The sequence below is a fragment of the Agrobacterium sp. DE0009 genome, from assembly GCF_007680755.1.
Lineage (GTDB): Bacteria > Pseudomonadota > Alphaproteobacteria > Rhizobiales > Rhizobiaceae > Agrobacterium > Agrobacterium tumefaciens_B.
Genome location: NZ_VEIU01000001.1, coordinates 1,297,614 through 1,355,284, shown reverse-complemented (window position 1 = coordinate 1,355,284; position 57,671 = coordinate 1,297,614). Strand labels below are relative to the sequence as shown.

At 58.6% G+C, this 57,671-nt stretch carries 47 protein-coding genes and 1 tRNA gene (2 of these 48 cut by a window edge); 25 read left to right on the top strand and 23 right to left on the bottom strand.

Annotated elements, in window-relative coordinates; genetic code table 11:
- The 3 genes in view from FS804_RS06870 to FS804_RS06860 are tightly spaced (at most 11 nt apart) and all read left to right on the top strand, a layout consistent with a single transcriptional unit that may run on beyond the window.
- Positions 1 to 338, top strand: partial view of an ABC transporter ATP-binding protein gene (locus tag FS804_RS06870; protein ID WP_144575811.1) — the end only. Its footprint begins 820 nt before the window's first position; only the last 338 of its 1,158 coding nucleotides appear in the window; its start codon lies off the left edge, out of view; it ends in the stop codon at positions 336 to 338.
- A gap of 11 nt (positions 339 to 349) precedes the next feature.
- Positions 350 to 1,258 (top strand): ABC transporter permease subunit, encoded by a 909-nt coding sequence (locus tag FS804_RS06865; protein ID WP_144575809.1) that lies wholly within the window; start codon positions 350 to 352, stop codon positions 1,256 to 1,258.
- 4 nt (positions 1,259 to 1,262) lie between these two features.
- Positions 1,263 to 2,075 (top strand): ABC transporter permease, encoded by an 813-nt coding sequence (locus FS804_RS06860; protein ID WP_063949749.1) that lies wholly within the window; start codon positions 1,263 to 1,265, stop codon positions 2,073 to 2,075.
- 308 nt (positions 2,076 to 2,383) lie between these two features.
- Here FS804_RS06860 and FS804_RS06855 read toward each other — a convergent pair whose 3' ends face one another.
- Positions 2,384 to 4,042, bottom strand: coding sequence for an ABC transporter permease (locus tag FS804_RS06855; protein WP_371417844.1), 1,659 nt, complete (start codon positions 4,040 to 4,042; stop codon positions 2,384 to 2,386).
- Between the two features lie 84 nt (positions 4,043 to 4,126).
- Positions 4,127 to 7,900, bottom strand: a complete 3,774-nt coding sequence (locus tag FS804_RS06850) for an ATP-binding protein (RefSeq protein WP_144575807.1) — start codon at positions 7,898 to 7,900, stop codon at positions 4,127 to 4,129.
- A 315-nt stretch (positions 7,901 to 8,215) separates the two neighbouring features.
- Here FS804_RS06850 and FS804_RS06845 point away from each other — a divergent pair.
- A tRNA-His gene (locus tag FS804_RS06845) sits at positions 8,216 to 8,292 on the top strand.
- A 139-nt stretch (positions 8,293 to 8,431) separates the two neighbouring features.
- Here the strand turns inward: FS804_RS06845 and FS804_RS24910 are convergent.
- A complete protein-coding gene (locus tag FS804_RS24910; protein WP_186376687.1) occupies positions 8,432 to 8,926 on the bottom strand; it encodes a hypothetical protein in 495 nt (164 codons plus the stop codon).
- A 160-nt stretch (positions 8,927 to 9,086) separates the two neighbouring features.
- Between FS804_RS24910 and FS804_RS06840 the strand changes: the two genes are divergently transcribed.
- Positions 9,087 to 10,181, top strand: coding sequence for a glycosyltransferase (locus FS804_RS06840; RefSeq protein ID WP_144575805.1), 1,095 nt, complete (start codon positions 9,087 to 9,089; stop codon positions 10,179 to 10,181).
- A gap of 67 nt (positions 10,182 to 10,248) precedes the next feature.
- Here FS804_RS06840 and FS804_RS06835 read toward each other — a convergent pair whose 3' ends face one another.
- From FS804_RS06835 to FS804_RS06820, 4 genes are all read right to left on the bottom strand, one after another.
- On the bottom strand, positions 10,249 to 12,363 hold the full coding sequence (locus FS804_RS06835) for a GNVR domain-containing protein (protein WP_144575803.1): 2,115 nt from the start codon (positions 12,361 to 12,363) through the stop codon (positions 10,249 to 10,251).
- Positions 12,364 to 12,434: 71 nt separating this feature from the next.
- Complete coding sequence (locus FS804_RS06830; RefSeq protein WP_186376686.1) at positions 12,435 to 13,199, bottom strand: metallophosphoesterase family protein; 765 nt, start codon at positions 13,197 to 13,199, stop codon at positions 12,435 to 12,437.
- Complete coding sequence (locus tag FS804_RS06825; RefSeq protein ID WP_144575799.1) at positions 13,189 to 14,586, bottom strand: O-antigen ligase; 1,398 nt, start codon at positions 14,584 to 14,586, stop codon at positions 13,189 to 13,191. Before FS804_RS06825 ends, FS804_RS06830 begins: the two co-directional genes overlap by 11 nt.
- Positions 14,583 to 15,299: a hypothetical protein gene (locus FS804_RS06820; protein WP_144575797.1), complete on the bottom strand. Its 717-nt coding sequence runs from the start codon at positions 15,297 to 15,299 to the stop codon at positions 14,583 to 14,585. The genes FS804_RS06825 and FS804_RS06820 overlap by 4 nt, the downstream gene beginning before the upstream one ends.
- A 311-nt stretch (positions 15,300 to 15,610) precedes the next feature.
- Here FS804_RS06820 and FS804_RS06815 point away from each other — a divergent pair, with 311 nt between their 5' ends.
- A complete protein-coding gene (locus FS804_RS06815) occupies positions 15,611 to 16,159 on the top strand; it encodes a transglutaminase-like cysteine peptidase (RefSeq protein WP_063949757.1) in 549 nt (182 codons plus the stop codon).
- A gap of 43 nt (positions 16,160 to 16,202) precedes the next feature.
- Here FS804_RS06815 and FS804_RS06810 read toward each other — a convergent pair whose 3' ends face one another.
- The 6 genes from FS804_RS06810 to FS804_RS06785 form a co-directional block, all read right to left on the bottom strand.
- Complete coding sequence (locus FS804_RS06810; RefSeq protein ID WP_144575795.1) at positions 16,203 to 16,655, bottom strand: hypothetical protein; 453 nt, start codon at positions 16,653 to 16,655, stop codon at positions 16,203 to 16,205.
- 162 nt (positions 16,656 to 16,817) lie between these two features.
- A complete protein-coding gene (locus tag FS804_RS06805) occupies positions 16,818 to 18,014 on the bottom strand; it encodes an endo-1,4-beta-xylanase (protein ID WP_144575793.1) in 1,197 nt (398 codons plus the stop codon).
- 44 nt (positions 18,015 to 18,058) lie between these two features.
- Positions 18,059 to 19,342 (bottom strand): VpsF family polysaccharide biosynthesis protein, encoded by a 1,284-nt coding sequence (locus FS804_RS06800; RefSeq protein ID WP_144575791.1) that lies wholly within the window; start codon positions 19,340 to 19,342, stop codon positions 18,059 to 18,061.
- Positions 19,339 to 20,478, bottom strand: a complete 1,140-nt coding sequence (locus tag FS804_RS06795; protein ID WP_144575789.1) for a glycosyltransferase — start codon at positions 20,476 to 20,478, stop codon at positions 19,339 to 19,341. The genes FS804_RS06800 and FS804_RS06795 overlap by 4 nt, the downstream gene beginning before the upstream one ends.
- Entirely contained in the window at positions 20,475 to 21,587 is a 1,113-nt protein-coding gene (locus FS804_RS06790; RefSeq protein ID WP_144575787.1) for a glycosyltransferase family 4 protein, read from the bottom strand. Before FS804_RS06790 ends, FS804_RS06795 begins: the two co-directional genes overlap by 4 nt.
- Positions 21,588 to 21,842: 255 nt before the next feature.
- Positions 21,843 to 23,294, bottom strand: a complete 1,452-nt coding sequence (locus tag FS804_RS06785) for a lipopolysaccharide biosynthesis protein (RefSeq protein ID WP_144575785.1) — start codon at positions 23,292 to 23,294, stop codon at positions 21,843 to 21,845.
- Positions 23,295 to 23,739: 445 nt separating this feature from the next.
- Between FS804_RS06785 and FS804_RS06780 the strand changes: the two genes are divergently transcribed.
- Positions 23,740 to 25,371, top strand: a complete 1,632-nt coding sequence (locus tag FS804_RS06780; protein WP_186376684.1) for a Ppx/GppA phosphatase family protein — start codon at positions 23,740 to 23,742, stop codon at positions 25,369 to 25,371.
- A complete protein-coding gene (locus FS804_RS06775; protein WP_063949765.1) occupies positions 25,368 to 26,108 on the top strand; it encodes an RlmE family RNA methyltransferase in 741 nt (246 codons plus the stop codon). Before FS804_RS06780 ends, FS804_RS06775 begins: the two co-directional genes overlap by 4 nt.
- On the opposite strand, the gene FS804_RS06770 is transcribed toward FS804_RS06775, so the two are convergent.
- Entirely contained in the window at positions 26,109 to 27,506 is a 1,398-nt protein-coding gene (locus FS804_RS06770; RefSeq protein WP_144575781.1) for an MDR family MFS transporter, read from the bottom strand.
- A gap of 205 nt (positions 27,507 to 27,711) precedes the next feature.
- Here FS804_RS06770 and FS804_RS06765 point away from each other — a divergent pair, with 205 nt between their 5' ends.
- The 4 genes from FS804_RS06765 to adhP all read left to right on the top strand — a co-directional run bounded on the left by FS804_RS06765 (position 27,712) and on the right by adhP (position 32,091).
- The gene (locus FS804_RS06765) at positions 27,712 to 28,713 is read left to right on the top strand and encodes an MBL fold metallo-hydrolase (RefSeq protein ID WP_186376683.1); all 1,002 of its coding nucleotides are present in this window, start codon (positions 27,712 to 27,714) and stop codon (positions 28,711 to 28,713) included.
- Between the two features lie 179 nt (positions 28,714 to 28,892).
- On the top strand, positions 28,893 to 30,398 hold the full coding sequence (gene guaB / locus FS804_RS06755) for an IMP dehydrogenase (RefSeq protein WP_144575779.1): 1,506 nt from the start codon (positions 28,893 to 28,895) through the stop codon (positions 30,396 to 30,398).
- Between the two features lie 112 nt (positions 30,399 to 30,510).
- Positions 30,511 to 30,912 carry an MAPEG family protein gene (locus FS804_RS06750; RefSeq protein WP_186376737.1) on the top strand — a complete coding sequence of 134 codons (402 nt, stop codon included), beginning with the start codon at positions 30,511 to 30,513 and terminating at the stop codon, positions 30,910 to 30,912.
- Positions 30,913 to 31,062: 150 nt separating this feature from the next.
- Positions 31,063 to 32,091 (top strand): alcohol dehydrogenase AdhP, encoded by a 1,029-nt coding sequence (adhP, locus tag FS804_RS06745; protein WP_063949769.1) that lies wholly within the window; start codon positions 31,063 to 31,065, stop codon positions 32,089 to 32,091.
- 49 nt (positions 32,092 to 32,140) lie between these two features.
- Here adhP and FS804_RS06740 read toward each other — a convergent pair whose 3' ends face one another.
- A complete protein-coding gene (locus FS804_RS06740; RefSeq protein WP_144575775.1) occupies positions 32,141 to 33,493 on the bottom strand; it encodes an ATP-binding protein in 1,353 nt (450 codons plus the stop codon).
- A complete protein-coding gene (locus FS804_RS06735) occupies positions 33,480 to 34,157 on the bottom strand; it encodes a response regulator transcription factor (protein WP_144575773.1) in 678 nt (225 codons plus the stop codon). Before FS804_RS06735 ends, FS804_RS06740 begins: the two co-directional genes overlap by 14 nt.
- A gap of 198 nt (positions 34,158 to 34,355) precedes the next feature.
- On the opposite strand from FS804_RS06735, the gene FS804_RS06730 reads away from it, so the two are divergent.
- Complete coding sequence (locus tag FS804_RS06730; RefSeq protein ID WP_063949772.1) at positions 34,356 to 34,625, top strand: hypothetical protein; 270 nt, start codon at positions 34,356 to 34,358, stop codon at positions 34,623 to 34,625.
- Between the two features lie 43 nt (positions 34,626 to 34,668).
- On the opposite strand, the gene moaB is transcribed toward FS804_RS06730, so the two are convergent.
- The 4 genes from moaB to FS804_RS06710 form a co-directional block, all read right to left on the bottom strand.
- The gene (gene moaB, locus FS804_RS06725; protein WP_186376682.1) at positions 34,669 to 35,220 is read right to left on the bottom strand and encodes a molybdenum cofactor biosynthesis protein B; all 552 of its coding nucleotides are present in this window, start codon (positions 35,218 to 35,220) and stop codon (positions 34,669 to 34,671) included.
- Between the two features lie 26 nt (positions 35,221 to 35,246).
- The gene (locus FS804_RS06720) at positions 35,247 to 36,131 is read right to left on the bottom strand and encodes a 4-(cytidine 5'-diphospho)-2-C-methyl-D-erythritol kinase (RefSeq protein WP_144575769.1); all 885 of its coding nucleotides are present in this window, start codon (positions 36,129 to 36,131) and stop codon (positions 35,247 to 35,249) included.
- 6 nt (positions 36,132 to 36,137) lie between these two features.
- Positions 36,138 to 37,982, bottom strand: coding sequence for a tetratricopeptide repeat protein (locus FS804_RS06715; protein WP_144575767.1), 1,845 nt, complete (start codon positions 37,980 to 37,982; stop codon positions 36,138 to 36,140).
- Between the two features lie 190 nt (positions 37,983 to 38,172).
- Entirely contained in the window at positions 38,173 to 39,189 is a 1,017-nt protein-coding gene (locus FS804_RS06710; protein ID WP_035261923.1) for a polyprenyl synthetase family protein, read from the bottom strand.
- Positions 39,190 to 39,299: 110 nt separating this feature from the next.
- Between FS804_RS06710 and FS804_RS06705 the strand changes: the two genes are divergently transcribed.
- The 10 genes from FS804_RS06705 to FS804_RS06655 all read left to right on the top strand — a co-directional run bounded on the left by FS804_RS06705 (position 39,300) and on the right by FS804_RS06655 (position 49,669).
- On the top strand, positions 39,300 to 39,530 hold the full coding sequence (locus FS804_RS06705) for a DUF2007 domain-containing protein (protein WP_063949777.1): 231 nt from the start codon (positions 39,300 to 39,302) through the stop codon (positions 39,528 to 39,530).
- A gap of 6 nt (positions 39,531 to 39,536) precedes the next feature.
- Entirely contained in the window at positions 39,537 to 40,337 is an 801-nt protein-coding gene (locus FS804_RS06700; protein WP_144575765.1) for a tRNA1(Val) (adenine(37)-N6)-methyltransferase, read from the top strand.
- An 87-nt stretch (positions 40,338 to 40,424) separates the two neighbouring features.
- Entirely contained in the window at positions 40,425 to 41,294 is an 870-nt protein-coding gene (locus tag FS804_RS06695) for a S49 family peptidase (RefSeq protein WP_186376680.1), read from the top strand.
- 20 nt (positions 41,295 to 41,314) lie between these two features.
- The gene (locus tag FS804_RS06690; protein WP_144575763.1) at positions 41,315 to 41,509 is read left to right on the top strand and encodes an NfeD family protein; all 195 of its coding nucleotides are present in this window, start codon (positions 41,315 to 41,317) and stop codon (positions 41,507 to 41,509) included.
- 99 nt (positions 41,510 to 41,608) lie between these two features.
- A complete protein-coding gene (locus tag FS804_RS06685) occupies positions 41,609 to 42,571 on the top strand; it encodes a glycine--tRNA ligase subunit alpha (protein ID WP_020813609.1) in 963 nt (320 codons plus the stop codon).
- A 78-nt stretch (positions 42,572 to 42,649) separates the two neighbouring features.
- Positions 42,650 to 43,201, top strand: a complete 552-nt coding sequence (locus tag FS804_RS06680; RefSeq protein WP_144575761.1) for a LemA family protein — start codon at positions 42,650 to 42,652, stop codon at positions 43,199 to 43,201.
- A 73-nt stretch (positions 43,202 to 43,274) separates the two neighbouring features.
- Positions 43,275 to 44,552, top strand: a complete 1,278-nt coding sequence (locus FS804_RS06675) for a 3-phosphoshikimate 1-carboxyvinyltransferase (RefSeq protein ID WP_144575759.1) — start codon at positions 43,275 to 43,277, stop codon at positions 44,550 to 44,552.
- Positions 44,553 to 44,744: 192 nt separating this feature from the next.
- Complete coding sequence (locus tag FS804_RS06670) at positions 44,745 to 46,691, top strand: DUF2207 domain-containing protein (RefSeq protein WP_144575757.1); 1,947 nt, start codon at positions 44,745 to 44,747, stop codon at positions 46,689 to 46,691.
- A 100-nt stretch (positions 46,692 to 46,791) separates the two neighbouring features.
- Positions 46,792 to 48,945 carry a glycine--tRNA ligase subunit beta gene (glyS, locus tag FS804_RS06665; RefSeq protein ID WP_144575755.1) on the top strand — a complete coding sequence of 718 codons (2,154 nt, stop codon included), beginning with the start codon at positions 46,792 to 46,794 and terminating at the stop codon, positions 48,943 to 48,945.
- 229 nt (positions 48,946 to 49,174) lie between these two features.
- Positions 49,175 to 49,669, top strand: a complete 495-nt coding sequence (locus tag FS804_RS06655; RefSeq protein WP_144575751.1) for a DUF523 domain-containing protein — start codon at positions 49,175 to 49,177, stop codon at positions 49,667 to 49,669.
- A 58-nt stretch (positions 49,670 to 49,727) separates the two neighbouring features.
- On the opposite strand, the gene FS804_RS06650 is transcribed toward FS804_RS06655, so the two are convergent.
- From FS804_RS06650 to purD, 3 genes are all read right to left on the bottom strand, one after another.
- Positions 49,728 to 51,551 carry a methyl-accepting chemotaxis protein gene (locus FS804_RS06650; RefSeq protein ID WP_144575749.1) on the bottom strand — a complete coding sequence of 608 codons (1,824 nt, stop codon included), beginning with the start codon at positions 51,549 to 51,551 and terminating at the stop codon, positions 49,728 to 49,730.
- 393 nt (positions 51,552 to 51,944) lie between these two features.
- Positions 51,945 to 52,454, bottom strand: a complete 510-nt coding sequence (locus FS804_RS06645; RefSeq protein ID WP_144575747.1) for a plant virulence effector HPE1-like domain-containing protein — start codon at positions 52,452 to 52,454, stop codon at positions 51,945 to 51,947.
- A gap of 157 nt (positions 52,455 to 52,611) precedes the next feature.
- Positions 52,612 to 53,883, bottom strand: coding sequence for a phosphoribosylamine--glycine ligase (gene purD / locus FS804_RS06640; protein WP_144575745.1), 1,272 nt, complete (start codon positions 53,881 to 53,883; stop codon positions 52,612 to 52,614).
- 201 nt (positions 53,884 to 54,084) lie between these two features.
- Between purD and FS804_RS06635 the strand changes: the two genes are divergently transcribed.
- Together FS804_RS06635 and FS804_RS06630 are read left to right on the top strand one after the other, a co-directional pair.
- Positions 54,085 to 56,409: a Tex family protein gene (locus tag FS804_RS06635; protein WP_144575743.1), complete on the top strand. Its 2,325-nt coding sequence runs from the start codon at positions 54,085 to 54,087 to the stop codon at positions 56,407 to 56,409.
- A gap of 167 nt (positions 56,410 to 56,576) precedes the next feature.
- Positions 56,577 to 57,671: the 5' portion of a cyclopropane-fatty-acyl-phospholipid synthase family protein gene (locus FS804_RS06630; RefSeq protein ID WP_144575741.1), read on the top strand. Its footprint extends 162 nt past the window's final position; only the first 1,095 of its 1,257 coding nucleotides appear in the window; the start codon lies at positions 56,577 to 56,579; its stop codon lies beyond the right edge, outside the window.

The window sequence follows — 57,671 nt, the reverse complement described above, 5'->3', positions numbered from 1 at the left end:
CCGGTCTGGTGACGCTCGATTGCGACGGATTGAAGGTGTCGGTGGAACAGGAATGTGCGGCTGCCACCGGCAGCCAGGTGGCTTTCGCCATCCGCCCGGAAAAGGTCCGCATTTCGCTCGACCAGCCCGCCGATAGCAGCATCAATTCCGCCTATGGCGAAGTCTGGGATATCGGTTATCTCGGTGACTTCTCGGTCTTCATCGTCAAGCTCGCCGATGGCCGCGTCATGCGCGCCGCGCAGGCCAATGTATCGCGTCTCGTGGATCGCCCGATTACCTTCGGTGACATGGTGTGGCTGAGCTGGAAACCGGATTCAGGGCTCGTCCTGACACGCTGAGGGAGGCTTCGATGGCAATCACCACTCCCGAAAACCGGCAAAGCCCCTGGCGCTGGCTGGTTGTTGCGGTCCCCTATTTCTGGCTGCTGCTGTTTTTCGCCGCACCCTTCTTCATCATCCTTAAAATCTCCCTGTCAGATACCGCAATTTCCATGCCGCCCTACACGCCGGTCTTCGAAGGATTTTCGAAGCTCGGCGAATTTTTCTCGCAGCTGGATTTCGAGAATTATCTCTTCCTCACGGAAGACCCGCTCTACATTGAAGCCTATCTGTCGTCGCTGCGTATCGCCTTCATTTCCACATTCCTGCTGCTGCTGATCGGTTATCCGATGGCGCTTGCCATGGCCCGCGCGCCTTCAGCCGTGCGGCCGACGCTTGTCATGCTGGTGATCCTCCCGTTCTGGACCTCGTTCCTGATCCGCGTTTACGCCTGGATTGGCATTCTGAAGCCGGAAGGTCTGCTGACGGTGCTGTTCCAGTGGCTCGGGTTTCTCGGACCCGACCAGCAGGTCAATATCTTCCGCACCGAAACGGCGATCTTCATCGGCATCGTTTATTCTTATCTGCCTTTCATGGTGCTGCCGCTTTATTCGGCGCTGGAAAAGCTCGACAATACGCTGCTGGAAGCCGCGGCCGATCTGGGCTGCCCGCCCTGGAAGGCCTTCTGGAAGATCACCTTCCCATTGTCCCTGCCAGGTGTCGTGGCCGGCTCGATGATCTGCTTCATTCCGATCACGGGCGAATTCGTGATCCCCGATCTACTCGGTGGCGCGCAGACGTTGATGATCGGCAAGACGTTGTGGACGGAATTTTTCGGCAATCGCGACTGGCCCTTGGCATCCGCGGTCGCTGTCCTCCTGCTGATCCTGCTGGTGGTGCCTATCGCCATCTTCCAGAACCAGCAGAAGAAGGTGGGGTGAGGCCATGAAGCGCGGAAAATTCGACATTACCGTCCTCACCCTCGGTTTTGCCTTCCTCTATATCCCGATCATCATTCTGATCATTTATTCCTTCAATGCCTCCAAGCTGGTGACAGTCTGGGGCGGCTTCTCGCTGCAGTGGTACAAATCCATGTGGTCGAACCAGAGCCTGATGGATGCGGCATGGGTGACGCTGCGCGTGGGTATCCTCAGCGCCACCATCGGCACCATTCTGGGAACCTTGGCGGCTCTGTCGCTCACACGCTTTGCCCGCTTCCCGGGCCGGGTGCTGTTTTCCGGCATGATTTATGCCCCGCTCGTCATGCCGGAGGTCATCACCGGCCTGTCGCTTCTGCTGCTCTTCGTGGCTGTCGGGGTGGATCGCGGTTTCTGGACTGTCGTCATCGCCCACACCACCTTCACCATGTGTTATGTGGCGATCGTCGTGCAGTCGCGCCTGCTGACCTTTGACCGAAGCCTTGAGGAAGCCGCCCTCGATCTCGGCTGCCCGCCGGTCAAGACTTTCTTCCGCATTACACTGCCGCTGATCTTCCCCGCCGTCATCGCCGGCTGGATGCTGGCCTTCACCCTGTCGCTCGACGATCTCGTGATCGCAAGCTTCGCCACCGGACCGGGTGCAACCACGCTGCCGATCAAGATTTATTCGCAGGTTCGCTTGGGCGTGACGCCGGAAATCAATGCCATCTGCACCATCCTGATCGGGCTCGTGACTATCGGTGTTATCGTCGCGTCAATCGCCTCCAAGCGCACGGAGCTGCAGCGGATGCGCGACGAACATGCGGCCGCGCGCAACTGATCCAAAGACCCGTCCTGCGTCTTCGCTTTGATAATGGATCATGCAGAAACTCAAAGGCCGACAGTGTAGTTTTACGGCTCTACGGTCTCGGAATAGGAATTATCGTCGGTAATTGCTCTGTTTTGGTTTTAACCCCCTGTTAATACGGGCTGGCGGAAAGTAAATCCAACGCAGGGCCGTCATATGTGTTGATGGCCGGGATTGATAATTTCCATAGAGCGAGATTGTCCCCTTTCTCTCGTTGAAAAGCACAACTTATCCAAGGCGGTCGTAAGGCCGCCTTTCTTTTTGCCACATCATGTCTGCTGTCACCGGCTTTCCGGATGATCCATCGATTTTGAGACGAGGAGAACCGGAATAAGCCCGGCGATAATGATGATGATCGCCGGCACGGCGGCATCCTGCACCCGTGAACGGGACGCATCCTCATAAACAAGCGTGGCCAGGGTGTTGAACCCGAAAGGCCGCAGCAGGATGGTGGCCGGCAATTCCTTCATGGATTCAATAAGGACCAGAAGGAAGGCGGTCAGCGCCGCTGGCCGCATATTCGGCAGCAGCACCCTGAACAGCGTCTGCGCCCGGTTGCGCCCGAGCGTGCGCGCGGCCATATCGATATGCGGCGAAAGCTTCTGGAAACCGGCATCTAGCGTGCCTTCCGCCATGGTCATGAAACGCACGGCATGGGCATAGATGATGGCAAACGCCGTACCAGAGAGCAGCAGCCCGCTGGAGAAACCGAAATGCGTACGGAAAAATCCATCGACGCCGTTATCGAGGCCCGCCAGCGGAATGAGGACGCCGATGGCAAGAACGGTGCCGGGCACCCCATAACCCATGGAGCCGAAACGCGCCGCCACTTTCGAGATGCCGGAGCGTTCTGTGCGGATGGCGTAAGAGAACACGAAGGCGGCAATCAGTGTCACGAAGGCAGCGGTCAGCGACACTTCGAGGCTATGCCCCAGGGATTTCAGAAGCTTCGGGGCAAAAAGGGCGTCGAGCCTTTTTGCCGCGTAACCGCCGAGCACGATGACAGGAATGAAAAATCCGCTCGCCACCGGCAGGAAACAGAACAGCCCGGCACACCAGCGCCGCCAGCCGGTCAGCGTCTTCAACGGGTGTCGCTGGGCCATGCTTGTGGCCTTGGGTGCGCCAAAGCGCTGTTTCTCCCTTGCATTGCGCTCGATGACGATCAACGCACCGACGATGATGAGGATCATGGCGGCGATCTGGGTTGCATTGGCGAGATTGCCGCGGTTGAGCCAGGTCTCGTAAATGGTGAAGGTCAGCGTCTGGACGCCGAGATATTCGACCGCGCCAATATCGTTCAGCGTCTCCATCAACACCAGCGAGAGCCCGATGGCGATGGCGGGCCGCGCCATGGGCAATTGCACGGAGAAAAACACACTCATCGGTTTTGCGCCGAGTGTGCGGGCCGCTTCGGCCGCAAACCGCCCCTGCATGGAAAAGGCGGCACGTGCCGAGAGATAGACATAAGGATAGAGCACCGAACTCAAAACGATCACCGCTCCACCGAGCGAGCGGATATCGGGAAACCAGTAGTCACGGATGCTGTGGTAACCGAAGGTGGCGCGAAGGGCGCTCTGTACTGGCCCTGTGAAATCGAGAAACTCGCCGAACGCATAAGCCGCCAGATAAGAGGGAATGGCGAGCGGCAGCACAAGACCCGCGGACAGGAGCCGCCGCAGCGGAAACTCGAAGGTGGTGACCAGCCAGGCGCAGACTATCCCAAAAAATGCCGTGGTGGCGGCCGTCAGACCAAGCAACATGAAGGTGCGGAACCCGGCACGCGGTAGAACATTGGCGAGAAGATGCTGCCACCCCTCCGTGCTGCCGGTCAGCGCCAGCCAGAAGATTGCCAGAACGGGCATGGCGGCGATGGCCGAAACAATGATGGCCGCAATCGGCAGTAGCGATACGCGTCTCGTCGCGGAAATGGGCACCATCATGGTCATGCGAGCCTGCTGTCCTGCAAAAGCCGGCACGGCTGGTCCTTCAGCCGCCGGCTTCCGCATTGCTACGCCCGCATGACCTCAGTTGGCAAGAACCCGCTGCGATGGAAAGGTGATTTCCACCAGTGTGCCTTCATTCGGCGTCGAGGTGATGGAGAAATTCGCCCGGTTGGCATCCACCATCGCCTTGGTCAGCGGCAGGCCAAGCCCGGTACCGTCGCCGCGCACGCGCTTGCCCGACGAAGCAACCTGGCGGAACGGCTTCATCGCCTGTTCCAGCTCCGCCCGTGTCATCCCGATGCCGGTGTCGCGGATGCGCAGCGAGACGCTGCCATTCGCCTCATAGGCGGTGGAGACGACGATCTGCCCGCCGGACGGCGTGAAGCGGATCGCGTTCGACAGGATGTTCAACACGATCTGCTTGATCGAGCGCAGGTCGGCGACGATCTGCGGAACGGATTGTGCGAGCGCCGTGCGGATGATCACGCGCTGGTTGTTGGCCTGCGGCTGCACCAGCGATACGGCCTCGGCCACCGTTTCATTGAGCGGTACGGCGACAAAATCGACGTCCATCTGCCCTGCCTCGATCTTGGAGATATCGAGGAGATCATTGACGATATCGAGCACATGCCGACCGGAACGGCCGATATCATTGGCATATTCCACATAACGCGGATGCCCGATCGGCCCGAAGCGTTCCGTCGCCATCATGTCGGCAAAGCCGATGATGGCGTTGAGCGGCGTGCGGATTTCGTGGCTGACACGCGCTAGGAAATCGGTCTTGTGGGCGTTCGCAGTTTCCGCCGCCCGCTTGGCGTTGCGCAGTTCCTCTTCCGTGCGCTTCCACTGGGTAATGTCACGGATAACGGCGCAATAGCCGTGCGACGACTTCAGCCGACCGATCGTCATGAACAATGGCAGGAAGCCGCCCGATGCCTCGCGGCCGATCACCTCTCGGCCATCGTTCAGCACGCTGGCGACACCATTATTGGCAAGACCGGAGAGATAATCCAGCACGGCGCGCTGGCTCTCATGGGCAAAGAGCGTCACGAACGGTTTGCCGGCGATTTCGCCGTTGTCATAATTGAACAGCGCGCTGGCGGAACGGTTGAGCGAGCGTATCTCGCCTTCATCGCCAAGAAGCACCACGCCATCGGTGGCGGTTTCCAGGATGGAATGCAGTTCCTCCACTTCGCCCTGCAGAAGGGAGAGGCTGTCCGCGTCGGCACTTTCGATGTCCCCGGCAGCGATGTTTTCGTTGGCCGCTGCAACCGGCGCCTGCTTTTCCTCAAGCGGTACCAGCGACAGCATCAACGCCTTGCCGTCTTCCCAACGAACGGACTGCAAACGTGCCTTGACCGGAATGATATCGTTTTCGGCGCTGACGACGACCATGCCGCCCTCATTGTCAGGCATGTCTTCCAGATCCTGCCGCTGCAGCAACGCTTCCAGCCCGCCAACCTCTTCCAGTTCGGCCAGAGATGAATAGCCCGTCAGGCGCAGGAAATCCGGATTGGCGTGGATCAGCCGGTCGCCGGCATGCACAAGCAGAGCAACAGGCATCTGGTCCAGCGTTTCAGCCGTCAACGCATTTGCGGGACGAGAGGACGGATGGGCCACGGGGGCGGCAAGATCGGCGGCACGCACCCCGTCAGCCGCAGCCTCCTCAAATTCCTCGGCGCGACTTTCATTTGCGGCGGCATTTATGGCCGGGGCCTGCTCGCCCCGAACATAGTCGGCGAAAAGATCGTCTTCGTCCGTCGGTTCCGTCGTCGTTTCTTCGCTCTCGTTTGCGAAGGTCGCATCATCAGCAAGTTCATGCTGGATAGTCTCTCCGACAGGCTCGGCGGACACGGACTGCGCATTCGTGTCCGGCTTTTCCTCCGAAACGATGCCCTCCGGCGCAAGCGCGCGGCCGATTTCGCGGAAGGCGGCCTGTTCGCCGGCCGTCAGGCCCTCACGCGAGCGCGAACGGCGCTCCTCCAGATGCACGATATTCTCGAAAACGGGTGGCTCCGATGGCACGACAACAGATGTTTCTGGCTCGGCGGGCGCCTCATCATGGCTCAACTCTTCAGCCAAAGCAGCATCCTGTGCACCTGCCGCATCTTCAGCTTCCGGTTCGGCAGCGCCGTTCGTCTCGTCCTCGTCATCCTCATCGATAAAGGCCAGCAACTCGTGGCTTTCATCCATGGCGGACGATGCCGAGGGCGCTTTTGCGCGGTCGGCCTTGCGGTCTTCGAGGAAGGTCAGGCCGGTGGCATTGGGGTCTTCGATGGCATCAGCAAGCCGAACGATGCCAAAACCGCGAAAACCGTCGAATTCGCGCGAACGCGTGTAAGTGGGAAGAGCTGCGAGATCGATCGGCACCATCAGTGATGTGCCCTCGACCGGCCAGTAGATCGTCTTGCCCGACCAGGTATCGCGCCGGCCGAGAAGTTCCCGGATCTTACCGTCGGGGTCGAGATTAAAAAGGGCTGCGACATCGGCAAAGCCCATGCCTTCCACGGCAGCCGCCTTCGCGCCCACGGCCTCGGCAAATTCATGCGAAATGGAGCTGAAGCGCCCTTCAGCATCGATTTTCCAGACGAAGCGGGACGCACGGGCACCGGCGTTAAAGACGAAAGCCCGCGATGCCTCATCAGCGATGCGGTCCGAGCGCGTCGCAGCAGGCTCTGGCTCGGCGTCTGTCTCGCTTGCTGCATTCTCACTGATGGCAGGCGCGGCTGCCGAAATCGTGGTTTCAGCTATCTCATCGCCGGCAGAATTGCTCACGGTATCCACAACCTCAACGAGGTCCTGATTGTCGGCATGACGCTCGCTAGACGGCGCCTTCGCGTCATCCTCATCAAGTTCGAAAAGATCGGCAATGTCGTCAGTCATCGCCATGTCAGCAGTGATGTCCTCATCCTGCGGGGTCGCCTCAGGCGCGGTGTCACCGCCATCGATCAGCAGAGGGTCAACGTCGTCCTTGTCGGACGATGCGCGCCCCTGTTCCGCATCGACAGGCAGTTCCTCCGGTTCTTCCACCTCCTCGATGTGAGCCACGGCATCGAGCGCGGCCTCGAAAGAGACGGTGGCAGCAGCTGTTGGCTCAGCCTGCTCAACCGCCGCCGTGAGCTCTGTGGCGGTGGCCAGCGTTTCTTGCTGCCTATCGTCGGTAAAGCCATTAACGGGGTCGAGCGTCCCAAGCGCAGTCTCCACCACGAACATCAGGTTCAGTTCGGGTGAGGTCGTGATCTGGCCGGTGGCGGCAGGCATATAGCCCTTGCCTGATGGCACCGGACGTTTGACGAGATGGCCGGATTGTCCCGCTGCCATCCTCACCAAAGTCCGCGCCGTTTGCGGGGTGATGCCGAGCGACGAAAAACCTGCCGAGGCGGCAATGACCTCGTTCTCGCCATTCAGAACCGCCATGTGAATATCGGGGTCATCGAAACCTTCGATCATGCGGCGGGCGCATTCCGCCGTATCGGGGGCGATCTCGTCGGTGAGGGCGGAAAAAAGAATGGCCGACTGGCCGGGCTCAGCCTCGATGATTTCCACGCGTGCGGTGACGGCAAGGCTGCGAAAGCCGGAGGTGATGCGAATGGTAAATGGCAGGCTGTCGCCGGTCCTTGAAAGGCGCGCCGCCGTGGCCGCCAGTTGCCGGAACGTCACATCCTGCGGTTTCGGGCCCTGTTCCAGAAAATCATAGACCATCGGCGTGCCGAACAGCGCCGCACCGCGGCCATTGGCCCACAGCGCACTTTTAAGGTCGAGCGAAAACAACGCCATGGCCTCGCCGCGCCCAAAACCTTCACGCACCCGTTCATGCACTGCGATATCGATAAAGGGATACTGGACGGCGGGCATGTCGAAACCTATTCTGGCACTACCGGACCTGACGGGCTTTTGGCTTCCTCATGAAACGCAAAACGTAAACCCGCCAAGGCATCACGTTAACAGAATTTTAAATAACTTCCCAGCGCGATTGGGTCCACCGCCGGGCGCAGGAATTGCCAAATAGAGTTAACATCAACAGGCCGCTTTCGTCTTCATGTGTCAGCCGGCGCCGCTGAAAACCGCTTGCCTTTCGCAGCCTTTTTTCGCAAAATTCGAACAGGCACTTGCAAATGGGGGAAACACCTTTTATGTCACCCCCCGTGACGCCGCTTCGGCGTTTCATGTGCGGTTGTAGCTCAGTTGGTTAGAGCGCAGGTTTGTGGCACCTGAGGTCGGTGGTTCGACCCCACTCAACCGTACCATTCCCCTCTCCCAGTAAGTTTATACGTCACAAAGACTTACCGGGAGAGGGGAGTTTCTTTCCGCTGTCGACCATGCAAGCTCGAAAGACACCCGGGGGGGTAGACGAGCGTTAAACGGTACCGATCTCAGTCACGAAGTTCACCGCATCTTCAATCGAGCCTTTGCACGACGATAGACGTCGTCATCTTCGTGCGGGCCTCTGCGGCATTGTTTCGTGCCGAGCGCGATGGATGTGATCCTGCGCAGGAGCGAAGCTCGCAATGCAATGTCGACCGTTTCAGAGCGAACTGCTTGCGGAAGGGAATGCAGGTTTTTGTGGAGAATTGAGAGTGCAGAGCCGTCGCTGGACAGGAAAAGGACGGTGATGCAGACATTGTCATCATCCTTCCGGTCCTCGTTGATGAGCCGAATTTTGGCCTCTAGTCCTTTCGAGGATGGCACGGCTGAGAACTCGACCCATTGCGGCCTCTTCCAGTCCCACTTTGCTCTCGCTGAAATGCAGATCGGTCCGGCGGAACAGGATGTGGCGGGAACCACGGCCCACCGGTAGTCTTTCCAGTCTTTATGCGTCGCTGTCCCGTCACTGACCAGCATTCCGATGGTGAGGGTTATTGCGTTGAGTGTGTTTCCCAAGAGAACTGAGTCCGTTTGGTGTAGAAGAATTTCGAAATAATGATAAGTTTTTTGAGATTTTCTTCGCCAGCTCGGCGGATAGCAAATTCTAAAATTTTCGAACTAAGTAATTTCAGCAGAATTTATTAAAGCAATTGATAATAGATAGAGATCCAGACCGATGACTTCTGTGGCGTTTTATTTTTCGAACTTTGCGTCTGGTGGCGTTCAAAGACAATCGATGAGCTTGGGGAAAGCTCTTCTCCATTATGGATATGACGTTACCTTTGTCGTGCACAAGGCTGAAGGACCTCATCTCGAGCATGTGCCTGCCGGCGCGAGAATACATGAACTCGGCTCAAAAAGCACGGGGCGCTCCATCCTCCCCATGGCGCAATACATCCGCCAGCACAAGCCGGCGGTGCTGGTTGCGAATATGCCGCATTCAAACATCGTCGCAGTCGCTGCGAAGATCCTGTCCGGTTTTCAGCTGAAGGTCATGGCGGTCGAGCACAACCACTTCTCCCGGCAGCTCACGGACCATAAAAAGAAGCTGTCATTCCGGATACTCCCGTACATCTACCCGCTGGCACTCAAATTTGCGGATGCGGTTGTTGCCGTTTCCGCCGGCGTCGCGGACGACCTTGCGAAAGCGATCAAAATTGATCGGGCCAGGATTACAGTCATCCACAACCCCGCGGTGCCAGACGATATTCAAGCTCTCGCCTCTGAGCCTCTGCCTGTCGATGTGACCGGTGGGCGGCCTTACGTTCTCGCGATCGGACGGCTTGTTCCACAGAAAGATTTTTCAACGCTCCTGAGAGCCATTTCGCTGACGAAGGATGTCAATCTTCTGATACTGGGTGATGGTCCCTTGAGGCAGCTGCTCCAGTCCGAGGCGATGTCTCTTGGAATCGCCGATCGGGTAAAGCTCGCCGGTTTCGTCGCCAATCCTTATCCCCTTATCGCGCATGCAGAGTTATTGGCGCTGTCCTCGATCTATGAGGGGTTTGGGAACGTGATCGCGGAAGCGTTGGCACTTGGAACGCCGGTTGTCAGCACCGATTGCGAGAGTGGTCCTGCCGAGATATTGGCTAGTGGACGTTACGGCTCGCTGGTGCCGGTCGCGGATGATAAGGCACTGGCCAAAGCAATTCTTGCCACTTTGGAAGTGGAGGTCCCGCAGGATTTGCAGCGGCGCGGTCAGGACTTCACCATTGATCGCATTGCTCCATTATACATGGCCATCCTGGAGAGGATGGCAGCTCGGCGTTGAATGGCGGCGCGCTGCCGTAACCTTGCAGGACCGCTTTGTGCAGGTGATCCGCGACGCGACGTCGCGCTTATTCCGAGTAATAATCGGAATAGCGCGAATTCCCGCCCATTTTCGTCTGGTCCTGCTGGCTGAGAACTGCGAGGATAGGAGCCGCCGGCTGCTTGTTTTCCGCGAGTGCCGCAAGTGAACGCTTTGCCACGGTTTGTGACGTTGACGCCCATTTGATCACAAATGCCAAGGCATCGGCTTGCGGGGCAATATAGAGTCCATCGACCACGGGGTCGATTGGCGGCGTATCCATGATGACATAATCGAAGTGCTTTCGTGCACTGGCTATCAGCCGCGTCATTCTGGCGTCCGTGAAGAAGGCATCCGTGGGAACGTCGCTCCGCTGGCCTCCTAAAAGGACGTTCAGGTCGGTTTTGGGGTCGGACACAAGCAGCTTTGAAAGCGGTACACCCTCGCTCAATGGGGCACCGAGGTAATCGATGAGGCCCATGTCGGACGGAAGCCCAAGATGACGATGAATGCTTGGTTTCCGCAGATCGCAATCTATCAGAAGTGTCTTCTTTCCGGATAAGGCGTAGATGCGCGCGAGAGAGAGGGAGAGGGTCGATTTTCCCTCCGCGGGAACCGCAGATGAAATCATGATGACCTTGCCGCCAATATCTGCTCCACGAAACGCGTGATCGAGGTTTGCCCGAAGCCGTCTAATCGACTCGGAATAAATGGACAGGGGTGAAGACACGACGCCATCCGACACACTGAGCGCCTGTGTCGGCGGCGCATAGCTGGGCGCGACCGATGCCAGCGGTATCCGCAACACATCCTCGACCTGATTTTCATCGACAAATCCGCCAATAAAGTGCTCCCGGACAATTGCCATGCCGAGACCCAGCAGAACCGATCCGATCGCCGCCAGTCCAATGATGAGCGGGCGATGGGGTGACGAGGGGATGGACGGCACCAGGGCCGGTGAAACGACCCGGCTATCTGCAAGCTGGAGATTGGATTGCGTATCCAGATCTTTCAGGCGCGTCAAAAGCGCGTCATACTGCTTCCTTGCAATGTCACTTGCTCGCTGGAGTGCGTAAATCTCCGTAAGCTTCTCGGGCGGTAGATCATCGGTACTGCTGAGAATTGCGGTCCGGAGCTCTTCCCGCACCTTCGTCGAGTCCTCTTGCGCTTTCTTGAGAATGGCACTGCGAGAATCCTCTATCGCCACTGGCACCTTTTGTCTGATCGATGCATTGACCTCATCCAGCCTTTGCCGGATATCCGTCAATTGCGCGGCGCCCGTGGCATTTCCCGCAAGCTGCGCCTGCAAGGATGCCTGTTTCTTCCCGAGCTCTGCGAGTGCTTCAGAACCGAGGGCGGCGACGGCCGATTGGAAATTGCCTTGCTGAAGACTTTGGTTCGCGAGATCCATACGCGCGAGCTCGCGAATACGTGTATTCTCAATGGTCGCAAGCTGCTCTTGCAGCGCCGTAATCGTGCCACCACCATTCGCCTCGAGCTGGCGGACATTTTGCGACAGGTATTGGTCGAAGCTGGTTTCATTTTGCGCAATGGCAGCACTGGCGGACTCAACGCGGGCTTGCAGAATATTGCGCGCCGCCACAATCGAGGCAATCTTTGCCTCGACCTGCTGGTTGACGTAGGAACTGGTAAGGGCGTTCGCCAAAGCCGCTGCTTTCGCCGGATTGGCCGACGTTACCGAAACTTCGATAACGGACGTCAATCCAGCCCGTTTGATGGAAACCGCCCGCTTGAACGATCGCAGGACACTCCCCAGCGCGGCCTCAGCAGTGCTACCGGGGGCATTGATCCCAAAGAAGCCGGCAAGCTTATCTCTCAATCCAAGTTTGACGCCGAATTCCGGGTCAGCGACGAGGTTTTGAGAACGCATCGCACCGATCATGACACTGTCAGAGGCAAGAATCGTCGCTTCGCTCTCAATCTTGCCATTGTCGGTCGTTGTTGTCGGAGCGCGCGTTTGTGGGTCGAGCAGCGTTTGCGGGCTTGCATCGATCAAAACCAAAGCTGTGGCCGTGAACTTTGAAGTAAGTCCGTAGGCGAAAATGCAGCTAAGTAATGAAATTAAAACAACCGTTGTCAGTATGAGCCAAAATTGCCGGCGGATGGTGCCGAGCATGCCTTTTACGTCGATTTCACTGGACATATTTGCCTGCGTCTTTGGAGAAATTCTTATCTGTATTATTTTGTAAAATTACGACGAACAAATTGGGGATTTTATTTGATGACGGAAAGACAAGCAGCCGTTCCATTTGATATTCTGATCGCTGAGAGTTTGTTCGTCGCATATGCGCCAGTATCAACATTGATGCGGCCATTGGTAATTTCGATGTCTTGCACCGGTGTGTGACCGTGAACGACAATTGCGTCCGCAAAACCAATGCCACCGGCGGAGGTAGGCCGCATCCAAAGCAGATCGCGGTCGAGTTGCTGCTGAAGCGGGACCCCTCTTTTCACGCCGGCGTGCACAAAGATGTAGCCAGGTATCGAGACGAGTGACGGAAGGCCTGTTATGAACTCGCGATGCTCGGATGGAATGCTTGCATCAAGGACGCTGCGTGAATGTCTTTGACCAGGGGAGATACCGTAAGACCTCAGCGTGTCGAAGCCTCCCAAATCCAGCCATGGGTGCTTGCTGCCCGGGTTTTCCAGAAACGAAGCCATGAGTTCTTCGTGATTTCCAGCCAGACATATTCTTAGGAAGCCCGCAGGCGGCGCGCGGAGAAGGTGATCAATGACGCCGGCAGACTTTGGCCCGCGATCGACATAGTCGCCCAGCATCACGATCCATTTCTCACCCGCGAATTCAGCCGCGTCGGAAAGGATCTGATCTTCGATGGCTTGGAGAAGGTCCAGTCGGCCATGGACGTCGCCAATCGCATAGATTGCCGCCGGGGCGTGATCATAGATCAACTTTGCCCGCGGGCTTTGAGGGAGTTCGGTCCTCGAGCGAACGAAGGAGCGCAATCGATCAAGCACCATTGTCGCTCTCCCCTTTTGGATCTGCATTGTTAGGAAAAGCGATGCCTGCCCCGACGACAGCGACAAAAATCAGGGCGACGCCCTGAATCTCGAGGCTGAAGTCGACCAAGGAATGCAGCGAGGCGACGATCAGAGTGCCGATGGAGGCAGCTACCGGCGCATCGACCCTGGCCGATTGCGCATATTTGCTGATGAGGCGATGGGCCAGAATGACGAGGAGTGCGATTGGCAGGGATCCGAAGATGATGCCATAATCGGTCCAGAGGGCAAAATAGCTGTTGTGCGTTTTTTCCCAGACGGTGTCGGAGTTCACCTGCATGCCGTGAAAAAGCGGATAGGCAAATTCAAAACTCGATCCGCCGTAACCCGTAAAGGGGCGATAGGCTACCATTCCGAGTACCTGTTCATAAAAGCGCAGTCGGACGTGAGCGTCCTCGTTGGCTTCAAGAAGGCGTTCGAAAAGCTGTGCTCCATAAAGCTCCAGCAGTAGGGCGATGGATCCAAGCACCAGTAAGCCCGAGCCAGCGATGGCGCGTTTCTTCCAACGAAACCTCGCTTTGGCGACGCTGAGTGCAATGATGCTCAGCATGCCGCAAATGCCGGCGAAAAATCCCATGCGTGAGCCTGTCCCGATGAGACAGGAGACCAGAATGAAGAGGCCTGCGATAATGAGGATGAGCTTCGGCATGCCCTGCGGTCGCCTGGCTGTTGATCTATCTGCAGACTGGGAGAAGACGTGTTCGCAGATCAATGCCGTTCCGATCGAGCAACCGATCGCCAGGAACGTCGCGAAGGAATTGCGATTCACAAAGCCGCCGGTCATGTAACCCTGATATGCCCATTTCGGAATAAACAGGAGAATGGTGTCGCCGAATTCAAAAAACAGCACGGCGGCATAAAGCGCGTGAAAAACCGTAACGAAATAGAGCGTCAAGATGAATGCCGCTGCGCGGGGGCGGCGCGCGCCAATCTGCATTGTGATGAAGAAGAGCGCTGCGTAGGTGATCCATCGAAGGAAGGCAAAGAAGGTGTCGGCCGGCGTCAGGGATATTGTCGGTGTCGCGACTGGCACCGGGAGCCGGACCAGTGACGGTGGAAGCCAGGTAGCGACGGGAAGGGTCTGGGCGACGACATAGCCGAGAAACAGGACGAAAAGCGTGCTCAGTAGCTTCTCGTCCGGTAAGCGCTTGCGTGTATCTATTCCAGCCGCGGCAAGAACGGCAAAGTAAATCGCAAGGGAAATATACAACATTGCTGCGGAAGCCGCCCAGGCCGCCGGGCGGTTTCCGCCGAGCATGAACGGCACGACCGCCACAAGGACTGTGACAACGACGAACATTGCCTGATTGGCCGAATATCGCGTTGCTTTCGACGACATCAAATTCATGAGCTTGTGACCGTCTTCCCTTGGGTGCTTGGTGTGCCGTCAGGCACGCGACCTGAGCTGTCTGCTGGAGAGGGCGACTGAAGCCTGAACAGAAATCGCCGCTGAATATCACCCGGCATTGCTTCCAGGACTTCGGTAACACCATCGCGAAATCTAACGTCTCGCCGGTAGAGGTCCAAAACAAAAAGGAAGCCGCTGTTTGTTTGCAGAAGCGCGCGAATATCGCTCTTTATTGCTGGCCGGATAGTATCGTCGTTTTCTGAACCGTTGCTTGCAACGAGCATCAGCCGCTCCTGTGCCAGCCACCGCTCGTGAGGGCTGACAATCCATGATTGCAGGAACGCGGATTCGAACGCCAGCCTGTCGCCCAGGACCAGTTTGGTTTTTGCCAGCATGTGCCAGGGAAAACCGTAGGTCGGCATGGTTTTTATGATCAATTCAGACAGTTCCGCGCATCGAAGGGCGATCTGCCTGTAAGTATCGGAAGGCAACGCTCTGCCTATCGGCGAAGATAAGCCCAGATTACAGTCCTTCAGAATTCGCGTTTTAGAATATTCCGAAAGGGCGTAGGTATTGTCCCTTGATGAGAGAAACCAGTAGAACGGCAAATCACGCGGCGATGGTCGCAAAAACGGACGCATCTCCAAGACGAATATGCTCGTGCTGACCGTGGCGCAAAGGACGCAAAATATAACTGGAAAAAAACGGCGCATTAGTATCTTCGAAAATTATTCGCTGCATCTAATACTGAATTCACGGACGGGGCAAGCGCGACATCAATTTTTGAGCGTATTTTCAATATTTGTTCAGATTATTTTCGCTGTTCTGGTCACGGACAGTCCACTGACAGGCACATTACTGCGCAGATGTGCCAAGAATCGACGTTTCATTAAAATTGCATCTTTTCACTTAAGCGCGCCGAAAACGCCCTGGGCTAGTCTTGTGGCATTGGAAGCAACAAGAACTTTCAGCTGCCTCCGGTAGGAGCGCCAGTAAATCCAAATATGGAACAAAGGACAGGGATATGAAAAAGATTAGCATTGTCTCAGTTGTCGTAGGCGCCGCCGCAGTACTTTCCGCAAGCATGCCTGCTTATGCGCTTAACCTCGGAAACATGTCGGGCCGCATCCGCGCGGCCGTCGAGACGCCGGCGCAATATGTTGCCTTTTGCAAAAGCAATCCGACGGAATGCCGCTCAAGCAGTGTATCCGTTGCTGCCGATACCCCGGCATTACGAGGGCTGCTCTCAACCGTAAACTCTGCCGTCAATTCCAGCATGCGCGCAACGCGCGATTCCGATGACGTCTGGTCGGTCAATGGCTCGAAAGGCGACTGCGAAGACTTTGCGCTCACAAAGCGTAGCCGACTTATCCGGGCGGGAGTTCCTGCAGGCTCGCTTCGAATGGCGGTCGTAATAACGAAAGAAGGCACAGGACACGCCGTATTGCTCGTGAAAACGAACAAAGGCGATCTCGTGCTCGACAATCTCCGCAAAACGATCGTCTCAAAAGAGAGAACCGGCTACGCCTTTATCAAAGTCGCGTCGGCCAATCCTCTCCGTTGGGTACGGTAAGGACTTGGCCGATCTCGGCCTGGTCCCGTTCCCCTTGTAAAACTTACGCTGGGCTTCCAGAGTTGTTGCTAATCTCACCGGTCTGCGTTTCTGCTCCGGCCTCCGCCATTGCCACGCCCATCGCCTGTTTCTGTTCAGCTGGCACTGCTGCGACGGCCGCCGTCGCGAGCGAATTTTTAACGCTCGTTTCGGCTGCGGAGACCGCTGCTTTCGCAATCTGGGTGGCAACAGTTGCGGGCGCCGAACTGACGGCAGCCGATACGAGGGACTTGGCGAGCTCAACCGGAAGATTAGGAATGATCTTGGCAATCATGGCGGGACCAAGGGAGCCCGCTTCCGCGATGACTGCAGCCACGGCGTCAACGTCACAGGTTGCCTTACAGGAATCAACAACCGCTTGCTGCTCCGGTGTTAAGCTCTCCTGCCCGTAAGCGGATGTAGATGCGGCAACCACTGCAAATGCTAAAACTGCGCCGAGAGAAATACGAGACGTCACTGAAATCTCCTAAAATAAAATAACTATAAACTATATCTCATAATTTTTTGCAGGGCACAATATAGAAGGTGCGATTTGTTGTGTCGCCATACAATATCATTACTGTCGACGTAGAATTATCGTACAAAAGAGTGACGATAGGCACATCGATATCCGCGAGGCCTAGTTCATTCGCTCGAAAGACCGAATAATGGCCGCATTCATGAGTTTTGGGCGATAGTCGGTATCGAAGGGAAGGGGCCGTTCCCCCGCTGGGGTGCCCGTCCTAGGGTTCTCCTCCCAGCTGTTGTCGATGTCGGAAATACCCCAGGTCAGAACCTGCCTGCCTCCACTCGATTTGACGAATGGAAGCGCTGTATCCAGAAATGCTTCGACCAGATGGGCGCTGTCCTGGTCGTATTGTCTCCGCTTGTATTCCTTCGGCGGCAAGGTGTCGGTCTGCCTGTCTGTTAGATAACCGGTGCGGCAGTCGAGTTCGCCGATTATGATCATGAGGCCGAGATTGGATTTCAAATCATTCAGGAAAGATCTGAGGCGGAGGCGGTCGAAGCCCAATCGAAGTTGAAGATGACCCTGCATATTATACCCGTCTATCGGTGCTCCGGCCTTGAGCGCGCGCTCAAGGGCGTTCAGGACGAACCTTGTCTGGCTCCGGTGGAAGTCGTCGGTGATCTGCTCCGTATGATCGTGACACCAAAACAGCGGACAATCCGGAAACAGGGCGCGGGCCTTCCCAAAGGCATAGGGAATGTAGGCTGGGCCGCCGGCGGCACGATACCATGTATTCGGGCGATAGCCGTCGTTGGAATCATAACGCGCCGAGATCAATTCATTCGTGACGTCGATGTTCAAGGCGGAGCCTACGCCTGGGACCGATGCTATGGCCTCAAAATGAGCATCCATTCTCGACTGCCAGTTTGACTCGTTGACATCAGCGGCTACCCACTCCGGCTCATGGCTGGGATAGAGCAGGCAATGGATGCGGAAGTCTTTCGCATCCCGGCGCGCTCGCGCAATGAACAATCTCGCCTGCTCGAGTGTGAAATAGTCCTTTTGAGGTTGAATGTGCTCGGGCAGAAACGCAATTCCGGGAACATAGATCATCGCTTGATCCCTGATGAAATCGGCAAGCGTGCCGCAGCCGTCAGGACCAGGTTTAGATATCCGGTCGATGGCCTGCACGGCAATGCCATACTGAAAGCCGGCGGCCTCTGCCGCGTCGCGAATGCGCGCAATAACGTTTCCATTACCCGGCTCGGCGGCGGGGCGGCCGATGGGATCTGCGCGGAGTGGCGAAGAGTTGGGACCGATGCCCGCGGCCGCGATGAAACCCGAGAGCAACTGTCGTCGTGAAAACATGACCGGCGTTCCATCGTGTGTCGCCCTCGATGGGAGTGGCGGCGTTAAATCCCTATGGATCGTGCGTCGTAAAAGTTGGGCCGACGAGACTTTGGCCCGGCGTGAATTAGCGGGGGCGCCTCTAAGGGCTTGGCGAAGCAAGCCAATATGACGAGAAATTGGGCGACAAGCAGCGATTTTGATCCGATCGAAAGCGACAATAAAGTCGTCAGGAAGAAATAAAACAATAAAGCGGCTCGTCCCATATCGTGTTCTTCGGTGGTGGCGCGCAGAGTAAGGTAGGTCGCTACCAACACGATGGCGGTGATGGGAAGACCAAATGAATAGACAAGGGCGATCCACGATATTTCGATCCCCCTCGTTGATCCGAGGAGGGCCTGAATCGATGTCCGTACGGAAACCGGAACGCCAAATAGCCACTGGCCCGGCGAAAGCAGATCAAGCATCACCAATGCGGCCGAGCGTGTTTCGTCACTGCCGCGACTGTCCAAAAATCTCTCGATGACGGTATCTGCCGCACCGCTGTAGACGAGAATGGGAACCCCGGCGCCAGCGATAATGCAGAGCTTGGCCAAGCGTATAATGTCGCGGCTGTCTCCTTTAAGAAACGTTGTCGTGGCCTGATAGGCGACGAAGCACGTGTAGCTGAGAGCGGCCACAACCACCGCCGCGCGTCCGCCGAAAGCGAGCAGTGCTATCATGTGAACACCAAGCACGGTGAGCCGCCAGAAATTCAACGGAGTGCGAAAATTCGATAGAAGGATGACCAGGCACCACGCACCGGTAATCAGCGCGTTGTTGAGAGGGTGCCCGAGGAGTGCTGTCGGACGATTATCGAAGCCGATAATCGTCTCCCCGACGACGTAGGGAAGGATCCGCGGAAAACCTGAGGTTTCCGCAATACCGATCAACGAATTGCAGAGCAGAAACAGGGAAACAAAACGCTTCATCTGCCGCAACGTGATGGTGTCGGCATATGACAGCGCGACCGCGAGGGCGCCGGTCGCGGCATAGGTTACGATCAAAAGGGAGCTCTCCCCGCCGCCCGCCTCCACGGAAAAAAACTGATACAGGAGCAAAGAAGCCGTCGACACCATAATCAGCAGCAATCCGCATCTCTTCAGCTCAGGCCGGCGTGGGGAACTCGTTATGGAGGGTGAGATAAGGATCAGGAAAAAGAAGACGTAGGACGAGGGATGTATTTTCAGAAGATAGCTGGCGTTGGACGCCGAATAGTTGATTCCCAATACGTATAACATATTGGATGACAACGTAAAAAGCATGACGATGCCGAGAAGGAGAAGATGCTGTACCGGGCGACCCATCATCGGCTCCGCCTGCCTTCTTCGATTACGGCGGCTATTTCCTCCCAATATCGTGCCACGGCCTTCATCAGACCATATCTCTCAGCCCCCAGGGCCGCGACAGTGCGCAGACCTTGAACGTCTTCAGGCCGTTCAAGAAGAGAAATGGCGTTGGACAGGGCTGCAACATCGTTCGGCGGCACGAGTATCCCATATTTGCCATGACGGAGGTGTCGCGTGAGCCCATCCTCGGCATCGTCAAGTATTTCCGCGGGGCCGGAATGGCAATCGGTCGAGATGACAGGCGTTCCGAGAGCGAGAGCTTCAATAATGGACGTTGGCAGGCCCTCACCATTAGACGCCAAAACAAATGCGTCCGCGCCTTTGATGATCGGGAAGGGGTTGCGGTGAAATCCCAGGAAATCGACGCGATCGGCAATCCCCAAATTGTGGCACTGGGCCTTCAACGCCTCTTCCAGAGGTCCCCTCCCGAGGAGCAAAAGTCTGCCCGTGTAGGAGGAGTGGGCAAAGGCATTGATCAGCAGCGGAAAGTTCTTGCTTTCAACAAAGCGTCCCATTCCCAGAATGTAACGACCTGATTGGACGTTCGTTGAGGCGCTGTTGCCCAAGTGTCTGATCTCGTCAATATCGATGGGGTTTGCGACAACCGCCGCCCGTTGATCCTTAACGCCGAAATTCTGGACGAGGTCGGCCTTGATGCCGTGTGAAACGCAAATGACACGGTCCGCGTGTTTATACAGTCGACGGATCAGAAGCTGCGCCATCCTTCCGGGCAGACCCTTATGGTGGCCTGATGTATGCGCATGTTCGCAGATAATGGTGCGATGGCCAAGAAATCGCGAAACTGCAATGTTGGCCAGATTCGAGCGGGTAAGCGAGCTTACCACCACGTCAGGCCGGCTCCGACGCAGCGAAATATACAGCTGTATTACAGACCGGAGAAGCGAACGGTTGCTGTCCAATGACGTTAACTGCATGCCCGATGGCGGGCTGTACGCTTGTGCTTCCCTGTCGAGCAATACGAGCGAAACGGCGGCGTCCCGGCGCTGCTGCTCGGAGTTCGCAAGCAGGTTGCAGATTGCCCGCTCGGCACCGCCGCCCGCCAGCGAATTGATCAGGAAGACAACCCGCTGCGTCAAGCGCCCGCCTCTTTCGAAGTCTTGCGAAGGACGGCCCCGTAGACGTCGAGCGTTTTTTCGGCGACCTGCTCCCAGGACAGGAAGCGCTGCTTGTCAACGATGTAGGACGTGGGATCCTCAGTAACGGCATGAAACTTGGCTGCGATCGCTTCGGGATCGTTGGGCGAAACATAAATCGTGTCCGCCAGGCCAATGTCTCGGTTTTCAGGGATGTCACTCAAGACGATAGGCAGGCCATGACTGATTGCTTCCAGCGAGGCGTTCGAGCTTCCCTCGTGCAACGATATGTTCACGAAGAACTTGGCCGATGACAACAGCGAAGGAACTTCGTTTCTTGGCACTTTCCCCAGCAGTCGGATTTTGTCGTTCAGTTTCTCGGCCACGACGGCGCAATAGGGTCTGTCATCGAGGCCGCCGGCGATGTGCAATTCATAGTCGGGATGGCTGGCAGCGAAGAGATTGAAAGCGTCGATCAGGGTCAGAATATTCTTTTGGGAGGTCACGCGCCCGACAACAAGGATATATGGTGCGACCCCATTATGAGAACTGGCAACGAAAGCGGCGTCGTCCAGGGCGTTGGGGATCGTGTGGACGTTCGAAACGATGCCCCTTTGGGCCAGCCTTCTCGATAGCGCCGGCGTCACCGATATGATGGCGTCAGCGAAGCGAAGCTGCCACTCACTGAAACGAAATCCCAGACGTCCCAGCACACCCCATTTGCCCAGTATATAGTCTGCCGAGCCATAACGAACCACGACCTTGAACCCAAGGACCTTGTAAAAAATAAGAAATATCGCAGCACCTAGCCCTTGAAGGTGCACGATATCCGGCCGCAGACCAAGAGCCTTGCGCAAGGCGAAGACGTAATAAAGAAGCTTATCTGTGTTCCAAAATGTCAGGTGCGGTGCCGGGTGAAGGCGAACGCCCTCATATTCTTTTCCGCGCAAATGGCTGGCTAGCCCTAAAAGATCAACCATGTAGCCAGCTTTGACGACACGGGGAAAAAGCGCTTCTGCATTCTTCTCCGCGCCTCCTTCAACATTCGGGATACCCCGGGCACCAATAACCATTATCTGTGCAGAATTACGTATATTAGAAAATATGGGCATGGTTATCCCTTGAAAAGATCATTTTAAAAAAGTCACTTGCTTAAATTAGGATATGTAGATTCAATAATAAAAAGTGGTTCGCTGCTATAAAGCATGGACGGTGAAGTAAATACCATCAAAAAAACGGAAACTGAAGATATTTAATTAAATTTAACTCTTGGTGTTGCCAGTTTTTCTCTGAGGGTCCGATTTACTGCTGGCTTCTTCTTGACAGCGTGCAGCTTGTGTCGAGCGGGGAAAAATTCAGTATCGAGGTCACTCGGCCGTCGTCGGCAAATTGCCGGAAGACATGGAGCGCCTCCTGAGGCTTAAGTCTTTTCGGAATGCCATCATCACCACCGCGCCATAGGTAAGTCCGCCGAGCAGGATCTGTGCACCCAGATGCATCGGGTTTGATGTGACGGGGAATATGGAAACCACGCCAGACATCAGCGCCGCGGCGCATGTTATTTTGATCAAATCAAAAACGGGGAATTTAAACGCGAATTTCACGCGCGTTATCGTAACGCTGATTGCGAGTGTCACGCAGGTAGCGACGAGCGGACCTGCGACCGCGCCTGCCGCGCCCCACGTCATAATGCCTATGACCGCGAAGAGCAGTGAGAGTGTGATGTCGACAGCTGAAAGGCCTGTGGCATAGACTGTCTTTGCCTGCAGTAAGAAAACCTGATTTGTCGTGTGGTTCCTCACGTCGCGCATGATCCCCGTCAGTGCGGACAACGGCAGGACGAGGAAAGCTATCGCTGCAAAATGTGCGGGAAGCAGAATTTCCACGACCGACCGGTTAATCGTGATCAGGCCGATCCCGGCTGGTATCAGAACAAGCAGCAGAAGGACCGTGTTCTGCCGCAGTTGCAGGTAAGCTGCCTCTAGGCCTTCCTTTTCCATCCTGGCGACGACAAGAGGATAAGCCCCCGCGGTCACCATCATCGAAGCGAAGCTCGCGACCCGCAATCCAAGCCCATAGGCTATGGCAAACATGCCGGCTGCTTCCAGGCCGAGGTAACGGTCGACAATAAATCGCGGGCCGTTATTCGCGACAATTGCCAAAAGAGACGCGAGCATGATGGGAACGCCAAATTTCAACGCTTCGGCCAGCATTCGCCTGTCCGGCCAGCCAGGTTGCCTAAAAAGCTTTCCCGTTATGAGGGAGATGGCAACGCCACCAAATTGCGCGGTCGTGAATGCGAGCGCCATCGCGAAGACGCTTTTCTCCCAAACCAAGCAGAGAAGCGTGCCGGAAATGATGGCAAAAGCGGGTACGAAAATCTGGATAGCCGTATAGGGCAGTACCTTCGATTCCGCTCTGTAACGCTCGCTCAGGAATATGGTGAGCGATCTGGATATTATCATGAAGACGACCGATATCTGCGTGTAGGCGTCAATCTGATCACCGAAATACAGTGACATCACCGGAAACAGGATTACCAACTGCGCTAGGATCAGAAACGCGGAGATCGCCGTTTCCGTCCGCAGATAGGCATCACCGCTACCAGCGCGTCGGATAGCGGTGAAGCGGCGCAGCGTGTATTGCGTCCACCACATGTAAAAAAAACCGAAGCTTATTTCCTGGATCGCCACAACCAGCGTGAGAACGCCGACGTCGCCCAGGGGTAGAAGATGCGCCCACACGAGAATAGTCGCCATCTGGATAAGCGGCGACATCACCTGGGCAGGAAGATATCTGAATGTCTGTCGTAATAGCACCAGGAAGGCTTCCGAGATAAATAATTTGCTTTAAATTTTTGCTTCTGAAACGGTAGTCTTGTCGACGTCAAGAATAATAAGGGCGTTTGAAAATATTATCTGAGTTACTAAGCAAATAGTGCTGACAGCGGAATAACGGTTTCGTGTACGGCGTCGCCATTAACGATAGCCAGGCATGGTATAAATGTCGCATTAATCCTGCCTGTACAAGATGCAATTTTATGTCGAACTCGGCGGGCATACTGGGCTGCTTTCACTGAAATTGAAGGCACCTTTCCCGCGATGCTTGTTGCCGGTCTCCAGCAACCGTCGTTGACGGTGTGCATGGCGGGGCGGGCGGCAGTCCGGATCGGCACCTTTCCCCTCCCTCCCATGCAATTGCCCGCCTCCAAAAATCATTTGGCTAAAACTCCATGCGCTGGTATTGTCCACCCAACGAAACCTTATGAAAGCCAGCAGCATAGCGTCTACGCTTGTGCGCGGCGAAATGGACAAGACAGTGATCGACCCCGGAAACGGCCCAAAGCCGTCGGAACAAGGGGCGTCGGTGGCGAACAAAGGGAACGCGAAGCGATCCCGTCGCGGCAAGAAACACAAGCGTGACGGCAAGCCCCGTGACGCCGTTGTGCTGTCGCATGATGTTCCCGCGGATGTTCCGGCCGGTTCCTCCTACGTATCGGCTCTCGAGCCGGATGCCGAGCCGCGCAAGAGAAAGCGCCGCCGGCGCTCTCGCGGAAAAGGCGCATCGCAGCAGGCTGCGGTGGCCATCAGCGGGCAGGTTCAGCCCCCCTCTGCAAGCGACGGTGCAACGCCCTCAACCATGCCGCCTGGCGTGGGGAAAAAGTCGCGTCACCGTAAGCGCGGACATCGTGATCCGCGTGGGCGGGATCCGCAGGGCCGTCCGCTGGTCCCCAGCCATGCCCCCAAGCATGTCGGCAAGCAGAACGGTCGTGCCAACGGCGCTTCCCAGGAACAGCATCGGCCGCAATCTGAAACCTCTGCGCGTCATCAGGCTCGCCAGCACGGGCATGGTCCTGACGCGCCCGCGGATATGTACGCCGCGCTCGATCTCGGCACCAATAATTGCCGTCTTCTGATCGCGCAGCCGACGCGTCCGGGCCAGTTCCGGGTCGTGGATGCCTTCTCGCGTATTGTCAGGCTGGGCGAGGGCCTCGTGTCGAGCGGACGTCTTTCTGATGATGCGATGGACCGCGCGGTCGAAGCGCTGAAAGTCTGCGCCGCAAAACTTGCCGGACGCCCCATCAGGCGCATGCGGCTCATCGCCACCGAAGCGTGCCGTGCGGCATCGAATGGCGAAGAATTTTTGGCGCGCGTGACGCGGGAGACCGGGCTGAAGCTTGAAATCATCAGCCGCGAGACGGAAGCGCGCCTTGCGGTCTCCGGTTGTGCCTCTCTTGTCGGTCGCGAAGCCCGTTCCGTCGTGCTGTTCGATATCGGTGGCGGATCTTCGGAAATTGCCGTGATCAAGGTCGGCGAAAACCGCTCGAACCGGCTCGCCAACCATATTACCCACTGGACCTCGCTGCCGGTCGGCGTCGTCACCTTGTCGGAACGCCATGGCGGTCGCGATGTGACGCCCGACGTGTTCGCCGCCATGGTGCGCGAAGTCGAAGGACTGCTCGACGCCTTCCATTGCCCGCCGCTCGCGCCGCAGGCGCATCACGAGGATTTTCACCTGATTGGCACGTCAGGCACGGTCACGACACTTGCAGGCGTGCATCTCGATCTGCCGCGGTACGATCGTCGCAAGGTGGATGGCCTGTGGTTGTCTGACGCCGAGGTGACGGCCATGCAGGACAAGCTGCTGGCCTGGGATTTCGCCGGCCGTGCCGCCAATGCCTGCATCGGGCCTGACAGGGCCGATCTGGTTCTGGCCGGCTGCGCCATCCTTGAGGCCATCCGGCGCCGCTGGCCGGCACGCCGCATGCGGGTGGCGGATCGCGGTTTGCGCGAAGGCCTCCTGACGGACATGATGGCGGATGACGGCGCGTGGCGGCGCAACCGCATGAGGCGCATGCAGATGGTACGGCAGGACAGAACGGAAGGTTTGACATGAGCAAGGCGCCGACAAGCACCAATCGCACCGGCCGCAAGATCGGCCAGAAGGTCAAGAAGACCAAGCTGAAGGCCTCGTCGCGCCGCTGGCTGGAACGTCATATCAACGACCCCTATGTGCAGCGCGCCAAGCTGGAAGGTTATCGCGCCCGCGCTGCCTTCAAGCTCTTGGAAATCAACGACAAGCATCAGATTCTGAAGGGCGCGACCCGCATCATCGACCTGGGCGCCGCGCCCGGCAGCTGGTCGCAGATCGCTTCCAAGGTCACGGATTCGACCGAGGACGATATACGCGTCGCGGCCATCGACTTTCTCGAGATCGACCCGATCCCCGGCGTGAAGATCCTGCAACTCGACTTCCTTGATCCGACCGCGCCGGAAAAGCTGATGGAGGCCGTTGGCGGCACGCCCGATCTTGTCTTGTCGGATATGGCTGCGCCAACCACGGGTCACCAGAAAACCGACCATATCCGCACCATGCATCTGTGCGAAGTCGCGGCAGATTTTGCGGTGCAGGTTCTGGCGGAAGGCGGCCATTTCCTTGCCAAGACCTTCCAGGGCGGCACGGAAAAGGCGTTGCTGGATATGCTGAAGAAGAATTTCAAGCAGGTCCTGCACATCAAGCCGGCGTCGTCACGCTCGGAATCGGTGGAGATGTTCCTGCTTGCCAAGCACTTCAAGGGCCGCAAGAACGCGCCACAGATTGATGCGGAAGCCGACGAGGCTTCTGAAGACTGATCACTCCGCCGGTTGGGAGACCTTGGCGCGGTGGCCGGAAACGGCCGCGCCGGCGCGCGCATCCATGCGGATGATGGGCACGATTGCGAAAAGCGACACCAGTGCGACGATCATGAAAGCGATGTGGAAATCGGCAAGTTGTAGGTGAGTGCCTGACATCATGCTGCTGACTTCCAGAATCGAGGCAGCGAAGGCAACACCAAGCGCCAGGCTGATCTGCTGCAGGACGGAGGCCATCGACGTCGCCTGACTGGCCTGGCTGTCTTCGATATCGGAGTAGCTGAGCGCGTTTGATCCGGTAAAGAAGAAGGACCGGGCAAACCCTGCCGTCACCAGAAAGATCATGATCAGCGGATAGGGCGTCTCAGGCGTGAAGAAGCTGTTGGCGAGTGTGGTGAACGCGCCGACGATGCCGGCCCCGATCAGCGTCGAGCGGAATCCGGTCGCCGCAAACACCCGCTTGGCCATGAATTTGGTGGTGATCGCGCCGATTGCACCAGCAAAAGTTATCATGCCTGACTGGAACGGATTGAGCCCGAAGCCGATCTGCAACATCAGCGGCATCAGGAAGGGAATGGCGCCTGTGGAAATGCGGAAAACAGTGCCGCCGATGGACGCTGCCCGGAATGTCGCGTTCTGGAAAATCCGGAAATCCAGAATGGGGGCAGGGTGGCGCGCGGCATGGCGCAGATAAAGAAAACCGCAGATGAAACCAATAATGGTCGAGGCAATGCCGATCGCGGGCGGCAGGGCTGGCAGGCTGACGACGGAAAGGCCGAAAACGACGCCAGAGGCGGCGATGCCGGATAGCACAAAACCCTTGCCGTCCATCGGCGGCGGGTTGGTGGTTTCAATTTCCGGCAGGAAGATCGTCGACAGCCAGATGCCGACGATGCCGATCGGCACGTTGATCAGGAAAATCCAGTGCCATGAAAAATAGGTGGTGATGAAGCCGCCGATCGGCGGGCCGGTCAGAGGTCCGACAAGACCGGGGATCGTCAGAAGCGCCATGGCGGAGACGAGATCGCTACGCTTGGTCGTCCGCAAAAGCACAAGACGGCCGACCGGGGTCATCATTGCCCCGCCCATGCCCTGCAGGAAGCGCGACAGGACGAATTCAAGAACCGACGACGAGACGGCGCAGCAGATGGAGCCCACGACAAAGACGCCAATGGCAAAACGGAAGATTTTCTTTGCGCCATATTTGTCGGCCATCCAGCCGCTGATCGGAATGAAGATCGCCAAGGCCACCATATAGGCGGTCAGTGCGAGTTTCAGCGTGATCGGCCCGACATTGAGGTCCCTTGCAATCGCCGGAAGAGAGGTGGCGATGACGGTGGAGTCCATCTGCTCCATGAAAAGGGCGACTGCCAGGATGAGCGGAATGATGCGGTTCATGGGAATGCCTGCGGCTTTCGCTGCAACAAGACGTTGGCCTTCCTCCTACGCCTGATGAACGTCCTTGCCAACACGTTAATCGGCGATTTCTCAAGTTCCGATCAAACCTGCGTGAGGGCGGTTTTCTTGCAACTTTCTGGCTCTATTGTCCGTTGGGCAAAGTTAAGCTGGAAAACAGCCAGGTGGCGATATGGGAGACAAGACGATGACCAAATCCTTGAACATGAGCAGACGTGGCCTCATTGGTGCGGCAGGCGCAACCGTCCTCGGCGCGCCTCTGTTGATGACGCGCAGCGCCAGTGCCCAGGCCAACCAGCCGCAAACCTCCATGGAGATCAAACACGCGATGCCACCGGAAACAAACCGTTTCAAGCTCGGTAATTTTGAAGTGCTTGTCGTGAAGGATGGCGCCCGCGCTGCGCCCAATCCGGGAGAGACCTTCGGCACCGACCAATCGCCGGAAACAGTCGGTAAATTGCTCGAGGAGAATTTTCTGCCGAAGGACCAGTTCGTCAATTCCTTCTCGCCGGTTCTCGTCAACACCGGGTCTGATCTCGTCCTGTTCGATACAGGCTTCGGTGAAGCCGGTCGCGGGGCGGGCAACGGCCGCCTGATCGAAGGCATGGCTGCCGCCGGTTACACGCCCGAGGATGTGACCGTGGTGGTGCTGACCCATATGCATGGCGACCATATTGGCGGCCTGATGGAGAAGGGTGCGCCCGCCTTCCCCAAGGCCCGTTATGTCTTCGGCCAGGCGGAATATGACTTCTGGACGGATGACAAACGCGTCGGCACGCCTGCCGAGGGCGGCCACAAGGGTGTTCTTGCCAACGTCAAACCGCTGGCGGAAAAGGCCACTTTCATTGGCGATGGCGCCGATGTGGTCTCCGGCATCACGGGCATCGCCGCCTTCGGCCATTCGCCGGGCCACATGATCTTCCGCGTCGAATCGGAAGGCAAACAACTTATCCTGACAGCCGATACCGCGAACCACTTCGTCCTCTCGCTGCAGAAACCGGACTGGGAAGTCAAGTTCGACATGGACAAGGCAGCGGCGGCTGCGAGCCGTAAGAAGGTCTTTGACATGATCGCTACCGATAGGCTGCCCTTCCTCGGATATCACATGCCATTCCCGGCCGTTGGCTATGCCGAAAAGCTGGATGTGGGATACCGTTTCGTACCCAAATCCTATCAGTTTGATATCTGATATCTGCTGCAATGCAGCAACAGGCAAAGCCCGGAACGCGGTTCCGGGTTTTTTCTATTCCCTTCCTGTCATGAACGTGTTACCAGCCCTCGCCAACTTCCAAGCAATCCTTGCAGGGCGCCGGGGTGAACTTTTCGTTCCGGAACGGCCACGCATTTTCAGTATGAAGGAATTTGGTCATGGCACGCATCATTCAAACACCCACTGGTTTGGACGCTCTCACATTTGACGATGTGTTGCTGCAACCCGGACATTCCGAAGTCATGCCGGGACAGACGAATATCGCCACCCGCATCGCCCGCGATATCGATCTGAACCTGCCTATCCTCTCCTCCGCCATGGACACGGTCACCGAGGGCCGCCTCGCCATCGCCATGGCCCAGGCCGGCGGCATCGGCGTTATCCACCGCAACCTGACCCCCATCGAACAGGCCGAAGAAGTTCGGCAGGTGAAGAAGTTCGAAAGCGGCATGGTCGTTAACCCTGTGACCATCGGCCCGGATGCGACCCTTGCCGAAGCCCAGGCGCTGATGAAAGCGCATGGCATTTCCGGTATTCCGGTTGTGGAAAATGGCGGTACGGGTGGCCACAAGAGCGGCCGCCTCGTTGGCATCCTGACCAACCGCGACGTGCGTTTTGCCTCCGATCCGCAGCAGAAGATCTACGAGCTGATGACCCGCGAAAATCTGGTCACGGTCAAGGAAAGCAGCGTCGACCAGCAGGAAGCGCGCCGTCTTCTGCACAAGCACCGCATCGAAAAGTTGCTGGTGGTTGATGGAAAGGGCAACTGCGTCGGCCTCATCACCGTCAAGGACATCGAGAAGTCGCAGTTGAACCCCAACGCCACCAAGGATGCGCAGGGCCGTCTTCGCGCTGCCGCTGCCATCAGCGTGGGTGCGGACGCCATCGAGCGTGCGGAGCGCCTCATCGATGCCGGCGTCGACCTTCTCGTCGTCGATACCGCGCATGGCCATTCGCAGCGCGTGCTCGACGCCGTTTCAGTCGTCAAGAAGATGTCAAACTCGGTTCGCATCATCGCCGGCAATGTCGCCACCGCCGACGGCACCAAGGCTCTCATCGATGCCGGTGCGGATGCGGTCAAGGTTGGTATCGGTCCCGGCTCCATCTGCACGACCCGCATCGTTGCCGGCGTGGGCGTTCCGCAACTCGCGGCCGTCATGGCATCGGTGGAAGCCGCCAATGCGGCTGACATTCCCGTCATCGCCGATGGCGGCATCAAGTTCTCGGGCGATCTGGCCAAGGCTATCGCCGCCGGCGCTTCCGCCGTCATGATCGGCTCGTTGCTCGCCGGCACGGATGAAAGCCCGGGCGAAGTGTTCCTGTATCAGGGCCGTTCCTTCAAGGCCTATCGCGGCATGGGCTCCGTTGGCGCCATGGCCCGTGGTTCTGCCGACCGTTATTTCCAGGCGGAAGTGCGCGACACGCTGAAGCTCGTGCCTGAGGGTATCGAGGGGCAGGTTCCCTATAAGGGCCCGGTTTCCGGCGTTCTGCATCAGCTGGCTGGCGGCCTGAAGGCTGCCATGGGTTACGTCGGCGGCAGCAACATCAAGGAATTCCAGGAGCGCGCCACCTTCGTGCGCATTTCCAGCGCCGGCCTGCGGGAAAGCCACGCCCACGACGTGACGATCACCCGCGAAAGCCCGAACTACCCCGGCGCGGTTTGATCTTTCAGGCCAAATCCTTAAAAGGATACCAACTATTTGGCGCTCCCCGATTCACGCCGGATCGGGGAGCGTTTTCATGATTGGAGTAGAAAACATGTCCCCGACAACCGCAATGTTCTGGCCGATGATAGCCCATGCCTCGCTGGTCTTCATTCTTTATGCATTGCTGTTGTACCGGCGCAAGAACCACACGCTCACCAGCAGGGAGGCGGTGGCACAGTATCGCGAGAGAGGCGAGGAGGGGCAGGCGAGCGCGCTGGTGAACAGAAACATCGCCAATCAGTTCGAGCTTCCTGTTCTCTTTCACGCCATCTGCCTGCTGCTTTACATCACCGATGCAGACAATGTGGTGACCGTGGTGCTTGCCTGGCTGTTCGTGATCTCCCGCTATGCGCATTCCTATGTGCACGTCACCAGCAACAGGCTGCGGTACCGCGCGCCCCTGTTCGGTATCGGCTTTGCACTGCTGGTCTGCCTCTGGGCCTGGCTCGCCATATGGTTGGCGCTTGAATAAAACAGCACCATGGGGTTGCTTCAAAGTTGAGACACTCCCGCCTCGCAAAACGTTCCGGTTTGCGATGGGTCAATTCCATGACGCCTGAAGCTCGTTAATCTCAACCTGCCGTCGAAAGTTTTCGAGGTGTTTGGAGATAGGGAGCAAGTCATGGCTAAAACAATGAAGGCAGCGGTGGTCCGCGCGTTTGGGAAACCGCTGACGATCGAGGAAGTCGCGATACCGGATCCCGGGCCCGGTGAAATTCTCATCAACTACAAGGCGACTGGCGTGTGCCACACTGATCTGCACGCCGCGACGGGTGACTGGCCGGTGAAGCCCAACCCGCCCTTCATTCCAGGCCATGAAGGTGCAGGCTACGTGGCCAAGATCGGCGCCGGCGTTACCGGCATCAAGGAGGGTGACCGTGCCGGCACGCCGTGGCTCTACACCGCCTGCGGTTGCTGCATTCCCTGCCGCACCGGTTGGGAGACGCTTTGCCCGAGCCAGAAGAACTCGGGCTACTCCGTCAATGGCAGCTTTGCCGAATATGGCCTTGCCGATCCGAAATTCGTGGGCCGGCTGCCTGATAATCTCGATTTCGGCCCCGCGGCCCCGGTGCTTTGCGCCGGTGTCACCGTCTATAAGGGCCTCAAGGAGACCGAAGTCCGGCCGGGCGAATGGGTGGTCATTTCAGGCATTGGCGGGCTTGGCCATATGGCAGTGCAATATGCCAAGGCCATGGGCATGCATGTCGTGGCTGCCGACATTTTTGATGACAAGCTCGCGCTGGCGAAGAAGCTTGGTGCCGATGTCATCGTCAACGGCCGTGCGCCCGACGCCGTTGAACAGGTGCAGAAGGCGACAGGCGGCGTCCACGGCGCGCTGGTGACGGCGGTGTCGCCAAAGGCCATGGAACAGGCTTATGGCTTCCTCCGCTCCAAGGGCACCATGGCGCTTGTCGGCCTGCCGCCGGGCTTTATCTCCATTCCGGTGTTCGACACGGTGCTGAAGCGGATCACGGTGCGCGGCTCCATCGTCGGCACCAGACAGGATCTCGAGGAAGCGCTGACCTTCGCTGGGGAAGGCAAGGTCGCAGCCCACTTCTCGTGGGACAAGCTCGAAAACATCAACGATATCTTCCACCGCATGGAAGAGGGCAAGATCGACGGCCGTATCGTCGTAGACCTCGCCGCCTGATGTGGAGAACGAAAGCGGTGCGCGCCAAGGCGCGCTCCGCTCCGCTTGTCTAACCGCTCGGCGGAAACTGAACGGTCACGCGCAGGCCGGGGTGATTGTCCGAAAGTGTCACGGCGGCGCCGTGTAATTCCGCTACCGCCTTGACAAGGCTGAGGCCAAGCCCCGACCCTGATGTGGTTCGACTTTTTTCGACGCGATAAAAGCGGTCGAAAACCTGGGCTCGGTCTTCCTCTGAAATGCCCGGCCCGTTATCGGCGATCACCAACTGCGCCCGCGCCCCGTTGTGTGAAAGATCGAGCGCGATTCTGGATCCGGCGGGTGTATGCCGCATGGCGTTGGACAGAAGATTCACCAACAGCTGGCGGATGAGGTCGGGATCTCCCTCGATCCGGCATTCCCCGGCATCCATGCGCATGCGCAGCTCATAACCTTCCTCGGCTGCGATCACCTCATAGGTCTCGTGTATGTCGCTGACGACGTCACATAGATCGAATACTTTAAAGCGCGCGGTTCTGTTTCGCGCTTCGATCTGCGCAATCCGCAGAAGCGCGTCGAAGGTGTTGGCGATCGACAGCAGGTCTTCGAGGGCGGTCTCAATGCCCGTCCTCATCTCGTCAATCCCATGTGCATTCAACGCATCTTCCAGAACGAGAAATGCACGGCCTATCGGTGTCTTCAAATCGTGTGCGACATCCGTGGTCACCTGCTTCAATGCTGCGACGCTGGATTCCAGTCTTGCCAGAGCGACATTGATTTCGGCCGACAATATGTCGATTTCATCCCTGCGCGAGGAGACCGGAAGCCGTTTCGACAGCTCGCCATTGCCGATAGCGTGAGCGCTGTGTGTCAGTGACGCGATGCGACGACGCGTCCGGTATGCCAGTATGGCCGCCCCAGTCATGCCGACGCAAAGCACGATCGTTGTCGCCCAGCAGAAACTTATGAGAACAATCCGGGCCAGTTCATCCGTATCGCCATAGCTGATCCCGACAACGAGATTGTTGGGTCCGAGCGTTGCGCTGTAAAGCTTGTAGTGGGACGCATTATCGTGCTGGTCGTTCGGTTCGAGAGTCGAGTAACCGGGTGGGACATTCGAGAACCGATCACTACCGGCAAGAAGCTGCCCCAGCGGACTGCGTAGAGAATAGATGGTTTCCTGACCCCGGATGGCCGGCCCGTGATTGTCGACCATCTCTACCGCGCCCTGAAGTCCGCGCGTGTCGAAGGCGGACGCGATTTCCCGATACCGCTCCATCACATTGGCGTTCAGGCGCTCATCGAGAAAGCCGACGACCATTCGATAGGCCGCGATATTCGCACCGAGCGAGGCCGTGACGAAAAGGGCGATATAGAGAAGCGCCAGCCTGACGGCGGTACTCTTCAGGAAACTAGCGCCGGGCATGAAGCGTATAGCCCGTGTTTTTGACCGTATGCAGAAGCGGCTGATCGAAGGGTTTGTCGATTTTCGCCCTCAGCCGGCTGATATGCGTTTCCACGACCGAGCTTTGCGGATCGAAATTGAAATTCCAGATTTTTTCGAGAAACATCGTTTTCGTCAGGATTCTGCCCTCGTTGCGCATGAGCAGTTCGAGAAGCGAAAATTCACGTGGCAGCAGGTCGATCCGCTGCCCTGCACGCGATATCGTTCTGGTGACGAGGTCCATCTCCAGGTCGCCGACGCGCAGGCGCGTCTTCTCCGTGGCAATAGGCGGGCGCCGAACGAGCGCATTGATTCGCGCCGTCAGTTCCGAAAAAGCGAAGGGCTTGACCAGATAATCGTCGCCCCCCGCTTCCAGCCCTTCGACACGGTCGTCAACACCGCTCATTGCGGTGAGAAAAAGGATGGGGACGCGTATCGAGGCCGCGCGCATGCTCTTGACCAGATTGAGGCCGTCGAGGCCGGGGATCATGCGGTCCACGACGGCGACGTCGTATCCGCCGTCGAGGCCGGCCGCCAGCGCCTCGCGCCCGTCCTTCACCCAGTCGACCGTGTGGCCGGCAGAGGCCAGTCCCTTGATAATATAGTTTCCCGTTGTGTTGTCGTCTTCTACAAGAAGTATCTTCATGGCGATGACGTTGTCTTAAATACAGCTTTAAAGAAATCTCACCGCTTTTGATCACGCCGCAAATCGGGCTTTCTTGCGGCAGTTAAGGCATTGGCGGGTTTACAAAATTGTATAGTCGGCGACAGGCGGCTGAAAAATCGGCGTTTTACTTTCACCGTGCTGCAAGTCGCAGTGTTACCCGTTTCGAGGATCAAGACAATGATCAAAAATATCGCCATCGCCGCATTCGCCCTCATCGCCGCAACCGCTGCCGCTTCCGCGAACGGCCTTCTCAGCGACTCCGCTACGCCCATCACCAAGATGATCGAGAACCATGCCAAGCCAGGCGACAAGGCTGTCTCCGTCTCCAACCCGGAGGTTACCTACCGTGTCTTGGAAAACGGTATGGTCGAACGGAAAAACAGCCGTTTCGACACGACAACCTACATCGATCCGACGGCCGTGCTCCGCGATAGAAACCGCCGCTAACCGCTGTGACCTCGACGCGCCCGGCGGTAGATGACCGCCGGGCTTAATGCGACGGCTGGCTCTTGCCACGCTTCAAATGCTCGTCCAGCCGCGGCATGATCTCCACGAAATTGCAGGGCAGGTGGCGATAATCGAGCTGCGCTTTGAGAATGCCGTCCCACGCATCCTTGCAGGCGCCGGGAGAGCCGGGTAGCACGAAAATGAAAGTCGCGTTCGCCACCCCGCCTGTCGCGCGTGACTGGATGGTGGCGGTGCCGATCTTGTCGTAGGAGATGCGGTGGAAAAGGGCGGAGAATCCGTCCATGCGCTTTTCGAACAGCGGCTCCAGCGCCTCCGGCGTCACATCGCGACCGGTAAAGCCGGTGCCGCCTGTCGTGATGACAACATCCACGCCGTCAGACAGCGTCCATTCGCGCACGGTGTCTGCGATCACCGCCTTGTCATCAGGCACGATGGCGCGGGCGGCAAGCCTGTGGCCCGCTTCTTCGAGCCTTGCGACGAGCGTATCGCCAGATTTGTCGTTTTCCAGCGTGCGGGTGTCCGAAACGGTCAGAACCGCAATCCCAAGGGGAATGAATGGTCTTTCGCCTGCCATGGCCTTATCCTTAGTCTGTCCGTTCTTCAGATGGTCCGCGTTGCCTGAAAATACCAGCCGGGACGTTTCTTCCGAAGCAATATTTCCGCGGCCCGGGCCGCTTCAAGTGAATGAAAAATGCCGAAACAGGTGGCCCCCGAACCAGACATACGCACAAGCGCCGCATCTTCATCTGACAGCAATTTGATGATCTCCCCGATCTCAGGCAGAAGCGTCTGCGCCGGTGGTTGCAGATCGTTACGGCCATGCGCGAGAAAATCCAACCATCCCAACGTCGAATGGGCGGGCAGGTGGGGATTGGCCTTGTTCTGCAGTCGCCGGAAAATATCCGGTGTCCAAACGGCCTTCAGCGGATTCGCCAGAACCATGGCGAGTTTCGGCAGGTCCGTAAGGACTTCGATGTCCTCGCCTATGCCACGCGCGATCAGTGGCCGGCTTGCAAGGCACATCGGCACGTCTGCACCGAGTTTCAGTGCGAGAGAGGCGAGATTTTCCGGTCCAATCGTGGCACCCCAGTGCCGCAGGAGCCCCCGCAGCGTTGCCGCAGCATCCGCCGAGCCGCCGCCGATGCCTGACGCAACGGGCAGGTTCTTTTCAAGATGAATAGCGACCGGTGGCGTGGGTTGGCCAGCAGACGCAAGCGCCTCGCGCAGCAGGTCTCGAGCGCGGATGACAAGATTCTCGCCGGTCTGACCCACGTTTAGAAGATCGCCGAAGGGGCCGGAAATGGAAAAATTGTCTGTGGCGGCGTCGCGTATGCGGATCACGTCGCCGGCTTCGGTGAAGGTTACGAGCGTTTCGAGCAGATGATACCCATCCGCTCGCTGGCCGGTCACATGGAGCGCCAGATTGATCTTGGCCGGGGCCGCCTCGATTGTTTCGGTGGCCCCGGAAGCGTCATGCAGCTGCATGCGGCGTCAGGATTTCTTGTCCGGAGCAGGGGCGGCCGGCGCTGGAGGAGCCGGTGGCTGAGGTGCGACCTCCTTCTTGGCGGTGTTCTCAGCGTCCTTTTCGAGCGGCGGCAGGCCGTTGGCAATTTTTTCCTTCACCTTGGCCTTGTCGACATCGTCATTGTCGCCGATCAGCGCACGGTTCCACTGATAAACCGCCTCGATTTTGCGACCAACGCGCCAGTAAGCATCGCCCAAATGGTCGTTGATGGCGGGGTCACCGGCTCTGAGTTCTATGGCGCGTTCCAGTTCCGTCACGGCCTGATCGAAGTCACCCAACCGGAAGTGCGCCCAGCCGAGGGAGTCGACGATGTAACCGTCATTCGGCCGAAGCTCGACAGCGCGGCTGATCATCTTCATGCCTTCTTCGAGATTCATGCCTTTATCCACCCAGGAATAACCCAGATAGTTCAGAACCTGCGGCTGCTCCGGGTTCAACTCGAGCGCCCGCTTGAAGTTCGGCTCGGCCTTGTCCCATTCCTTCAGGCGCTCATAGGCGATGGCGCGCTGGAAGAAGATCGTCCAGTCGGATTTCTGCGGCACAGCGCCGATGACCTCGACCGCCTTGTCGTAGTTTTCAGCCATCGCCCGGTAATCCTTGGCATCGGACAGCACGCTGCCATAGGCCAGATACGAACGGATGTCCTTCGGGTCGGACTCGAGGAGCGATTTCAGGTGCTTGCGCGCCTCCTCGACCTTGCCTGTCTGCGCCAGCGTCAATCCGAGCTGGAGCTCGGAAATGCGATACATCGGCGAGTCCTTCGGCACCTCACGGTAGAAGGCGATGGCGCGGTCCGGCTGCTTCAGTGCTTCTGAAAGGCCGCCGAGGAGGATCAAGGTGTCGGGGCTCTTCGGGTCGAGTGCGCGCGACGTCTGAAGATAAAGCGTCACGATCTCTTCGGCGCCTTCGCGGTTCAAGGCGCCAGCGATGGAGAACATCACGCTGGCGGCACCTTCTACCGCGTTGGTAATCTGCTGTTCCGGTTTTTCACCCTTTTCGATCGCCTCGCGCAGCGCCTTCAGCGGCGCGTAATTCGGCGCGAAGGTGTCGCCAACCGCAATGGCGTCCAGCGCCTTCTGCTTGTTACCGGCGGACGCTTCCAGCCGCGCCAGCGCCATGACCGCGCGCATATAGGTATCGGAGGCGGTGGCACCGCCTTCGCGGTCTGTCACGGCTTCGTTGAGGCTTTTGCGCGCCGCTTCGGTGTTGCCGGAAATCAGGGCGATGGAGGCCGCGTTGTATTTCTGGAAGATGGAGATCCAGCCCGGGCCCTTCATGTTGTTGACGAGCGCCAGCGCTTCCTTCGGCTTGCCGGCACCGGCGCGCGCCCAGGCAGTCAGAAGCGTATTGACCATGCGGTCGAGATCGTTCGGACCCGTGTACTTCAGGATCTTCTCGGCCTTGGCGAATTCCTTGTCTTTGATCGCGTCCAGACCGCGAATAATGGTCGTCACACGCTCGACGGTCGTGTCGTCCTTCATCGAATCGGCGATCTTCGCACCGGCCTCGAAATTGCCGCTCAGCAGTTCGGCGATCATCAGACGCTGGCGGATTTCCGAGTTGGCAGGATCGAATTCCAGCGCTTTCTTGTAGAGCGAAATCGCGGTCGGGTAGTCCTGGTCGACATCGGCGTTACGACCGGCGAGGAAGGCGCCGGAGAAGGTATTCACCTTCGCCGGATCGAAGGTAACGGCCTTGTCTTCCGGTTTTGCCTTCGTCTCCGCAAAACCGGGGCTCGCACCCGCGCCGATTGCGAGAGCAGCGGCGAGAGCCGCGCTGCAGAGAAGACGGAGTGCTGGTTTACGCCGCATGAGGGAACCCTTGCCTTTGTGCCGAAGCACGGAAAAATCAGTTTCCATTGTTTGGTCACGATAGAATGGCTTTTTTGAAGCAACGCCGCAAGAAATTACGGCGGGGCCACAATCACGCCTTGAGGAGAAAATCGCCGTGAGAGGTGCGGCGGACGGGCAGACCATCCGCCGATATTCCGGCCGTCCAGCGTCAGTTCAGACGCTCGATGCAGAAGTCGATGACTTCGAGAAGCGCGTCTTTCCATGGACTCTGCGGCAATGGCGCAAGTGCGTCACGGGCTATGGTGCCGTAATGCGTGGCGCGGCCGATCGTGTCACCGAGACCGTTGTATTTGGTGATGAGACCGAGCGCTTTTTCCAGGTTCTCGTCGCTGCTTTCACCCTTTTCGATGGCATTGCGCCAGAATGCGCGCTCATCCTGGGTGCCGCGGCGATAGGAAAGGATGACCGGCAGCGTGATCTTGCCTTCGCGGAAATCGTCGCCGGTATTCTTGCCGAGATCGGCGGACTTGCCACCGTAATCCAGCACGTCGTCGACCAGCTGGAAGGCGAGGCCGAGATTCATACCATAGGATTTCAGCGCACTGCGGGTGGCCTTGTCCGTCTTGGCGACGATCGGGCCGACTTCGGCCGCTGCGGCAAAAAGGGCGGCCGTCTTCGCGCGAATCACCTGCAGGTAATCGTCCTCGGTCGTTTCCATGTTCTTGGCGACCGAAAGCTGCAGAACCTCGCCTTCGGCAATGACCGAAGCGGCGGTCGAGAGCACGTCGAGCGCATCCAGCGAGCCGACATCCACCATCATGCGGAAAGCCTGGCCAAGCAGGAAGTCACCGACAAGAACGCTTGCCTGGTTGCCCCAGATGGTACGGGCGGTGGATTTGCCGCGACGCAGATCGCTTTCGTCCACAACATCGTCATGCAGAAGCGTCGCCGTGTGCATGAATTCCACACTGGTGGCGAGCTTGATGTGGTTGTCGCCCTCGTAACCGAACATCGAGGCCGAGGCGAGCGTCAGCATCGGCCGAAGGCGCTTGCCGCCTGACGAGATGAGATGGTTGGCCACCTCGGGGATCATCTGGACATCGGAGCCGGCCTTGGAAAGGATAAGCTGGTTCACCCGTTCCATGTCGGGGCGGGTCAGGTCGACAAGCGGCTTGACGGATGCGAGTTTGTTTTTGCTTTCTTCAAGCGGTATGACGACGCCCAAGGGACAGGACTCCAGTTCGAATTTGAATTCGACAATAAAAACTGACGCCTTGCGCGGCAAGGGGCGAATTGCCGCTCGCCATTCAAAAAGATGGGAATTTAGGTCTATCCATGCGTGAACTGATCCGTACCAACGATGCCGTGCTTCTTTCCTTCGCCGAAAGCCTGATGAAGGATGCCGGCATTCACTGCCTGATTGCCGATCAGGCGATGAGCATTCTGGAGGGATCGCTCGGCCTTTTGCCGCGACGGTTTCTGGTGGAAGACGACCGCGCCGATCAGGCCCGCCGCATTCTCATCGATGCGGGGCTGGGCGACGAATTGCGCAATCAGGAGGCTTGACCGGCGGTGAGCGACGGCATTTCCGAAACGATCGACGCCTTTCATCGCGGGCGCTTTCACATCATCCAGCCAAAGGGCAGGGGGCATCGGGCAGGCATGGACGCCATGCTGCTTGCCTCGCTCGTCGCGGATGACCGCGCCTGTCGTGTTGCCGATCTCGGCGCGGGTGCCGGTGCCGCCGGCATGGCTGTGGCAGCGCGGCTCGAAAAGGCGCAGGTGACACTCTATGAGCGCTCCCCGGAAATGGCGGAATTTGCCCGCCGCAGTCTCGAACTGCCTGACAATGCCGTTTTTTCCGCCCGCGTCGCGGTTCTCGAAGCCGACGTGACTCTGCGGGCGAAAGCCCGGACCGAGGCCGGATTGCCTGATGATCATTTCCATCACGTCATCATGAACCCGCCCTATAATGACGCCGGCGACCGCCGCACGCCGGATGCCCTGAAGGCGGAAGCGCACGCCATGACGGATGGCCTGTTCGAGGACTGGATCAGGACCGCGGGCGCCATCATGATCCCGGGCGGGCAGCTTTCCCTGATCGCACGGCCGCAATCGGTGGCGGAGATCATTGCCGCCTGCGGCAGCCGTTTTGGCGGCCTCGAAATCACCCTCATCCATCCACGCCCCGGTGAAGATGCCGTACGCATGCTCGTAACCGCCATCAAGGGATCGCGCGCACGGCTCTCCTTCCGCGCCCCCCTTATCATGCACGAGACCGGCAGCCACGCCTTTACCTCTTTCGTAGATGACCTCAACAATGGCCGCGCCGCCTATTCCCGTAATGTAAGGGCAATCAGATCCGGCTTATAAAATCAGCGTGACGCCAGCCGCATGCCATTGTGTTTTGCCCGGCGATACATACATCCGTGTCGTTGAAGTCATTGCTGTGAGGATTGATTGGTGGGTTTGCTGAAGCATCTTGTGCCGAAACGCTTTCGTAAGAAAGAGTTTGTCATTCCCGTCGTGCGCATGAATGGCGCCATCATGGCGGGCGGTAACCAGTTCCGCCCCGCGCTCAACCTCGCCTCCTATGCGCCGTTGCTCGAAAAGGCCTTCGCTATCAAGGATGCCCCGGCCGTCGCGATCTCGATCAACTCTCCCGGCGGTTCGCCCGTCCAGGCCCGCATGATCTACAACCGCATCCGCCAATTGGCCGAGGAAAAGGACAAGAAGGTTCTGGTCTTCGTGGAGGACGTCGCGGCCTCCGGCGGCTACATGATCGCGCTTGCCGGCGACGAGATCATCGCCGACCCGACATCCATTGTCGGTTCGATCGGCGTGGTCTCCGGCGGTTTCGGTTTTCCGGAAATGCTGCGGAAGATCGGTGTGGAGCGCCGCGTCTACACGGCCGGCGAAAACAAGGTCATCCTCGACCCCTTCCAGCCGGAAAAGGAAGGCGATATCGAATACCTGAAGTCGCTTCAGGTCGAAATCCACAATGTTTTCATCGATATGGTCAAAATGCGCCGCGGCTCGAAACTGAAGGGCGACGACACGATCTTCTCAGGTCTGTTCTGGACCGGCATGCGCGGCCTCGATCTCGGCCTGATCGATGGACTGGGCGACATGCGGGACGTGCTCCGCCGCCGATACGGTACCAAGGTGAAGCTGCAACTCGTCAGCGGCGGGCGCACTCTGTTCGGCAAAAAAGTGCCCGGTGTGAACGCAGCGCTTGGTCTTGACGCCGAGAGGCTCGCCGCAGGTGCGGTTTCGGGACTTGCAGAGGTCGCCGAAGAAAAGGCATTGTGGTCGCGTTTCGGTCTATGATGTCTCAGGAATAAAGCCTTATGGCTCAGCTTATTACAATCATCCTCCTGGTGGTGGGTGCCATCATCCTCTACCGCCGCTTCGTCCGCGCTGCCGAAAAGCTTTCGGCAAAATCGAAACGGCGCGAGAAGGAACGTGAGACCGGCGCGATCGGCACCCTGATCAAGGACCCGCAAACCGGTGAGTACCGCGTGAAGCGCGAGGACGAGGCTTAGGCGGCGTAGCCGCGCATAAAACCTTGACCCCCACGCCACGCCGTGGCACCAGTCCGCATCCGAAGTAAGTCAATGCTTACTTGTCCTCCTAACGCCGCGATGACTGCAATGACCGATGTTCCCGACCATATGAACCCGAAGCGTTCCTTTCAGGCGCTGATCCTGACGCTGCACAATTACTGGGCCGACAAGGGCTGCGCGGTGTTGCAGCCTTACGATATGGAAGTGGGCGCGGGGACGTTCCATCCGGCAACGACGCTGCGCGCGCTTGGGCCAAAGCCGTGGAAGGCCGCTTACGTGCAGCCATCGCGCCGCCCGTCCGATGGACGTTATGGGGAAAACCCCAACCGCCTGCAGCATTATTACCAGTATCAGGTCATCCTGAAGCCCAACCCTTCCAACCTGCAGGAGCTCTATCTCGGTTCGTTGAAGGCGATCGGCCTCGACCCGTTGCTGCACGATGTGCGCTTCGTTGAGGACGATTGGGAAAGCCCGACGCTCGGCGCGTGGGGTCTTGGCTGGGAATGCTGGTGCGATGGCATGGAAGTGTCGCAGTTCACCTACTTCCAGCAGGTCTGCGGCATCGAATGTTCGCCGGTCGCGGGCGAGCTGACCTATGGTCTGGAGCGTCTGGCCATGTATGTTCAGGGCGTCGACAACGTCTACGACCTGAACTTCAACGGCCGCGAGGGCGAAGAGAAGATTTCCTACGGCGACGTGTTTTTGCAGGCCGAGCAGGAATATTCCCGCCATAACTTCGAATTTGCCGACACCGCCATGCTGCATCGCCATTTCATCGACGCGGAAAAGGAATGCCAGGCGCTTCTCGCTGCCGGTGCGCCCGGTGACAACGACAACCAGCGCCTGCACAAATGTGTGTTTCCGGCCTATGACCAGTGCATCAAGGCGAGCCACGTCTTCAATCTTCTGGATGCGCGCGGTGTCATCTCGGTGACGGAGCGCCAGAGCTATATCCTGCGCGTGCGCACGCTTGCGAAAGCCTGCGGCGAGGCCTTCCTGCTGACGGATGCTGGCGGGCTGAACTGGAACAGGGCCGCCTGAACAAATATGTAAGGCGGAAAACACTCTAAACTGCGGATGCCGCCGTTGGCGTCCGCGCCTCTTGAGGAGGGGTCGGGCATGTTCATCACGCTGGCAATCATTGCTGCAATCGCGCTTTATGTCGTCTTCATCTATAACGGCCTCGTCAAGTCTCGGCAGATGAAGGAAGAGGCTTGGTCGGGCATCGACGTGCAGCTGAAGCGCCGCGCCGATCTCATTCCGAACCTGATCGAGACGGTCAAGGGTTATGCGGCACATGAAAAGAGCACCTTCGAGGAGGTGATTAGTCTGCGCAACCGGGCGCAGGCGGTGCCGGCGGGTGATGTCGAAGGTCGCGCCCAGGCGGAAGGGCTGCTGTCGCAGGCGCTAGGCAAGCTGTTCGCTCTCGCCGAAGCCTATCCGGATCTCAAGGCCAACACCAATTTTCTTGAATTGCAGCGCTCGCTCGAAACCATCGAAAACGAGATCCAGATGTCGCGCCGTTATTACAATGGCGCCGCACGCGATCTCAACGTCAAGGTGGAAAGCTTCCCGTCGAACCTCGTGGCAGGCCAGTTTGGGTTTGCCAAGGCGCCCTATTTCGAGATCGACAATCCCGCTGACCGTGCGGTGCCAACCGTCAAATTCTAAGGTCGGCCAAAGCTGCCCATAGACGCCCGATGACATTCCGGCTTATGCCGCCTATTTTGACAAGACGACGATCATGATCGAACTGACCATCACCCCGCCCGGTCACCCGCTTTCCGGCAAGGTGGAGCCACCCGGTTCCAAGTCCATCACCAACCGCGCGCTGCTGCTGGCGGGCCTTGCCAAGGGCAAAAGCCGCCTCACCGGTGCGCTGAAGAGCGACGATACGCTCTATATGGCGGATGCCCTGCGTGAGATGGGTGTGAAGGTAACCGAGCCTGATGCCACCACTTTCGTGGTCGAAAGTTCAGGTCTGCTGCAGCAGCCACAAAAGCCGCTTTTCCTTGGCAATGCTGGCACGGCAACACGCTTCCTCACCGCCGCCGCCGCGCTTGTCGACGGGGCCGTCATCATCGATGGCGACGAGCATATGCGCAAACGTCCCATTATGCCGCTGGTAGAAGCGCTCCGCTCCCTCGGAGTCGAGGCGGATGCGCCGACCGGTTGCCCGCCCGTCACCGTCTGCGGCAAGGGTACGGGTTTTCCGAAGGGCAGCGTTACCATCGACGCCAACCTGTCGAGCCAATATGTCTCGGCACTTCTGATGGCGGCCGCCTGCGGTGATAAGCCAGTCGATATCATCCTCAAGGGCGAGGAAATCGGTGCGAAGGGCTATATCGACCTCACGACATCCGCGATGGAGGCTTTCGGCGGGAAGGTGGAGCGGGTCAGCAATGCCATCTGGCGCGTGCACCCGACCGGTTACGCGGCGACCGATTTCCATATTGAGCCGGATGCCTCCGCCGCTACCTATCTCTGGGGTGCCGAACTTCTGACCGGCGGTGCAATCGATATCGGCACGCCCGCCGATAAATTCACCCAGCCGGATGCCAAGGCCCATGAGGTCATGGCGCAGTTTCCGCACCTGCCCGCCGAAATCGATGGTTCTCAGATGCAGGATGCCATCCCCACGATCGCGGTTCTCGCCGCCTTCAACGAAACGCCGGTGCGTTTCGTCGGCATCGCCAATCTGCGGGTCAAGGAATGCGACCGCATCCGCGCCGTCTCGCTGGGCCTCAACGAAATCCGCAACGGTCTGGCGCATGAGGAAGGCGACGACCTGATCGTGCATTCCGATCCCTCGCTCGCGGGCCAGACGGTGAGTGCTTCCATTGATACCTTTGCCGATCACCGCATCGCCATGAGCTTTGCGCTCGCGGCGCTGAAGATCGGTGGCATCGCCATCCAGAACCCTGCCTGCGTGGGCAAGACCTATCCGAACTACTGGAAGGCGCTCGCCTCGCTCGGCGTCGACTATACCGAAAAGGAAAGCGCTGCCGAGCCGCAGCATTAGAAGTACGGTTCAATGCCGTCATTCCGGCCTTGAGCCGGAAACCAACGCGATCAAGTCCTTGATCGCGAAAGACTCTTCAAGCCACGCCGACGCGCGGCTGCTGGATACCGGGTCTAGCCCGCTATGACGGAAATGACTGTACGTGCATCAGTTGAAACCGGAAACGCTCTGACCCCTCAAGGAGGATCGCCCGTGAAGACCATCGCCGCAAGACTTCTCGCGCTGTTCGTTTTCCTGGGCGCGGCCTTCCCGGCTTTCGCGGAAGAGTTCATCCGTTCGTATCATTCCGTCATCGAGGTCGCGCAAGATGGAAAACTGACGGTGACGGAAACCATCACCGCCCGCGCCGAAGGCCAGAACATCAAGCGCGGCATCTTCCGCGACTTCCCGCTTTACGCGCTGGATGCGAATAACCGCCGCACCAGGGTGGATTTCAACGTCGTTTCGGTCGAGCGCGACGGGGCGCCCGAGAACTGGCGCACCGAAACCATCGATGGCGGCATCCGCATCTATACCGGCAGCGCCGATCGTTTCCTGTCGACCGGCGACCATATCTTCCAGATCACCTACACCACCGCCCGGCAGATCCGTTATTTCAGCGATTATGACGAGCTGACCTGGAACGTGACAGGCAATGGCTGGCAGTTTCCGATGGGCGAGATTTCCGCCACGATCACGCTGCCGGAGGGTGTAAAGGCGACGGATACGGCGGTTTTCACGGGTCCGTTGGGCGCGAAGGGCAAGGATGCCCGCATCCTCAATGAAGGAAACGAGGTATTTTTTGCGTCCACCCGGCCATATTCGGTGGGCGAGGGCATGACGGTTGCGGTGAAGCTGCCCAAGGGCGCCATCGCCGCGCCCGCGAGTTCGCAGGAGACAAGCTGGTGGCTGCGGGATCATCTCGCCATCCTGATCTCGGGCGGCGGGCTTCTGGCCGTTCTCGTCTATTACCTCCGGGCATGGTCCGCGGTCGGCCGTGATCCGGCCAAAGGCGTGGTCGTGCCGCGCTGGGATGCGCCTGAAGGGTTATCGCCGGCGCTGGTCAACTACGTCGACAACAGGGGCTTCTCCGGCGCGGGCTGGACGGCGCTTTCCGCGTCTGCTCTTGATCTTGCGGTCAAAGGTTATGTCGTTCTGGAAGACCTGAAGAATGCCATTGTCATCCGCCGCACGGATAAGCCGACTGCCACCGATTTGCCGACCGGCCAAAAGACGCTGCTTGCCTCCATCGGCGGACGTGGCGAGTCACTGACGATCGACAAGGCCCATGGGGCTGAGGTCGAAAAGGTCGGGCGACAGTTTCGTACAGCCATCGAGAAGGAACATCGGGGGAAATATTACCGCAGCAATGCCGGTTACACGGTGTTTGGCATCCTGTTCAGCATCGCCATCATCATCGCGACGCTCGTCTTCGGCGATCTGGACGAAAACTCCATCGCGGCCGTGATGGTCCTCGGCTTTTTTTCTTTCTTCTTCGGTATCCTCTCCATTGGCATCGGTCGCCAGTTCTCGCGCGGCGCGTCGCTGCGCAAGCGGATCGGCGGTATCATCATGCTTGCCTTTGCCGGCTTCATTGCCTTTTCCGCGGTCGGCGGCTTTGCAACGCAGATCTTTCTCGACGTGACACATGGCACGAAGTCGCTGGCGCTGGCCGCCATCGGCGGCATTGTCCTCACCAATACGCTCTTTCTCTTTCTGATGGGCGCGCCGACGCCGCTCGGACGCAAGCTGACGGATGGCATTGAGGGGTTGAGGACCTATCTGACGCTCGCGGAAAAGGACCGGATGAACATGGCGGATGCACCCACCATGTCGCCGCAGCATTTCGAAAAGCTGTTGCCTTATGCCGTGGCGCTCGGTGTCGAAAAACCGTGGAGCCAGACGTTCGAGAAATGGCTGAAGACGGCCGCTGCCGGTGCCGCTGCTTCAACTTATGTGCCTGGTTGGTACGTTGGCAGCAATTACGGCAGTTTTGGCGGCCGTATCGGCGGGTTCTCGACCTCAATGGCAAGCACGATCGCCTCCACGATTCCTCAACCCGTCAGTTCGTCAAACTCCAGCTTTTCAAGCGGTGGCGGTGGTGGGGGCGGCGGTTTTTCGGGCTCCGGCGGCGGTGGCGGCGGCGGGGGCGGGTGGTAGCGCCCGCCGGCGGTAATTTAACCGATTGCCTTGGTGACTTTTGCCGCTGGTCTTGCTAAGTCCGCAACACTCTTTTGCAACAAATTAAAGTCCTTATCCTATGCCCGATCTTCTGCTTGAACTTCGCTCCGAGGAAATCCCTGCCCGCATGCAGCGCAAGGCGGCGGGAGATCTGAAGAAACTCGTCACCGACGCCTTGGTGGAGAGAGGGCTGACCTATGAGGGTGCGCGCGAATATTGGACGCCGCGGCGCCTGACGCTGGATATTCGCGGTCTCAACGCCCGCTCCGCCGATGTGCGTGAGGAAAAGAAAGGCCCGCGCACCGATGCAAATGAAAAGGCCATCGAGGGCTTTCTGCGCGGCGCTGGTCTCAATGATATCTCGGAAGCGCAGGTCGTTTCCGATCCGAAGAAGGGCGATTTTTACATCGCTATCATCAACAAGCCCGGCCGCCCGGCAGAAGAGATCATCGCCGAGGTGATGCCCGGCATCATCCGCTCTTTCCCGTGGCCAAAATCAATGCGTTCCGGCCCGGCCTCCATGCCGAAGGGTTCCACCTATGCCGGCATTGAAGGCAAGGGCTCGGAAAGCCTGCGCTGGGTGCGCCCGCTGCAATCCATCGTCTGCCTGTTCGGCCCCGAGCATGACGAAACCCAGGTTATACCTTTCGCCATCGACGGCATCGTCGCGGGCAACGTCACCTATGGCCATCGTTTCCACGCGCCCGGCCCCATCACCGTGCGACGTTTCGAGGATTATGTCTCGAGCCTCGAAAAGGCAAAGGTCGTGCTGGATGCCGAGCGCCGCAAGGACATCATCCTACATGACGCCAAGGATCTTGCCTTCGCCAACGGCCTTGATCTGGTGGAAGACGAAGGCCTGCTGGAAGAAGTCTCCGGTCTCGTCGAATGGCCGCAGGTGCTGATGGGCACCTTCGAGGAGGATTATCTGCAGATTCCGGCGGAAATCATCCGGTTGACCATCAAGACCAACCAGAAGTGTTTCGTCACCCGCAACCAGGGTGCGGAAGAGGGCCTTTCTAACCGCTTCATCCTGGTCTCGAATATCGAGGCAAGCGACGGCGGCAAGGAAATCATCCATGGCAACGGCAAGGTCGTGCGGGCCCGCCTGTCGGATGCCCGCCATTTCTGGACCCGCGACCAGGGCGATCTGCCCGATCTCGAAACGCTGAAAGACTCGGCTGCGAAATTCAGTCTCGATCTCAAAAAGCCGCTCGACCAGCGTATGGCGAAGCTCGATGCGCTCAACGTCACCTTCCATGCCAAGCTTGGCACTCAGGGTGAGCGCGTAGCCCGCATCCGCGAACTGGCCAAGGCACTGGCTCCCGTCGTCGGTGCCGATGCCGCGCTGGTAGACCGCGCCGTGGTGCTGGCCAAGGCCGACCTGCGCACTGAAGCCGTCGGCGAATTCCCTGAGCTTCAGGGCCTGATGGGCCGTAAATATGCGGCGCTTCAGGGCGAAAACGAAAGCGTCGCGGCCGCCATCGAAGACCACTACAAGCCGCAGGGTCCCTCTGACCGTCTGCCCGCTGACAAGGTGGCCATCACGGTCGCTCTTGCCGACAAGCTGGACACCCTCCTCGGCTTCTGGGCCATCGATGAGAAGCCAACGGGCTCGAAGGACCCCTTCGCGCTGCGTCGTGCGGCGCTGGGCGTGGTGCGTATTCTTCTGGAAAAGAATGTCCGCTTGCCACTCTTGAGCGTGGCGAAGGACCCGGACCTTCTCTCCTTCTTCCATGATCGCCTGAAGGTCTATCTTCGCGATCTCGGCGCGCGTTACGATTTGATTGATGCTGTCCTGACACCTGAATCCGACGACCTGCTGATGATCGCCCGTCGTGTCGAAGCGCTCACCGCCTTCATCACCGGAGAGGATGGCCGGAACCTTCTGGCCGGTGCCAAGCGTGCAACCCAGCTTCTGGCCGCTGAGGAAAAGAAGGGCACCGTGGTTGCCGATGGCGTTTCGGAAGAGTTGTTGAAGCTCGATGCCGAAAAAGCGCTTTATGCGGCAATCAAGACCGCCTCTGCAGATGCCGCAAAGGCAGTGGCGGGCGAAGATTTCCGCTCTGCCATGCAGGCGCTCTCGACGCTTCGTGCGCCCGTGGACAAGTTCTTCGAGGATGTGCTGGTCAACGACGAAGATGCGGCCATCCGCGCCAACCGTCTGGCGTTGCTGAAGGCTATTCGCGAGGCCACCGGAACGGTCGCGGATTTCTCGAAGATTACGGGGTGAGAACATGGGGGTAAACGGGCATTGCAGAATGCTGGGTTTCACCCCCTCTGTCCTGCCGGACATCTCCCCCACAAGGGGGGAGATCGAATCGTTGTGACCGTTCAATCATCTTCAACGTTAAGGATTTGGCGGGGAGTGTCCCGCTTGCCGATCTCCCCCCTTGTGGGGGAGATGCCCGGCAGGGCAGAGGGGGGTATTCTGCTTCCACGCTTGCCCGGCTTGTTTTAGAATGACCCAAACGCCCCACAAAATCCTCATTAGCGCCTGCCTCCTAGGCCAACCGGTCCGCTATGACGGCAGAGGCAAACCCTTCGCCCACCCGGCGATAGACCGCTGGCGCGAGGAGGGCAGGCTGGTTCCGATCTGTCCGGAAATGGCGGGCGGCATGCCCGTGCCGCGTCCGCCGGCGGAAATTGAAAACGGCGCTTCCGGTCTCGATGTGCTGGAAGGCCGCGCCCGCGTGCTGGAAGTAACCGGCGGCGATGTCACGGCCCAATTTATCGCCGGTGCGGAAAAGGCATTGGCCTTCGCCAGGGCCAATGGCTGCCGATACGCGCTGCTGATCGACGGCAGTCCGTCATGCGGATCAGTCGCGATCTATGACGGTTCGTTCTCCGGCATTAAACATGCCGGCAATGGCGTGACCGCGGCGCTGCTCGAAAAAGCCGGGATTGCGGTCTTTTCCCCGGCCGATATCGACCGGCTCGATGCGCTGACCTCTTGAAAACAAAAGCGCCGGAGTTTCCCCCGGCGCTGTTCGTGATCGATAGCCTCGGACTATATTACCCCGCCATGCGCATCTCGTGCGCCATGGCATGCAGCTGATGGCCGGAGGAGACGCGGAAGCCGCGGATGAGATTCAGCAGCTCCTCGGTGTCCACGGCGAGAGCTTCCGCCGAAGCCGTCGTTTCTTCCGCCATCGCCGCATTGTGCTGGGTGGCGACATCGAGCTGGTTCAGCGACGAGGAGATCGAGCGCAGCGTCGTATCCTGCTCGGCCGCCGAGTGCGCGATCTTGCTGACGATCTCGTTGGCGGATTTGATCTGGTCGGAGATGCGCTTCAGCGCATCGCCAGCCTCGCCGACAAGCCGCACGCCGTTTTCCACCTGCGAGGAGGAGCGGGCGATCTGGTCCTTAATTTCCTTCGCCGCAGCGGCGGATTTCTGCGCCAGTTCGCGCACTTCCTGCGCCACCACCGCAAAGCCCTTGCCGGCTTCCCCGGCACGCGCCGCTTCGACGCCAGCATTCAGTGCCAGGAGGTTGGTCTGGAAAGCGATGTCGTCAATGACACCGATAATGTTGGAAATCTGGTCGGACGACTGTTCGATGCCGCTCATCGCGGAGATTGCCTCTTCCACCACCCGGTCGCTGCGCATGGCTTCAGAGCTGACGGTGGTGACGCGCTTGGCGGCGTCGGCTGCGCCTTCCGCGGTCTGGCGCACCGCAACGGTCAGTTCGTCAAGCGCTGCGGAGGTTTCTTCCAGATTGGCAGCCTGCCGTTCGGTGCGCTGCGACAGCTCGTTCGAGGCCTTGCGGATTTCTTCCTTGGAACCGCCAATGTCGATGCTCTTGGCATTGACCTTGGCCATGGCGGCGTCAAGATGCGTCAGGGCTTCGTTGAAATTGTCGCGCAACGTTGCGTAGCGGTTGCCGAGATCGCCGCAGCGGACAGTGAGGTCGCCGCTTGCCAGCTTTTCCAGTGCTTCGCCGATCGTCGTAACGACACGCGCCTGCAATTCCGCCTCGTCTCGCTGCATGTCGAGATTGTTCTGTCGTTCGGCATTCAGCTGTCGTTGCTGTTCTTCCTCACGGCGCTGCATGGCATGACGCTCGCGCACCTTGTCCTGAAGCGAGGCCGTGGCCTTCGCCATCATGCCCACTTCATTGGTGAGGTTCGTGTGGGGAATTTTAAGCGCGACATTCTCGTTTGCCACTTCGCCGAGGGCCCGATGAATATCGCCAAGCGGCTTCGAAATGCCACGGATGACATAGAAGGCGGCGGCAAGCGCCAGCACGAAGATCAATGCGCCGATGGAGAGCGCTTTCATCACGTCGCCTCGAACCTGCGCGTTCAGATCGTCAATATAGACGCCGGTCACGACCACAACCTGCCATGGCTCGAAAGCAAGGGCGTAGGAGCTTTTGGCGTAGTCGTTGCCTTCCATACCGGGCTTCGGGCCGTAGAAATCCGTCTGCCCACCGCCATTGCGGCCGAGCCGCACCAGTTCGTCACGATAGGCAAACCCCTTGCTGTCAGGCTTGCCCTTGAAATTTTCACCGACCCGTTTCGGATCAGGATGGAACTTCATCGTCACGTCGTAGTCATAACCGAAGAGGTAACCGTCAGGCGTGAACCGCATGGCGCTGACGGTGGCATAAGCCTGTTTCATGGCCTCCTCGTGCGAAAGCGTTCCGGCTTTTTCCTTATCGTAAAACGATTGCAGGATGGCGATTGCCGATTGCACCTGTGTGCGCAGCATGCCGTAGCGTTCCTCATAGATCGCGTCGGTTGCGGATCTCAGCTGGTAAAAGGTCGCCACGGAAAAGGCGGCCATCAGGGCCACCACGAGAACGATCAGTTGACGAGAAATGGAAAGGTTCTTCATGGGTGCTCACAAGCGTTTGGGATCGCGCGTAGGAGCGCGCGGTGCCGGTGTTTCAGAAAAGGAGAGGCGCCTGATGCGCGAAAAAAGGGCTTGAGAAGGCGTGTCATCGCCACAAGCACACATCATGTGCTGCATCGCACAATGGATTTATTTAGCAGCTAAAAATTTGAATAAATATTTAATTAGCTGTCGCTTTCTCGGCGCATTCGCAAGAGAAGTGGTAGAATACAGAACTTCTCCACATGGTTGCAGTATTGCTGTGGACCAGCGACAGTAGGAGCCTGGTCTCAGCCGTTCGCCGGAGGCGAGACGTTAGATCAATTCTGCGAAAGCGCGTAACGGGGTCATGCCGGGAGAGGGCAAAACAAACGACGAGACACGTCTGACGCGTTTTTAGTTGCCGCGCAACTGGAAATCCGGAAACTGCGGTGCGCCGCGTACCGATGCGCTGACGGGCGCTACCTTCTGGTCGTTGGAGATTCGATTGACGGCGGCGGTCGTCGCTGTCTCATCGATGCCGGGCGATGTCGCCGCCGTTTCGGCAGGATGCGCTTCTGGCGGTGCCTGGTCGTAGGTGGCGACGGCTGTGCCGGGGGTCTGTGTCATCCAGGCAGGATTGGTGCTGACAAAGGTGACGGGTGCGCCGCCAAGCCAGGCTTCGGTGCGAACCAGCACGCGTCTGCCATCGACTTCACGCATTTCCGTGTGCTGCGTGCCGGGTTCGATCGAAGGTACGGCATAGCCATCCGCGACGGTCTTTGTCTTCATCGGTTGGCAGCCGGCGCAATTGAGGCGAACGAAGCTGCCATTCGCCACATGTACGCCCTTGATGTATTCGATCGACGATGCCATCGCAGACCCGCTTGCCAGCGCGACAACAGCTGTCAGAAAAAAACGACGCATCGAAAAGCCCCCGAAGACGATGGCGCGGCCTCGGACCCGAGACACCAATTTCCATCCAGTATTGCGGGAAGTATTACGTGGCTTTCGTTTCCATCGGGTCAGCAAACTTGGTAAAAATTGAACGAAACCGTCAGTCGGCGTGATCGATGATGTCGGCTCAGGCCTTCTCGCGCGCAATGGCCTGCCAGCCGATGTCCCGACGGCAGAAGCCGTTTGCCCATTCCACCCTGTCGGCCAGCGCGTAGGCGCGCGCCTGGGCTTCCGTCACATTTTTGCCGAAGGCGGTGACATTCAGCACGCGGCCGCCTGTTGCGACGAGTTTGCCGTCCTTCAGCGCCGTGCCGGCATGGAACACTTTCGCCTCTTCGCTCGCCGTGGGAACATGGGCGATAGGGGTGTTCTTCTGGTAGGCGCCGGGATAACCCTTGGAAGCGAGAACGACGGTCAGGGCTGCATCGTCGCGCCATTCCGCCTGCACCTTGTCCAGCGTGCCGGTGGCCGTGGCGTAGAGGATCGGCAAAAGGTCGCTCTTGAGGCGCATCATCAGCACCTGGCATTCGGGATCGCCGAAGCGAACATTGTATTCGATGAGCTCGGGACCCTTGGTCGTTATCATCAGGCCAGCGAAGAATACGCCGGAGAAGGGGTTTCCATCCTTTGCCATGCCTGAGATCGTCGGCTCGATGATTTCCTTCATGGTGCGCTCCACCATGGCGGGCGTCATGACAGGAGCGGGCGAATAGGCGCCCATGCCGCCGGTGTTCGGGCCAGTGTCCCCATCGCCGACGCGTTTGTGATCCTGCGCGGTGGCAAGCGCCAGTGCTGTCTTGCCGTCGGAAAGGCAGAAGAAGCTTGCCTCTTCACCGTCGAGAAAGGCTTCAACCACCACCTCGGCGCCGGCAGCGCCAAAAGCGCCGTCGAAACAGTCGTCAATGGCGGCAAGCGCTTCGGCCTCGCTCATGGCAACGGTTACGCCCTTGCCAGCGGCAAGCCCGTCGGCCTTGATGACGATGGGTGCGCCCTGTTCACGAACATATTGCTTCGCCGGTTCGGCGGATTTGAAACGCTGGTAAGCGCCGGTCGGAATATCGTAACGGGCACAGAGATCCTTGGTGAAACCCTTGGAACCCTCCAGCTGGGCTGCCGCTTTCGAGGGTCCGAAAGTGGCGATGCCGGCGGCGCGGAGATCATCTGCAAGGCCAGCGACCAGCGGCGCTTCCGGACCGACGACGACGAAGTCGATTGCCTTTTCTTTCGCAAAGGCGATGACCGCCGCATGGTCCTCCACGTTCAACTCCACGAGCGTCGCGTGCTCGGCGATGCCGGGATTGCCGGGGGCGGCGTAGATTTGATCGAGCAGGGGGGACTGGGTGATTTTCCACGCCAGCGCATGTTCGCGTCCGCCGGAACCGATCAACAGAACTTTCATGGTCAATACCCCTGCAAATTCGCCAGTAACCTTGTGTCAGGGGCGTTAAGGGCAGGGGGGCGAAAGGTCAAGGAGAAAGCGCCACGAATGCCCGTCTTTCCCTTGATCGCCGCCTTTCCTGTGGAATCGTGAATGCCTCTTGTTGTCACGCCACAATCAGACATTATGGTCGCCGCTCCAGATATGACATCAGAGACCCACATGACCGCAGATAATGCCCGCCTCGCCTCGCTCATAGCCTCCGAAATCAATGCCCGCGCCGATCAGGTAAAGGCGGCGGTGGCCTTGCTGGACGAAGGCGCGACCGTGCCCTTCATCGCCCGTTACCGGAAGGAAGTGACGGGAGGGCTTGACGACACCCAGCTGCGCACGCTTTCCGAACGCCTCGTTTATCTCCGCGAACTCAATGCGCGCCGGGCTTCCATCGTCGATTCCATCAGCGGTCAGGGCAAAATGACAGACGCGCTGATGGTCAAGATCATGCAGGCGGGCACGAAGGCGGAGCTGGAAGACCTCTATCTGCCATACAAGCCCAAGCGCCGCACCCGCGCGGAAATCGCCCGCGAAAAGGGTCTCGGCCCGCTTGCCGAAGCCATCTGGGAAAACCGCGCTGCCGATCCGGCGAAGCTGGCGGAGGACTACATCAAGGATGAGGTGGCTGATGTGAAGGCGGCGCTCGAGGGCGCGCGCGACATCGTTGCCGAAACCATGACGGAAAATGCCGATCTTCTCGGCCGCCTGCGCGATTACATGCGCCAGAACGCCACCTTCCGCGCCAAGGTCGTGGATGGCAAACAGGCGACGGGCGAGAAATTTTCCGATTATTTCGACCATTCCGAACGCTGGGCAACGGTGCCTGGTCACCGCGCGCTCGCCATGCTGCGCGGCTGGAACGAAGAAATCCTGACATTGACGATCGATGTCGATGCGGATGACCCCTCGCCGGTGAAGCCGGCGCAGCGCACCATCGCCGCCGCCTTCGATATCCGCAACGTCGGGCCTGCCGATCAATGGCTTATGGATGTTGCGGGCTGGACCTGGCGCGTAAAGCTCTCCATGTCGCTATCGCTCGACCTGATGCGTGAATTGCGTGAGCGGGCGGAAGAAGAGGCGATCAACGTCTTTGCCCGAAACCTGAAGGATCTCCTGCTGGCCGCCCCGGCTGGATCGCGCGCCACCATGGGGCTCGATCCCGGCATCCGCACCGGCGTCAAGGTGGCCGTGGTCGATGGCACCGGCAAGCTGCTGGATACCTCGACGGTTTACCCCTTCCAGCCGAAGAACGACGTGCGCGGCGCGCAGGCGGAACTCGCCTTGCTTATCCGCAAGCATAATGTTGAGCTGATTGCCATCGGCAACGGCACGGGCAGCCGCGAGACGGAAAAGCTGGTCGCCGATCTTCTGGCGCAGCTGCCAGCTTCCGCTTCCGGCGCAAAACCCACCAAGGTCATCGTGTCGGAAGCCGGCGCATCCGTCTATTCCGCTTCGGAGCGGGCGGCGGCCGAATTCCCCAATCTCGATGTGTCGCTGCGCGGCGCGGTTTCGATTGCGCGCCGTCTTCAGGACCCGCTGGCGGAACTGGTGAAGATCGAGCCGAAATCCATCGGCGTCGGTCAATACCAGCACGATGTCGATCAGGGCCGCCTCAGCCGTTCGCTCGATGCTGTCGTGGAAGATGCGGTGAATGCCGTCGGCGTCGATCTCAACACGGCCTCGTCGCCGCTTCTGGCGCGCGTCTCCGGCCTCGGTGCCTCGATCGCCGATGCCATCGTTGCCCATCGCGACCAGACCGGTCCCTTCGCCAGCCGCAAGGAATTGCTCAAAGTGCCGCGCCTTGGCCAGCGCACTTTCGAACAATGCGCGGGCTTCCTGCGCATTCCAAACGGCAAGGAGCCGCTGGATGCTTCGTCCGTTCACCCGGAAGCCTATGGCGTGGCGAAGAAGATCGTCGCTGCCTGCGGCCGCGATCTGCGCTCGCTAATGGGCGACAGCGCCACCTTGAAATCGCTCGACCCGAAGAAGTTTATCGATGAGCAGTTCGGTCTGCCGACCGTCAAGGACATTATTGCCGAACTGGAAAAGCCCGGCCGTGACCCGCGCCCGAGCTTCAAGACCGCGACCTTTGCCGAGGGTGTGGACGAAATCACCGATTTGAAACCAGGTATGTTGCTGGAGGGCACCGTCACCAATGTCGCGGCTTTCGGCGCTTTCGTGGATATCGGCGTGCATCAGGACGGGCTGGTGCATGTCTCGCAACTCGCAGACCGTTTCGTCAAAGACCCGCATGAGGTCGTCAAGGCGGGCGATGTCGTCAAGGTGCGAGTCGTCGAGGTGGATGTGAAGCGCAAGCGCATCGGGCTGACCATGCGCAAGGATGGCGGCGAGGCCGCGCCTCAGCCGATGCGGGAGAGGGGCAATGCAAACGCCATGCGCCACGCGACAGCCAAGCCCAAAGATCGCAACGAGGGGTCGCAATCCGGGGGCGCATTGGCCGCTGCTTTGGCTGAAGCGATGAAGCGGCGCTGACCTGCGGTTGCACTGATTTTTTCGACTTAAGCCCTGCCGTACCTGCGGCGGGGCTTTTTGCGTGATGAAATCGTTCAATTTTTTTGAGATAAGACTATCTTGCAACTTATGCTGAAAGGAATACGGTCAGCAAAATTGATAAGTGAGACTTAGCAATTGGGGGTGCCATGGCGTCGTCTCTGCATGTTCTTCTCGGAAAGATAATCAAGAACGGTGATCTCACCGTCAATAGCCCGGCCGGAAGCCGCACTTTCGGAAATGGTGCTGGAAAAAAGGTGGTTCTCAACTTCACCGACGAAGCCGCCATGGACGAAATCGCCGCTGACCCGGCGCTAAAGCTTGCTGAAATGTATATGGAAGGCCGCGTGAAGGTCGCGGAGGGTGACATTTACGATTTCCTGGCGCTGGTCAAAAGCAATACGCTCAGCGAAGCGCTGTCCTTCGGCATGATCTGGCGCGGCATGGCCCGCATCATCGCCGCCCGCATCAAGATGCATTTGCCGGTCAACCACAACAAGAGCAACGTCGCCCATCACTACGATCTGAGCGCCAAGCTGTTCGATCTCTTCCTCGATGAGGACTGGCAATATTCCTGCGCTTATTTCAACCCGCCCGGCATCAGCCTTTATGAGGCGCAGGTCGCCAAGAAACGCCACATCGCCGCCAAGCTGATGACCGAGCCGGGCCAGAGCGTGTTGGAAATCGGCTCCGGCTGGGGCGGCATGGCTATGTACATCGCCGAAAGCGCCGGTGCCGACGTTACCGGCATCACGCTTAGCGAGGAACAGCTGCGCGTTTCCCGTGATCGGGCTGCAAAGCGCGGTCTTGCTGGCAACGTCCGCTTCGAATTGCAGGATTATCGCTACCTGCCGGCATCAAAAAAATATGACCGCATCGTCTCCGTCGGCATGTTCGAACATGTCGGGCCGACCCATTATCGCGACTATTTCGACAAGGTCGCGGAGGTGCTGGATGATAAAGGCATCATGGTGCTGCACTCCATCGGCCAGCCCTATCCGGCACTGGCGACCAACCCCTTCATCGAAAAATACATCTTCCCCGGCGGCTATATTCCGTCGCTGGCGGAAGTGTTGCCAGCGCTGGAAAAAGCCCGGCTGCTGGTGAAGGATATCGAAATCCTGCCCATGCATTATGCTCATACGCTTCGACACTGGCGGGAACGTTTCGTCGCACGCAAGGCAGAAGCGATAGCACTTTATGACGAGCGGTTTTTCCGCATGTGGGAGTTTTATCTCGCGGGC

Bases quoted from the DNA above. Each gene is read 5' to 3' on its own strand.
- FS804_RS06865 (WP_144575809.1), top strand. From the start codon at position 350: ATGGCAATCACCACTCCCGAAAACCGGCAAAGCCCCTGGCGCTGGCTG.
- FS804_RS06860 (WP_063949749.1), top strand. From the start codon at position 1,263: ATGAAGCGCGGAAAATTCGACATTACCGTCCTCACCCTCGGTTTTGCC.
- FS804_RS06855 (WP_371417844.1), bottom strand. From the start codon at position 4,042: ATGATGGTGCCCATTTCCGCGACGAGACGCGTATCGCTACTGCCGATT.
- FS804_RS06850 (WP_144575807.1), bottom strand. From the start codon at position 7,900: ATGCCCGCCGTCCAGTATCCCTTTATCGATATCGCAGTGCATGAACGG.
- FS804_RS06840 (WP_144575805.1), top strand. From the start codon at position 9,087: ATGACTTCTGTGGCGTTTTATTTTTCGAACTTTGCGTCTGGTGGCGTT.
- FS804_RS06835 (WP_144575803.1), bottom strand. From the start codon at position 12,363: ATGTCCAGTGAAATCGACGTAAAAGGCATGCTCGGCACCATCCGCCGG.
- FS804_RS06830 (WP_186376686.1), bottom strand. From the start codon at position 13,199: ATGGTGCTTGATCGATTGCGCTCCTTCGTTCGCTCGAGGACCGAACTC.
- FS804_RS06825 (WP_144575799.1), bottom strand. From the start codon at position 14,586: ATGAATTTGATGTCGTCGAAAGCAACGCGATATTCGGCCAATCAGGCA.
- FS804_RS06820 (WP_144575797.1), bottom strand. From the start codon at position 15,299: ATGCGCCGTTTTTTTCCAGTTATATTTTGCGTCCTTTGCGCCACGGTC.
- FS804_RS06815 (WP_063949757.1), top strand. From the start codon at position 15,611: ATGAAAAAGATTAGCATTGTCTCAGTTGTCGTAGGCGCCGCCGCAGTA.
- FS804_RS06805 (WP_144575793.1), bottom strand. From the start codon at position 18,014: ATGTTTTCACGACGACAGTTGCTCTCGGGTTTCATCGCGGCCGCGGGC.
- FS804_RS06800 (WP_144575791.1), bottom strand. From the start codon at position 19,342: ATGATGGGTCGCCCGGTACAGCATCTTCTCCTTCTCGGCATCGTCATG.
- FS804_RS06790 (WP_144575787.1), bottom strand. From the start codon at position 21,587: ATGCCCATATTTTCTAATATACGTAATTCTGCACAGATAATGGTTATT.
- FS804_RS06780 (WP_186376684.1), top strand. From the start codon at position 23,740: ATGAAAGCCAGCAGCATAGCGTCTACGCTTGTGCGCGGCGAAATGGAC.
- FS804_RS06775 (WP_063949765.1), top strand. From the start codon at position 25,368: ATGAGCAAGGCGCCGACAAGCACCAATCGCACCGGCCGCAAGATCGGC.
- FS804_RS06770 (WP_144575781.1), bottom strand. From the start codon at position 27,506: ATGAACCGCATCATTCCGCTCATCCTGGCAGTCGCCCTTTTCATGGAG.
- FS804_RS06765 (WP_186376683.1), top strand. From the start codon at position 27,712: ATGACCAAATCCTTGAACATGAGCAGACGTGGCCTCATTGGTGCGGCA.
- guaB (WP_144575779.1), top strand. From the start codon at position 28,893: ATGGCACGCATCATTCAAACACCCACTGGTTTGGACGCTCTCACATTT.
- FS804_RS06750 (WP_186376737.1), top strand. From the start codon at position 30,511: ATGTTCTGGCCGATGATAGCCCATGCCTCGCTGGTCTTCATTCTTTAT.
- adhP (WP_063949769.1), top strand. From the start codon at position 31,063: ATGGCTAAAACAATGAAGGCAGCGGTGGTCCGCGCGTTTGGGAAACCG.
- FS804_RS06740 (WP_144575775.1), bottom strand. From the start codon at position 33,493: ATGCCCGGCGCTAGTTTCCTGAAGAGTACCGCCGTCAGGCTGGCGCTT.
- FS804_RS06735 (WP_144575773.1), bottom strand. From the start codon at position 34,157: ATGAAGATACTTCTTGTAGAAGACGACAACACAACGGGAAACTATATT.
- FS804_RS06730 (WP_063949772.1), top strand. From the start codon at position 34,356: ATGATCAAAAATATCGCCATCGCCGCATTCGCCCTCATCGCCGCAACC.
- moaB (WP_186376682.1), bottom strand. From the start codon at position 35,220: ATGGCAGGCGAAAGACCATTCATTCCCCTTGGGATTGCGGTTCTGACC.
- FS804_RS06720 (WP_144575769.1), bottom strand. From the start codon at position 36,131: ATGCAGCTGCATGACGCTTCCGGGGCCACCGAAACAATCGAGGCGGCC.
- FS804_RS06715 (WP_144575767.1), bottom strand. From the start codon at position 37,982: ATGCGGCGTAAACCAGCACTCCGTCTTCTCTGCAGCGCGGCTCTCGCC.
- FS804_RS06705 (WP_063949777.1), top strand. From the start codon at position 39,300: ATGCGTGAACTGATCCGTACCAACGATGCCGTGCTTCTTTCCTTCGCC.
- FS804_RS06690 (WP_144575763.1), top strand. From the start codon at position 41,315: ATGGCTCAGCTTATTACAATCATCCTCCTGGTGGTGGGTGCCATCATC.
- FS804_RS06685 (WP_020813609.1), top strand. From the start codon at position 41,609: ATGACTGCAATGACCGATGTTCCCGACCATATGAACCCGAAGCGTTCC.
- FS804_RS06680 (WP_144575761.1), top strand. From the start codon at position 42,650: ATGTTCATCACGCTGGCAATCATTGCTGCAATCGCGCTTTATGTCGTC.
- FS804_RS06675 (WP_144575759.1), top strand. From the start codon at position 43,275: ATGATCGAACTGACCATCACCCCGCCCGGTCACCCGCTTTCCGGCAAG.
- glyS (WP_144575755.1), top strand. From the start codon at position 46,792: ATGCCCGATCTTCTGCTTGAACTTCGCTCCGAGGAAATCCCTGCCCGC.
- FS804_RS06655 (WP_144575751.1), top strand. From the start codon at position 49,175: ATGACCCAAACGCCCCACAAAATCCTCATTAGCGCCTGCCTCCTAGGC.
- FS804_RS06650 (WP_144575749.1), bottom strand. From the start codon at position 51,551: ATGAAGAACCTTTCCATTTCTCGTCAACTGATCGTTCTCGTGGTGGCC.
- FS804_RS06645 (WP_144575747.1), bottom strand. From the start codon at position 52,454: ATGCGTCGTTTTTTTCTGACAGCTGTTGTCGCGCTGGCAAGCGGGTCT.
- purD (WP_144575745.1), bottom strand. From the start codon at position 53,883: ATGAAAGTTCTGTTGATCGGTTCCGGCGGACGCGAACATGCGCTGGCG.
- FS804_RS06635 (WP_144575743.1), top strand. From the start codon at position 54,085: ATGACCGCAGATAATGCCCGCCTCGCCTCGCTCATAGCCTCCGAAATC.